Source organism: Rhizobium sp. X9, from assembly GCF_018873185.1.
Taxonomy (GTDB): Bacteria; Pseudomonadota; Alphaproteobacteria; order Rhizobiales; family Rhizobiaceae; genus Agrobacterium; species Agrobacterium oryzihabitans.
The window spans coordinates 1,467,513-1,523,867 of record NZ_CP071311.1 but is presented as its reverse complement, the minus strand read 5'-3'; the positions used below and the strand labels follow the sequence as shown (position 1 = coordinate 1,523,867).

The 56,355-nt window shown below is 60.4% G+C and carries 53 protein-coding genes and 1 tRNA gene (2 of these 54 running past the window's edge); 28 read left to right on the top strand and 26 right to left on the bottom strand.

What is annotated here, in order from left to right; all coding sequences use genetic code 11:
* From JZY08_RS07475 to JZY08_RS07425, 11 genes are all read left to right on the top strand, one after another.
* Positions 1–1,911: the 3' portion of an SPOR domain-containing protein gene (locus JZY08_RS07475; RefSeq protein WP_216331447.1), read on the top strand. The gene continues 1,152 nt to the left of window position 1, outside the view; 1,911 of the gene's 3,063 nt are visible here — the last part of the coding sequence; its start codon lies beyond the left edge, outside the window; it ends in the stop codon at positions 1,909–1,911.
* A gap of 259 nt (positions 1,912–2,170) precedes the next feature.
* Positions 2,171–3,187, top strand: a complete 1,017-nt coding sequence (nagZ, locus tag JZY08_RS07470) for a beta-N-acetylhexosaminidase (protein WP_216331446.1) — start codon at positions 2,171–2,173, stop codon at positions 3,185–3,187.
* 58 nt (positions 3,188–3,245) lie between these two features.
* Positions 3,246–4,094: a ScpA family protein gene (locus JZY08_RS07465; protein WP_035242442.1), complete on the top strand. Its 849-nt coding sequence runs from the start codon at positions 3,246–3,248 to the stop codon at positions 4,092–4,094.
* Entirely contained in the window at positions 4,084–4,818 is a 735-nt protein-coding gene (gene scpB, locus JZY08_RS07460) for an SMC-Scp complex subunit ScpB (RefSeq protein ID WP_003495655.1), read from the top strand. Before JZY08_RS07465 ends, scpB begins: the two co-directional genes overlap by 11 nt.
* Before the next feature lie 129 nt (positions 4,819–4,947).
* Positions 4,948–5,163, top strand: coding sequence for a twin-arginine translocase TatA/TatE family subunit (locus JZY08_RS07455; RefSeq protein WP_035223099.1), 216 nt, complete (start codon positions 4,948–4,950; stop codon positions 5,161–5,163).
* 54 nt (positions 5,164–5,217) lie between these two features.
* Positions 5,218–5,937: a Sec-independent protein translocase protein TatB gene (gene tatB, locus JZY08_RS07450; protein ID WP_216331445.1), complete on the top strand. Its 720-nt coding sequence runs from the start codon at positions 5,218–5,220 to the stop codon at positions 5,935–5,937.
* Positions 5,934–6,737, top strand: coding sequence for a twin-arginine translocase subunit TatC (gene tatC / locus JZY08_RS07445; protein ID WP_003495662.1), 804 nt, complete (start codon positions 5,934–5,936; stop codon positions 6,735–6,737). Before tatB ends, tatC begins: the two co-directional genes overlap by 4 nt.
* A 104-nt stretch (positions 6,738–6,841) precedes the next feature.
* A complete protein-coding gene (gene serS / locus JZY08_RS07440) occupies positions 6,842–8,125 on the top strand; it encodes a serine--tRNA ligase (RefSeq protein WP_216331444.1) in 1,284 nt (427 codons plus the stop codon).
* Positions 8,126–8,328: 203 nt separating this feature from the next.
* Positions 8,329–9,099 (top strand): 5'/3'-nucleotidase SurE, encoded by a 771-nt coding sequence (gene surE, locus JZY08_RS07435; RefSeq protein ID WP_003495666.1) that lies wholly within the window; start codon positions 8,329–8,331, stop codon positions 9,097–9,099.
* The gene (locus tag JZY08_RS07430; protein WP_167373900.1) at positions 9,096–9,749 is read left to right on the top strand and encodes a protein-L-isoaspartate(D-aspartate) O-methyltransferase; all 654 of its coding nucleotides are present in this window, start codon (positions 9,096–9,098) and stop codon (positions 9,747–9,749) included. Before surE ends, JZY08_RS07430 begins: the two co-directional genes overlap by 4 nt.
* A 346-nt stretch (positions 9,750–10,095) precedes the next feature.
* Positions 10,096–11,661, top strand: coding sequence for a LysM peptidoglycan-binding domain-containing M23 family metallopeptidase (locus JZY08_RS07425; protein ID WP_164056159.1), 1,566 nt, complete (start codon positions 10,096–10,098; stop codon positions 11,659–11,661).
* 289 nt (positions 11,662–11,950) lie between these two features.
* Here JZY08_RS07425 and mobB read toward each other — a convergent pair whose 3' ends face one another.
* From mobB to moaA, 5 genes are all read right to left on the bottom strand, one after another.
* Positions 11,951–12,466, bottom strand: coding sequence for a molybdopterin-guanine dinucleotide biosynthesis protein B (gene mobB, locus JZY08_RS07420; RefSeq protein WP_216331443.1), 516 nt, complete (start codon positions 12,464–12,466; stop codon positions 11,951–11,953).
* On the bottom strand, positions 12,463–13,089 hold the full coding sequence (mobA, locus tag JZY08_RS07415; RefSeq protein WP_216331442.1) for a molybdenum cofactor guanylyltransferase MobA: 627 nt from the start codon (positions 13,087–13,089) through the stop codon (positions 12,463–12,465). Before mobA ends, mobB begins: the two co-directional genes overlap by 4 nt.
* On the bottom strand, positions 13,086–14,285 hold the full coding sequence (locus JZY08_RS07410; protein ID WP_216331441.1) for a multidrug effflux MFS transporter: 1,200 nt from the start codon (positions 14,283–14,285) through the stop codon (positions 13,086–13,088). The genes mobA and JZY08_RS07410 overlap by 4 nt, the downstream gene beginning before the upstream one ends.
* A 1-nt stretch (position 14,286) precedes the next feature.
* Complete coding sequence (locus JZY08_RS07405) at positions 14,287–15,255, bottom strand: DMT family transporter (RefSeq protein WP_216331440.1); 969 nt, start codon at positions 15,253–15,255, stop codon at positions 14,287–14,289.
* 153 nt (positions 15,256–15,408) lie between these two features.
* On the bottom strand, positions 15,409–16,458 hold the full coding sequence (moaA, locus tag JZY08_RS07400) for a GTP 3',8-cyclase MoaA (RefSeq protein ID WP_216331439.1): 1,050 nt from the start codon (positions 16,456–16,458) through the stop codon (positions 15,409–15,411).
* A 112-nt stretch (positions 16,459–16,570) separates the two neighbouring features.
* Here moaA and JZY08_RS07395 point away from each other — a divergent pair, with 112 nt between their 5' ends.
* The 3 genes from JZY08_RS07395 to JZY08_RS07385 all read left to right on the top strand — a co-directional run bounded on the left by JZY08_RS07395 (position 16,571) and on the right by JZY08_RS07385 (position 19,774).
* Positions 16,571–16,939, top strand: coding sequence for a gamma-butyrobetaine hydroxylase-like domain-containing protein (locus JZY08_RS07395; RefSeq protein WP_216331438.1), 369 nt, complete (start codon positions 16,571–16,573; stop codon positions 16,937–16,939).
* A 369-nt stretch (positions 16,940–17,308) separates the two neighbouring features.
* Positions 17,309–19,120, top strand: a complete 1,812-nt coding sequence (locus JZY08_RS07390; RefSeq protein ID WP_216331437.1) for a monovalent cation:proton antiporter-2 (CPA2) family protein — start codon at positions 17,309–17,311, stop codon at positions 19,118–19,120.
* 45 nt (positions 19,121–19,165) lie between these two features.
* Positions 19,166–19,774 (top strand): pyridoxamine 5'-phosphate oxidase family protein, encoded by a 609-nt coding sequence (locus JZY08_RS07385; RefSeq protein WP_216331436.1) that lies wholly within the window; start codon positions 19,166–19,168, stop codon positions 19,772–19,774.
* Between the two features lie 170 nt (positions 19,775–19,944).
* Here the strand turns inward: JZY08_RS07385 and JZY08_RS07380 are convergent, their stop codons facing one another.
* The 8 genes from JZY08_RS07380 to JZY08_RS07350 form a co-directional block, all read right to left on the bottom strand.
* The gene (locus JZY08_RS07380; RefSeq protein WP_003495689.1) at positions 19,945–21,015 is read right to left on the bottom strand and encodes a GGDEF domain-containing protein; all 1,071 of its coding nucleotides are present in this window, start codon (positions 21,013–21,015) and stop codon (positions 19,945–19,947) included.
* Between the two features lie 486 nt (positions 21,016–21,501).
* Positions 21,502–22,719, bottom strand: coding sequence for a gephyrin-like molybdotransferase Glp (gene glp, locus JZY08_RS07375; protein WP_216331435.1), 1,218 nt, complete (start codon positions 22,717–22,719; stop codon positions 21,502–21,504).
* Entirely contained in the window at positions 22,720–23,211 is a 492-nt protein-coding gene (gene moaC / locus JZY08_RS07370) for a cyclic pyranopterin monophosphate synthase MoaC (RefSeq protein ID WP_216331434.1), read from the bottom strand.
* A gap of 7 nt (positions 23,212–23,218) precedes the next feature.
* On the bottom strand, positions 23,219–24,034 hold the full coding sequence (gene trpC / locus JZY08_RS07365) for an indole-3-glycerol phosphate synthase TrpC (RefSeq protein WP_216331433.1): 816 nt from the start codon (positions 24,032–24,034) through the stop codon (positions 23,219–23,221).
* A gap of 19 nt (positions 24,035–24,053) precedes the next feature.
* Positions 24,054–25,088, bottom strand: coding sequence for an anthranilate phosphoribosyltransferase (gene trpD, locus JZY08_RS07360; protein ID WP_216331432.1), 1,035 nt, complete (start codon positions 25,086–25,088; stop codon positions 24,054–24,056).
* A gap of 16 nt (positions 25,089–25,104) precedes the next feature.
* A complete protein-coding gene (locus JZY08_RS07355) occupies positions 25,105–26,964 on the bottom strand; it encodes a peptidyl-prolyl cis-trans isomerase (RefSeq protein ID WP_253204063.1) in 1,860 nt (619 codons plus the stop codon).
* A 440-nt stretch (positions 26,965–27,404) separates the two neighbouring features.
* Positions 27,405–27,539 (bottom strand): hypothetical protein, encoded by a 135-nt coding sequence (locus JZY08_RS27750; protein WP_003495703.1) that lies wholly within the window; start codon positions 27,537–27,539, stop codon positions 27,405–27,407.
* 40 nt (positions 27,540–27,579) lie between these two features.
* Positions 27,580–27,759: a hypothetical protein gene (locus JZY08_RS07350; RefSeq protein WP_003495704.1), complete on the bottom strand. Its 180-nt coding sequence runs from the start codon at positions 27,757–27,759 to the stop codon at positions 27,580–27,582.
* A gap of 417 nt (positions 27,760–28,176) precedes the next feature.
* On the opposite strand from JZY08_RS07350, the gene coaD reads away from it, so the two are divergent.
* The 6 genes from coaD (at position 28,177) to JZY08_RS07320 (ending at position 33,535) form a co-directional block, all read left to right on the top strand.
* Positions 28,177–28,671, top strand: a complete 495-nt coding sequence (coaD, locus tag JZY08_RS07345; protein WP_003495706.1) for a pantetheine-phosphate adenylyltransferase — start codon at positions 28,177–28,179, stop codon at positions 28,669–28,671.
* A gap of 29 nt (positions 28,672–28,700) precedes the next feature.
* Positions 28,701–29,270, top strand: coding sequence for a peptidylprolyl isomerase (locus JZY08_RS07340; protein ID WP_035223126.1), 570 nt, complete (start codon positions 28,701–28,703; stop codon positions 29,268–29,270).
* A 36-nt stretch (positions 29,271–29,306) separates the two neighbouring features.
* Positions 29,307–29,816, top strand: a complete 510-nt coding sequence (locus JZY08_RS07335) for a peptidylprolyl isomerase (protein ID WP_003495709.1) — start codon at positions 29,307–29,309, stop codon at positions 29,814–29,816.
* A gap of 311 nt (positions 29,817–30,127) precedes the next feature.
* Complete coding sequence (gene queA, locus JZY08_RS07330; protein ID WP_216331430.1) at positions 30,128–31,210, top strand: tRNA preQ1(34) S-adenosylmethionine ribosyltransferase-isomerase QueA; 1,083 nt, start codon at positions 30,128–30,130, stop codon at positions 31,208–31,210.
* Complete coding sequence (tgt, locus tag JZY08_RS07325; RefSeq protein ID WP_065115820.1) at positions 31,210–32,340, top strand: tRNA guanosine(34) transglycosylase Tgt; 1,131 nt, start codon at positions 31,210–31,212, stop codon at positions 32,338–32,340. Before queA ends, tgt begins: the two co-directional genes overlap by 1 nt.
* Before the next feature lie 37 nt (positions 32,341–32,377).
* The gene (locus JZY08_RS07320; protein WP_216331429.1) at positions 32,378–33,535 is read left to right on the top strand and encodes an aminodeoxychorismate synthase component I; all 1,158 of its coding nucleotides are present in this window, start codon (positions 32,378–32,380) and stop codon (positions 33,533–33,535) included.
* Positions 33,536–33,789: 254 nt separating this feature from the next.
* On the opposite strand, the gene JZY08_RS07315 is transcribed toward JZY08_RS07320, so the two are convergent.
* From JZY08_RS07315 to JZY08_RS07295, 5 genes are all read right to left on the bottom strand, one after another.
* Complete coding sequence (locus JZY08_RS07315) at positions 33,790–35,067, bottom strand: type III PLP-dependent enzyme (RefSeq protein WP_216331428.1); 1,278 nt, start codon at positions 35,065–35,067, stop codon at positions 33,790–33,792.
* Positions 35,051–36,583, bottom strand: coding sequence for an AMP-binding protein (locus JZY08_RS07310; RefSeq protein ID WP_216331427.1), 1,533 nt, complete (start codon positions 36,581–36,583; stop codon positions 35,051–35,053). The genes JZY08_RS07315 and JZY08_RS07310 overlap by 17 nt, the downstream gene beginning before the upstream one ends.
* Entirely contained in the window at positions 36,580–36,843 is a 264-nt protein-coding gene (locus JZY08_RS07305) for an acyl carrier protein (protein ID WP_216331426.1), read from the bottom strand. Before JZY08_RS07305 ends, JZY08_RS07310 begins: the two co-directional genes overlap by 4 nt.
* Positions 36,844–36,928: 85 nt before the next feature.
* Positions 36,929–37,777 (bottom strand): hypothetical protein, encoded by an 849-nt coding sequence (locus JZY08_RS07300; protein ID WP_003495722.1) that lies wholly within the window; start codon positions 37,775–37,777, stop codon positions 36,929–36,931.
* 221 nt (positions 37,778–37,998) lie between these two features.
* Entirely contained in the window at positions 37,999–39,126 is a 1,128-nt protein-coding gene (locus tag JZY08_RS07295; RefSeq protein WP_216331425.1) for an S-(hydroxymethyl)glutathione dehydrogenase/class III alcohol dehydrogenase, read from the bottom strand.
* 430 nt (positions 39,127–39,556) lie between these two features.
* Between JZY08_RS07295 and JZY08_RS07290 the strand changes: the two genes are divergently transcribed.
* From JZY08_RS07290 to JZY08_RS07280, 3 genes are all read left to right on the top strand, one after another.
* On the top strand, positions 39,557–40,771 hold the full coding sequence (locus JZY08_RS07290; RefSeq protein ID WP_216331526.1) for a pilus assembly protein: 1,215 nt from the start codon (positions 39,557–39,559) through the stop codon (positions 40,769–40,771).
* A gap of 115 nt (positions 40,772–40,886) precedes the next feature.
* Entirely contained in the window at positions 40,887–41,339 is a 453-nt protein-coding gene (locus JZY08_RS07285; RefSeq protein ID WP_253204062.1) for a TadE/TadG family type IV pilus assembly protein, read from the top strand.
* The gene (locus JZY08_RS07280; RefSeq protein WP_216331423.1) at positions 41,336–41,938 is read left to right on the top strand and encodes a TadE/TadG family type IV pilus assembly protein; all 603 of its coding nucleotides are present in this window, start codon (positions 41,336–41,338) and stop codon (positions 41,936–41,938) included. Before JZY08_RS07285 ends, JZY08_RS07280 begins: the two co-directional genes overlap by 4 nt.
* 6 nt (positions 41,939–41,944) lie before the next feature.
* Here the strand turns inward: JZY08_RS07280 and trmFO are convergent, their stop codons facing one another.
* The 3 genes from trmFO to JZY08_RS07265 all read right to left on the bottom strand — a co-directional run bounded on the left by trmFO (position 41,945) and on the right by JZY08_RS07265 (position 44,687).
* A complete protein-coding gene (trmFO, locus tag JZY08_RS07275) occupies positions 41,945–43,387 on the bottom strand; it encodes a methylenetetrahydrofolate--tRNA-(uracil(54)-C(5))-methyltransferase (FADH(2)-oxidizing) TrmFO (protein WP_216331525.1) in 1,443 nt (480 codons plus the stop codon).
* A gap of 528 nt (positions 43,388–43,915) precedes the next feature.
* Positions 43,916–44,059, bottom strand: a complete 144-nt coding sequence (locus JZY08_RS07270) for a DUF1127 domain-containing protein (RefSeq protein WP_003495735.1) — start codon at positions 44,057–44,059, stop codon at positions 43,916–43,918.
* 481 nt (positions 44,060–44,540) lie between these two features.
* A complete protein-coding gene (locus tag JZY08_RS07265; RefSeq protein ID WP_065115811.1) occupies positions 44,541–44,687 on the bottom strand; it encodes a DUF1127 domain-containing protein in 147 nt (48 codons plus the stop codon).
* Between the two features lie 643 nt (positions 44,688–45,330).
* Here JZY08_RS07265 and JZY08_RS07260 point away from each other — a divergent pair.
* The 3 genes from JZY08_RS07260 (at position 45,331) to JZY08_RS07250 (ending at position 48,326) form a co-directional block, all read left to right on the top strand.
* Positions 45,331–45,413: transfer RNA gene (locus JZY08_RS07260), tRNA-Leu, on the top strand.
* A 238-nt stretch (positions 45,414–45,651) separates the two neighbouring features.
* Complete coding sequence (gene tig / locus JZY08_RS07255) at positions 45,652–47,130, top strand: trigger factor (RefSeq protein ID WP_216331422.1); 1,479 nt, start codon at positions 45,652–45,654, stop codon at positions 47,128–47,130.
* Between the two features lie 545 nt (positions 47,131–47,675).
* The gene (locus JZY08_RS07250) at positions 47,676–48,326 is read left to right on the top strand and encodes a hypothetical protein (protein ID WP_003495742.1); all 651 of its coding nucleotides are present in this window, start codon (positions 47,676–47,678) and stop codon (positions 48,324–48,326) included.
* A 248-nt stretch (positions 48,327–48,574) separates the two neighbouring features.
* Here the strand turns inward: JZY08_RS07250 and sthA are convergent, their stop codons facing one another.
* From sthA to JZY08_RS07230, 4 genes are all read right to left on the bottom strand, one after another.
* Positions 48,575–49,978, bottom strand: a complete 1,404-nt coding sequence (sthA, locus tag JZY08_RS07245; protein WP_216331421.1) for a Si-specific NAD(P)(+) transhydrogenase — start codon at positions 49,976–49,978, stop codon at positions 48,575–48,577.
* Between the two features lie 747 nt (positions 49,979–50,725).
* On the bottom strand, positions 50,726–51,259 hold the full coding sequence (locus JZY08_RS07240) for a DUF1003 domain-containing protein (protein ID WP_216331420.1): 534 nt from the start codon (positions 51,257–51,259) through the stop codon (positions 50,726–50,728).
* A 112-nt stretch (positions 51,260–51,371) separates the two neighbouring features.
* Complete coding sequence (locus JZY08_RS07235) at positions 51,372–53,312, bottom strand: LTA synthase family protein (protein WP_216331419.1); 1,941 nt, start codon at positions 53,310–53,312, stop codon at positions 51,372–51,374.
* A 71-nt stretch (positions 53,313–53,383) separates the two neighbouring features.
* On the bottom strand, positions 53,384–53,536 hold the full coding sequence (locus JZY08_RS07230) for a hypothetical protein (RefSeq protein ID WP_216331418.1): 153 nt from the start codon (positions 53,534–53,536) through the stop codon (positions 53,384–53,386).
* Here JZY08_RS07230 and JZY08_RS07225 point away from each other — a divergent pair.
* Positions 53,535–55,214: an NAD+ synthase gene (locus tag JZY08_RS07225; protein WP_216331417.1), complete on the top strand. Its 1,680-nt coding sequence runs from the start codon at positions 53,535–53,537 to the stop codon at positions 55,212–55,214. The genes JZY08_RS07230 and JZY08_RS07225 overlap by 2 nt on opposite strands.
* Before the next feature lie 253 nt (positions 55,215–55,467).
* Here the strand turns inward: JZY08_RS07225 and JZY08_RS07220 are convergent, their stop codons facing one another.
* Positions 55,468–55,845, bottom strand: coding sequence for a glyoxalase superfamily protein (locus JZY08_RS07220; protein ID WP_216331416.1), 378 nt, complete (start codon positions 55,843–55,845; stop codon positions 55,468–55,470).
* Positions 55,846–56,035: 190 nt separating this feature from the next.
* Here JZY08_RS07220 and JZY08_RS07215 point away from each other — a divergent pair, with 190 nt between their 5' ends.
* Positions 56,036–56,355: the 5' end (the start) of a TolB family protein gene (locus JZY08_RS07215; RefSeq protein ID WP_216331415.1), read on the top strand. 511 nt of this gene lie beyond the right edge of the window; only the first 320 of its 831 coding nucleotides appear in the window; it begins with the start codon at positions 56,036–56,038; the stop codon falls past the right edge of the window.

The following is a 56,355-nucleotide window of genomic DNA, read 5'->3' as shown; positions in this document are numbered from 1 at the left end:
GTTCAGGCCGCACCCGCCGTTCAGGCTGCAAGGGTGGAGCCGCAAGTTGCTGCGACGCCCGTGCGGACAACGCCCGTTGCCCCCGCTGCCCCTGTTCAGGAGCCGGATTTCAGCGATTTTGCAGGCTTCAACGACGATGATTTCGAGCTTGCGCTTGACGATCTCGATCTTGATCTCGACCTTTCGGAAATTGCCGAAGCCGAGGTCGCACCTGCGCCCGCGCCGCAACCCGTTCGCCAGCAGCCGGTTGCTCCCGTGGTCGCTGCCGCCGCACCTCAGGCCGCACCTCAGCCGGTGAGGGAACAGCCCGCACCCCAGCCGCGCGTTGCGCCTGTCGCTGCGCCGATTGCGGCAGCTGCGCCCGTTCCGCCGCGTCCGGCCGCGCCTGCGCCGCAGCCGGTTGTGCCGCAGACGCTGGAAAGCCTGCCTTTCGACCCTTCGCAGATCGGCGAGACGGAAGAACATCCGGAAACCATCGTCGAGATGGACGTGCCGGAACTGCCGGTCGGGGTTTTCGAACCCAAGCCGGTTGCTCGACGCCACGAGGAAGATCTCGATATCGATACCGAGCTTGCGACGCTGTTCGCCCCGGCAGTCGCTGGTGGCCTTGACCGTCACAAACATGCGGAAAACCGGGGTGCTGCCCCGCAGGCGCGCGCCGCCCCTCAGGCTCCGGAAGAAGCCGACGAGTTCGAGCGGGCGCTGGAAGAGGATTTCCGTCGCTCCATGCAGGAGGCAGCGGCTTCTCGCGGCAATGCGCGTGATGCCGAAAACACCTATGTCAATCATCAGGCGGCCTATCGCGATGAGGATGAACGCGGCGGTCGCCGCTGGATCATGCCGGTTGCGGCCGCAATCGGTCTGGTTCTTGTCGGTGGCGGCGTTTACGCGCTGATATCAGGCGGTTCGTCCAGCACGGGTTCCAATGGTGCACCGGTCATTATCTCCGCCGACAATGATCCGATGAAGGTCGTGCCGGAAAATCCGGGCGGTCGCATCGTCCCCAATCAGGACAAGGCGGTTTATGACCGCGTGGCCGGCGGCAGTGCTGCCGATCCGAAGCAGCCCGCGCTGATTTCCAGCAGCGAGCAGCCGGTTGATGTGGTTCAGCGTACGCTGATCCCCGAACAGCTGCCGCTGGAAGGTGAAAACGACGCCGATATGGAAGCAGCCGCCGGCACGCCGGTTGGCGAGACGGAAGATCCGCGCCTGCTTTCGCCGGAAGAAAAGGCCGCGCAGAACGAAGGTGCGGGTGCAACCGGCGTGTCACCACGCAAGGTTCGCACCATGATCGTCAAGCCTGATGGCACGCTGGTCGCCCAGGAAGTCGATGCACCGCCAGCCCAGCCGCCGAAGGCCGACAAGGTCGCGGAGCTTGCCGCGCCCCAGACCGCCAAGCCGGGTGAGGGCGCTCCCGCCGTCATCGCCGCTTCGCGTGTTCCGGTTGCGCCTGAACAGGCCGCCGCACAGCCGCAGGCTCACACGCCGGCCACGCCCGCCTCGCAGACGGCAGCACCGCTTCCTTCGGCGCGTCCGTCCTCGCAGCCATCCAATGTCGTGGCAACCGTCACCAACCAGGGCAATGTCCGTCCCGCTGCCACCGCTCCGGTCCAGCCGCCGGCCGCGCAGCAGCAGACAGCCGCAGCAACGACAAGCACTCCTTCTGCCGGTGGTTATTACATCCAGATCGCGTCCCTGCCGAGCCAGGCGGAGGCCCAGAAGTCCTACCAGAACATGTCGGCCAAGTTCGGCTCGGTCATCGGTGGACGTGGCGTCGACATCAAGGCCGCCGAAATCGCCGGCAAGGGAACGTTCTACCGCGTCCGTATCCCGGCGGGTGACAAGAACGAAGCCGTGGCGCTGTGCGAAAAGTTCCGCTCGGCCGGCGGTAGCTGCCTGGTGGCGCGCTGATCGGGAGCATCGGGGCCGCAAGTCCCCGCTGTAACGACCGTCACGTGAACGGTGTTTCCTTTGCCGTCATGCCGGACTTGATCCGGCATCCAGCCACGGCGCGTCTGCGCCGTGAGAAGAGTCTCTCGCGATCAAGGACTTGATCGCGCTGGACCCCGGATCTAGTCCGGGGTGACGGGCGTCAAACGTCGCCGTCCCCTCCAAAGGTCGAGACTTATTGAGGCTTTCTTTCCTTCCATTCTGTAACAGGCGTGACATCATGACCGATTGCAAAGCTATGATCCTCGGATGCGGTGGCTTGACGCTTTCCGCTGACGAGATTGCCCTTTACCGTGACCAGCAGCCGTGGGGTTTCATCCTGTTCGGGCGCAATATCGGTGATGCGCAGCAGATCGCCGATCTCGTCGCCTCCATGCGCGATGCCGTCGGGCGGCCCGACGCCCCGGTTCTGATCGATCAGGAAGGCGGGCGGGTGCAGCGCATCAAGCCGCCGATCCTGCAGGCCTATCCGAATGCCCGCATTCTCGGTGAAATTTACGAGCGCGACCACGAGGAAGGCCTGCGGGCTGCCTGGCTGATGTCGCGCCTGCATGCCTTCGACCTCACGAAATTCGGCATCAATGTCGATTGCCTGCCGGTGCTCGACGTGCCGGTGGAAGGTGCAAGCAACGTCATCGGCAACCGCGCCTATGGCTATGCGCCGACCATGGTGGCCGAGATGGGGCAGGCAGCGGCCGATGGCCTGAAGGCTGGCGGCATGCTGCCGGTGATGAAACATATGCCGGGGCATGGCCGCGGCATGGTGGATTCGCACCATGAACTGCCCGTGGTCGATGTGCCGCTCGATGAGCTGGATGCCCATGATTTCGTGCCGTTCCGCGCGCTTAACCGTGAATTGATGGCCATGAGCGCGCATCTGGTCTTCAACGCCGTCGACCGGGAGCGGCCCGCCACCACCTCTGCGAAGGTGATCGAGGAGATCATTCGCGGGCGGATCGGCTTTGACGGTTTGCTGATGTCGGACGACAGCTCCATGAATGCGCTGAAGGGCACGCTGGGCGAGCGCGCCGCGAATATTGTTGCGGGTGGCTGCGATATAGTCTTGCATTGCAACGGCGTGATGAGTGAAATGCTGGAGGTCGTGAAGGAGGTTCCCGTTCTTTCCGGCCGTTCGCTGGAGCGGGTGCGGGCCGTGGAAGCGGGTTTTCCCGCCGCCGATGCCTCCGACGAAGCTGAACTGAGAGCCGAATTCAACGCCATGTGGGCCGTTTCCTGACAATCGGGCGGCGGCCTCGTAATAGGGACGACAGGCCGGACGCCCGGCGGATGGAACAATGGCCGCAGACAAGTCTCGCAATTCGACGCCTATGGACAAGCTCTGGCAGGATGGCACGCCGGAGCGGCTGACGGGCGAGGCCGGGCTGGTCATCGATGTCGCGGGTTTCGAAGGCCCGCTTGATCTTCTGCTGCACCTTGCCCGCACGCAGAAGGTCGATCTGTCGCGCATTTCGGTGCTGGCGCTTGCCGAGCAATATCTTCAATTCGTGGAAAGCGCGCGCCGCGTGCGCATCGAGCTTGCGGCCGACTATCTGGTGATGGCGGCTTGGCTCGCCTTTCTCAAATCCAAGCTCCTCATTCCGCAGCAATCCAAGGATGACGGTCCCTCGGGTGAGGAAATGGCCGCGACGCTGGCCTTCCGGCTGAAACGCCTGGAAGCGATGCGCGAGGCGGCCGAAAGGCTTGTCAACCGCGCCCATCTCGGCCGCGATATCTTCGCCCGTGGTGCGCCGGAGCATATTCCGCATATCAACCGCTCGGCTTACGAGGCAAACCTCTACGATCTCCTGAGCGCCTATGCCAATCTGCGGCAAAGACAGGCTATCACCCAGGTGACGATTGAAAAACGGCAGGTCTGGTCGCTGGTGGAAGCACGGGAACTTCTCAACAGCCTGCTCGGCGATGTCGGTGAATGGACCGTGCTCGACCAATATCTGCTGCAATATGTGCCCGACCCCGCCATGCGGGTGACGGCGATCGCCAGCGCCTTTGCCGCCTCGCTGGAGCTGGTGCGCGAGGGGTCGCTGCAAATCCGCCAGGAGGGCGCCTTCCAGCCCATCTATATGCGCAGGAGCGAGAGAGACGATCGCGCGGTGAATGCCGAAAGGACTGACAATGACGAATGACGACGAGACCGGCGAAGCCGCCATTGTGGCAGATGGGGTGGAAATCGAACCCACGGTATTTTCCGAACGTCAGCTGAAGGAAGCCGAGCGGATCGCCGAGGCACTGGTCTTTGCCTCCGCCGAGCCGGTTTCGGTCGCCTTCATTGCCGAGCGGCTGCCGCGCGGCATGGATGTTGTCGCCATCCTGCACCGGCTGAAGGCCGCTTATGTCGAGCGCGGCGTCAATCTCGTGCAGGTGGGCGGGCAATGGGCGTTCCGCACGGCGGGCGATCTTTCCTTCGTCATCCGCTCGGAAGAGAAGGAGCCGAAGAAGCTCTCGCGCGCGGCGCTGGAAGTTCTGGCGATCATAGCGTATCATCAACCGGTGACACGTGCCGAAATCGAGGAAATTCGGGGTGTACAGACCTCGCGCGGCACGCTTGACGTGCTGATGGAAGCGGGCTGGGTGCGTTTCAGGGGCCGCAGGCGCACGCCGGGCAGGCCGGTGACGATCGGCACCACGGTTGAGTTTCTCGATCATTTCGGACTTGAGGAATTGCGGGACTTGCCGGGCCTTGAGGAACTGAAGGGTGCAGGGCTGCTTTCTGGCCGAATTCCATCCAATTTCGGCGTGCCCCTGCCGATGATGAGCGACGAATTGCGTGAAGACGAAGACCCGATCACGCAGCTCGATCTGGAAGAATTGGGCCTGCTTGCGCCCAGTGGCGGCGACGGCGAAGAATGATTGATCGTCTCGCCGGCGACAAGACGCAAAAACTTTATGTTCACTCCCCGTTGAAGCGACGATTTGTTGTTTGAAAAAGCCTTTCAAACATCTTACATCGTCTGAAAGCGAAATTCAGGAGTTTTAGTTATGGGTTCTTTTAGTGTGTGGCATTGGCTCATCGTTCTGGTGATCGTTCTCGTCCTCTTCGGACGCGGCAAGATTCCGGAACTGATGGGTGATGTCGCGAAGGGCATCAAGAGCTTCAAGAAGGGCATGTCCGACGATGACGCAACGCCTCCGCCGGCGGCCGATGCCAATACCACTGCCAAGACCGTCGACCACAAGGCTGACGAGATCAAGTAAGCGGCTTATTGCCGCTTGGTGTGAGACTGGCGTTAGGGTCTCGGGAGCATATTGATGTTAGATATCGGCTGGAGCGAGCTTCTGGTGATTGCGGTCGTGCTGATCGTGGTCGTCGGGCCGAAGGACTTGCCGCCCATGATCCGCGCCTTCGGCAAGACGATGGCGGGCCTTCGCAAGATGGCGGGAGACTTCCGCACCCAGTTCGACGAGGCCTTGAAAGAGGCTGATATGGACGATGTGCGGCAGACGATCTCCGATGTCCGCAATCTCAATCCGACCAATTCGCTGCGCGATGCGATGAACCCACTTCGCCAGCTCGGAAACGAGATCAAGTCCGATCTCCAGAAGGCGACGGCTGCACCTGATTCCCTGTCGTCGACACCAGCGCCTGCAACGAGTGAGCCGGTGGCGCCGCTGGTCAGCGTGCCCGAGCCGGAGATGAAGCTTCCGGATGCGCCGCCTGCCGTGGGCTCCTCGTCTGCTGTATCCGCGCCGGTCACTGCGGTTGCCGCTGCGGAAGAAAAGCCGAAACGGGCGCGGGCGAAATCGGTTGCGACCGTCGAAGCCGAAACGGTGGCCGCCAAGCCGAAACGCGCCGTCCGCAGCAAGTCTGCCGAAGCGTTAGAAGAAACTGCTGTGTCGAAACCTACCGTGAAGGCTGTCGCCAAGAAGGCTGCCGTCAAGAAAGCGGCGGCTGAGAAGGCGGTGGCGGAAGCCAAGCCGGCCAAATCGGCGAGAACAAAGGCTGCAAAGCCCAAAAAGGATGAAGCATGAGCGGGGACATCGAGGATAAGCCGCAGCCGCTGATCGAGCATCTCATGGAGTTGCGCACGCGGCTGATCTGGTCGCTCGGCGCATTTTTCGTCGCCTTCATCGCCTGTTTCGCCGTTGCCAAACATCTCTTCAACCTGCTGGTCATTCCCTATAAATGGGCCGTGCTCTGGGCGGGGCTCGATGTCACGAAATCGTCGCTGATCTATACCGCGCCGCAGGAATTCTTCTTCACGCAGATCAAGGTCGCGATGTTCGGCGCCATGGTCATCTCTTTTCCGGTGATTGCCTCGCAGCTCTACAAGTTTGTCGCCCCCGGTCTCTACAAGAACGAACGCGCCGCTTTCCTGCCGTTTCTGATCGCTTCGCCGATCCTCTTCCTCATCGGTGCGGCGCTCGTCTATTTCTTCTTCACGCCCATGGTCATGTGGTTCTTCCTCGCCATGCAGCAATTGCCTGAGGATGGCGAGGTGGCGATTTCACTGATGCCGAAGGTGTCGGAGTATCTGAGCCTCATCATGACGCTGGTTCTGTCCTTCGGTCTGGTGTTCCAGCTGCCTGTCGTCACCACGCTTCTCGCCCGCGTCGGACTTCTGACCAGCGACTGGCTGCGCGAGAAGCGCAAGTTCGCCATCGTCATGGCCTTCGTGGTTGCAGCGGTGCTGACGCCGCCAGACCCCATGTCCCAGATCGGTCTTGCGCTGCCTGCGATCATTCTCTACGAGATTTCCATCTACATGGCTCGACTCGTGGAGAGGAAACGTGCGGCGGAATCCAAAAGCACGGAGCTGGAAGAGACCTGACGCTTCGCCACGGTCTTCCCGCTCATTTAATTTCCTCGCGCCGGGCCCTTCGCCCGGCGTTTTGCTGATAAAACGCGGGCGGCCAACAACAGTCTGGAACGACGATGCACGACATTAAATGGATACGCGAAAACCCCGAAGCCTTTGATGCGGCTCTTGCACGGCGTGGCGTCGAGCCGACCGCCAGCGGCCTGATCGCTCTCGATGAGAAGCGCCGTTCCGTCATCCAGTCCCTGCAGGACATGCAGTCACGCCGCAATGCCGCCTCCAAGGAAATCGGCGCCGCCATGGCGCAGAAGAACATGGAGCTTGCGGAAAAGCTCAAGGCCGAAGTCGCGGACATCAAGGAGAACATGCCGCGCGCCGAGGAGGAGGACCGCCAGGTCACCGCCGAGCTGAACGATGCCCTGTCGCGCCTGCCGAACATGCCCTTCGACGATGTGCCTGATGGCAAGGACGAACATGACAATGTGGTGGCCCGCGTGGTCGGCCAGAAGCCCGGCTGGAACCATGAGGCCAAGGAGCATTTCGAGATCGGCGAGGCGCTCGGCTACATGGATTTCGAGCGTGCGGCCAAGCTTTCCGGCTCGCGCTTCACCGTTTTGACTAGCCAGCTGGCGCGTCTGGAACGGGCGCTCGGCCAGTTCATGATCGACCTTCACACCTCGGAACATGGCTATACGGAAGTCTCCTCGCCGCTGATGGTGCGTGACGAGGCGATGTTCGGGACGGGGCAATTGCCGAAATTCTCCGAGGACCTGTTCAAGACCACCGATGGCCGCTGGCTGATCCCGACGGCGGAAGTGACGCTGACCAACCTCGTGTCAGGTGAAATCCTCGAGCAGGAGAAACTGCCGCTGCGCTTCACCGCGCTCACCCCGTCCTTCCGTTCGGAAGCGGGCTCCGCCGGCCGTGATACGCGCGGCATGCTGCGCCAGCACCAGTTCTGGAAGTGCGAGCTTGTCTCCATTACCGATGCGGAAAGCGCTGTCGCCGAGCATGAGCGCATGACGGCCTGCGCCGAAGAGGTGCTGAAGCGCCTTGGCCTGCATTTCCGCACCATGACGCTGTGCACGGGTGATATGGGCTTTGGCGCGCGCAAGACGTATGATCTGGAAGTCTGGCTGCCTGGCCAGAACACCTATCGTGAAATCTCGTCCTGCTCCGTCTGCGGTGATTTCCAGGCGCGGCGCATGAATGCCCGTTATCGCGGCAAGGACGACAAGGCCACGAAGTTCGTGCACACGCTGAACGGTTCCGGCACGGCCGTCGGTCGCTGCCTGATCGCGGTTCTCGAAAATTATCTGAACGAGGACGGTTCCGTCACAATTCCAGAGGTGCTGCTGCCCTATATGGGCGGTCTGAAGCGCATCGAGAAGGCGGCCTGAGGTTAAGGCGTTCTTTGCGCTTCCGTCATTCCGGCCTTGAGCCGGAATCCAGCCAGCCCAAGTCCTTGGGCTGAAGAGGTTTTTCCCGCCGCGCAGACGCGCGTCGGCTGGATGCCGGATCAAGTCCGGCATGACGGTCATGGGGATGCGTCCATGAGAGACAATATCAGTCCTTTCCCAAGGGCGTAGCAGCGGAGAGAGAGATGCGGATTTTGCTGACGAATGACGACGGTATTCACGCCGAAGGTCTGGCCGTGCTGGAGCGAATCGCCCGCACGCTTTCGGACGATGTCTGGATCGTCGCCCCTGAGACCGATCAGAGCGGGCTTGCCCATTCGCTGACGCTTTCCGAACCGCTGCGGCTGCGCAAGATTTCCGACAAGCATTTTGCGCTGCGCGGCACGCCGACCGATTGCGTCATCATGGGCATTCGCGAAGTCCTGCCTGAGAAGCCCGACCTCGTGCTCTCCGGCGTCAATGCCGGCGCCAACATGGCCGATGACGTCACCTATTCCGGCACCATTGCGGGTGCCATTGAAGGCACGCTGCAGGGCGTGCGGTCCTTTGCGCTCAGCCAAGCCTTCAGCCATGCCGAAGGCCGGGTCGTGCCGTGGGAAGTCACCGAGACCTATGCGCCGGATCTGTTGCGCAAGCTGATGAATGTGGATCTGCCTGACGGCACTTTCCTCAATCTCAATTTCCCCAATTGCGCGCCCAAGGATGTGCAGGGCGTGTCCGTGACCGGGCAGGGCAAGCTCGATTTCGGCCTGACGGTGGAAGAGCGCCAGGACGGCCGTGGTTTCCCCTATTACTGGCTGCGTTTCGGCGAACGTCTCGGCACCTTCCGCGAAGGCACGGATATCCACGCTTTGAAGCACGGCAAAATCTCGGTCACGCCGCTAAAGCTTGACCTGACGGATTACACGGTCAAGGATCGGGTTGCGCAAGCGCTTGGATTCGGAGTCGCCGATTGAAATCTGCCATGGTCGAAAAGGAAGGTTTTGCCGCTCTCGTTCTGCGTCTGCGGGGCGAGGGGATTTCCGATCTTGACCTTTTGACGGCGGTCGAGCAGACGCCGCGTTCCAAATTCGTGCCGCCGCAATTTGCTGCCGACGCCTATTCCAGCCGGACGATCCCGATCGACTGCGGTGCCTTCATGGAAGGCGCCGACATGGCGGTGAAAATCCTTGCCCGCCTGCAATTGAAGCCGGGCCAGCGTGTGCTGGAGATCGGCACCGGCAGCGGTTTCATGACGGCGATCATCGCGCGCCGGGTGGAGCGCGTCTTTTCGCTGGAGCGTTACAGGACGCTGGTGCAGCAGGCGCAGAACTGTCTGGATGATCTTTCCATCCGCAACGTCGTCATTCGCCAGGCGGATGGCAGCAACGGGCTTGTGGGCGAGGGTACATTTGATCGTATCGTCTCCACGGCCGCCTTCACCACCATGCCCCGCTTTTTCGCCGAACAGATCGTCTCCGGCGGCATGATGATCGCGCCGATCATCCTTGAAGACGACCGCTGTGTGATGACCCGCTTTTCCAAGACCGGCAGCCGCTTCGAGAAGGAAGAGCTGTTCGAAGCGCCCTATCTGCCGCTCAGTACCCATATTGCGCGTCATTTGTGACAAGATGAAAATTTTGAAGACGTTCCATTTTTGTCTTCGAAAGTTCTAAATTATCGCAACTATCTGATTTTCAATATCATTATTGTCCCAACATGACGCATCCCGTTTTCGTCATGGTTATCGAAGTGTCAAAAAAGCGCCAAACGGCTTAACGTTTTAACGGCGTGGTAACACTAACGCGCTTTAATCATAAACATCGACGCATGGTTTTCCCGGGATCGGGAAATGGGCCTTGCAAGAAGTGAAGTTTGTGCCGGATCGCATGTCGATGCGGCGGGTTGGCGTCAGTGTAGATCGAGTCATGCGTATGAGACATTCGTCTAAAATCGGAAAATCAGTCGCAAAAATGTTCGCAGCGGCATTGCTGGCAAGCGTCGCAACGGGCTGTAGCTCGGATGCAACGCGGTTCAGCGGCCTCTTTTCCAGTGGACCGGATCAGATGACGACGGCGTCAATTCCAACCCGGCAGGGTGGCGGTGCTTACGGGCAGGCCCCTGTTCCGCAGGGCGACATGAATGGTGGTTACGCCTCTGCCGCGCCGCAGGGCGGCTACGCCAACCAGAACATGGCGGCCAATTCCTATCCGCCTTCCGGCGGTTACGGCGGCAACGTTCAGCCTTCCACAGCCCGTTCGGCTTCGGCCTCTCCGGTGCAGCGCTCCGAACTGTCGGCGCCGACGGCGGTGGCGAGCCGCGATCCGGCGACGCGCAACGAAGCCATGGCCCAGCCTTTCCCATCCGCACAGCGGCAGGCCGCACCCTCTCTTGCAGCGCCCGCGCAGCAGGCCGCCGCTCCGGTCGCCGACAATCTCACCACTGCAACCGTCCGCTCCGACAAGAATGGCTGGCATACGGATGGTGCTTCCTCGGTGACGCTGCGTCCCGGTGAAAGCATCACGACCCTTTCCAACCGCTACGGCGTTCCTGAGAAAGAACTGCTGCGGGTCAATGGTCTGAAGACAGCCTCTTCGGCGCAGGCCGGCCAGTCGATCCTCATTCCGAAATTCGGTCAGGTTCGCAACGCCGCCAAGGATGCAGCCGGCAACATCGCGCTGAACCGCAATGGCGACCAGCCGACACCGCTGCGCAGCCCCGAGGGGAATGTGGCCGTGCTGCCGTCGCAGGCGGCGGCCCGGGACAAGGTTTCCTCTGATGCCGGCAAGCTCACGCCTCCCGGTGGCAAGCCCTTGCCGCCAAGCGGTGGCTACAAGGTTCAGCCGGGCGACAGCCTGGCGAAAATCGCCCGTGAAAACGGCGTATCGGTTGCCGCACTGAAAGCCGCCAACGGCATTTCCAACGAGAGCATCCGTGTCGGCCAGACGCTTGCCATGCCGGGCGCCGGCACCGACGGCATCAAGACGGCCTCCGTTCCCGCCAAGGAAGCGGCAAAGGCAGTCGAAACCGCATCCGCCAAGCCGGAGCCTTACAAGGCGCCTGCTGCTGCCGCGACCGCACCGTCGGCACCCGCCGCCACGGCAAGCGTCAGCGATATCGAGAAGAAGTCTGACATGGCTTCCGTCGCACCGGAATCCACGGGCATCGGCAAATATCGCTGGCCAGTCCGCGGCGCTGTCATCAACAATTTCGGCGACAATGTCGAAGGCAGCCGCAACGATGGCATCAACATCTCGGTTCCCGAGGGCACGCCGATCAAGGCCGCTGAAAACGGCGTGGTCATCTATGCGGGCAACGGCCTGAAGCAGCTCGGCAACACGGTGCTGGTGCGCCACGACGACGGCAAGGTCACGGTTTACGGCAACGCCGCCAATCTCGACGTGCAGCGTGGCCAGAAAGTACAGCGCGGCCAGACAATCGCCACATCGGGCATGACGGGCAGCGCCAAGCGTCCGCAGGTTCACTTCGAAGTTCGCAAGGATGCGACACCGGTGAACCCCTCCAGTTTCCTTGAATAGGTATTGCGTCTCAAGGATTGACGAAGCCGGGTCTAGAGCCCGGCTTTTTCATTTTGGGGGTGGTGGAGAGCACGAGGTTTGGGAACCAGTGGGCAGGCGTTGCGGGTTCTCTGGCGATTCCTTCTCCGTCATGCCGGACTTGATCCGGCATCCAGTCGACGCGCGTCTGCGTGGCGAAGAGAGTCTTTCAGCCCAAGGACTTGGGCTGGCTGGATACCGGCTCAAGGCCGGTATGACGGAGGTGGGGATGCCGCCTAAGCGCCAAAGCCGCCCGATCCGCTATGTCTAGTTACGCCCTCACTAACCCAACCGTCTTTTCGATGAAATCGGCAATGGCGGCGGTATCGTCGAGATCGAAGACGGGAAGGGTCGTGCCCATCACCGCGTGGTCGGCGGCAACCGCGATGATATGCGGATCGGTGGGCGCAAGCGGTTCGGTTTTCGCCGCCTCCAGCCGGCGCGCCTCGATCTTCGGCACCGGCTCGTATTTATAACCCTCGATCAGCACGAGATCGCAGGGGGCGAGGCGGGAGAGGATTTCCTCGAAGGAGGGTTCCGGTTCGCCGCGCAACTCATGCATGATGGCGAAGCGGGTGCCGGAGACGATAGTGACCTCGTGGGCGCCCGCCTGCCGGTGACGCCAGCTATCAGCGCCGACCTTGTCGATATCGAAATCATGATGGGCGTGCTTGATGGTGGAGACGCGGTAGCCCCGGGCCGTCAGCTCGGTGACGATGCGCACCGCAAGGCCGGTCTTGCCCGAGTTTTTCCAGCCGGCAATGCCGAAGACCTTTTGTGCCGTCATGTCGCGAGGCTCTCCAGATGGCTTCGCGCCAGGGCCAGTTCATCCGGCGTGTTGATGTTGAAGAAAGGGTCGAGGCTGCCCTTTGCGGTTTCCAGCGGCGGAAAGGCTATGCCAATGGTGATGTGTCGTGCCAGATAGGCGCGGATCCGCCGGTTCGCATCGTTCTTCAGCCAATCTTCCAGATCATCGGCAAGCGCCACGGGCCAGAGCGCGAAAACCGGATGAAGCTGGCCGCTGGAGGCGGCGATGACGATCGAATCTTCCGATATGTGTTCGCAAAGGCGGGCCACGAGATCATCGGGGAAAAAAGGGCTGTCGGCGGGCACCGTCAGGAAATGGCTTCCTCCGGCTTCGTGCTTTTGGAAGTGGCGCATGCCGGCGAGAACGCCGGCCAGCGGTCCGGCATGGCCGCTTACGGTGTCTGGCAGCACGGGCAGGCCGAAGCTTTCGGCCCAGCCATTTGCCGCATTGATGGTGATATCGCAGACCTGTGGGGTGATGCGGCGCACGACGTGGGAAAGCAGCGGTGTTTCGCCCAGCATCACCATCGCCTTGTTGGTGCCCATGCGCCGCGACAGGCCGCCGGCGAGCACGAGACCGGGTATTCTGGAAGGGGCCGTCATTGCCGCTTCTCCTGCAGCCTTACGACATAGGTGGTGAGGAGGGCGACAAGGCCGGTCGCCAGCATCACGATAAGGAGCGGCCAGGTTCCGTCCTCCCTGGACAGGACCGAGGAGGCGAGTACCGAAAGCACTGCGCCGCCGCCAATGGTCATGGCGCCGCCGAGACCGGATGCCGAGCCAGCCAGATGCGGCTGGACGCTGACCATGCCGGCATTGGCGCTCGGCAGGGTAACACCGTTTCCGACACCGATGAGGGCGAGCGGCACGAAAAACGCATAGGCGCTTTCCGCCCCCGTGGAGATCAGCACAATGGCCGTGACGATGCCGGCAATGGCGATGACATTGCCCGACAGCATCATGCGGGTGATGCCGATCTGGCTGGCATAACGGCCGGAGACGAAGTTGCCGAGCATGTAACCGCTGGCCATGAAGAAGAATTGCAGGCCAAGCATGGCCGGGGCAAGGCCATAAAGCACGCTGCCGACGAAGGGCGCGCCGCCGAGGAAGGAAAAGAACATGCCGGACGAGAAGGTCGAGGTCAGCGCATAACCCCAGAATAGCGGCGAGCGCAGAAGCTCGGGCCAGGCATGGAACTGTTGCGAAAAGCTTGCCGATTTGTTGTGGTTGGTTTCGCCGAGATCAAACCAGGCGAGCGCCAGAATGCCGACGCCGAGGAGGGCGAGCAGCGCGAAGCTCGATTGCCAGCCGGAAATGTCGTTGAGCAGGCCGCCAACCGTCGGGCCGACCATCGGCACCACCGACATGCCCATGGTGACGTACCCGATCATCGAGGCCGCCTGTTCCATCGGCACCATGTCGCGCACGATGGCGCGGGCGAGCACGAAACCGGAAACGACGGCCGCCTGTGCCACGCGCCCGATCATGAAGACGGTAATATTGGGCGCCAGCATGCAGACGAGGGTGGCGACGATCATGATCGCGATGCTGGCGAGCATGACCGGGCGGCGTCCGAAGAGATCGGATAGCGGGCCGATGATGAGCTGCAGGCAGGCGGTAGCGGCGAGATAACCCGAAACGGCAAATTGCATGACCGCGTAATCGACCTCGAAATAAAGCGCCATGGCTGCAAGCGAGGGCAGGAACACATTCATGCACAGGGCTGCGACGCCGGCGATGACGACCAGCGTGATGATGTGGGGCGGGGTGGTCCGGTCAAGAAAACGGCCGCTGTTCATGTCACTCTCCCGCCTCTTCCGTAACGGCAGTTTTCGTTACGGAAGCCGGCCGCACCGTGGTTGCGGCCGTGGGCGTTGCGGCGGCGCGCTTGGCCATCTGCGAACGCTTGCGCAGGCTTTCGCGGTAGAAGGTGTAGAGACCCGAACCGATGACGATCATGGCGCCGATGATGGTGAAACTGTCGATCTTTTCATTGAAGAAGAACACGCCGATCATGAAACCCCAGAGCAGGCTGGTGTAACGGAACGGCGCGACGAAGGAGATTTCGCCGGTTCGCATTGCCAGAATGATCGCCTGATAGCCGACCAGCACCAGAATGGCGGATCCGGCAAGATGCGACAGGATCATGAAGTTCATCGGTTGCCAGCCGCCGAAAGGCTGGATTAGCAGGCCACCCACCGCCATGTTGACGAAGGCGGTAATGACGGTGATGGCGAGCGAGGGCACATCGGCATACATTTTCCGGGTCAGAAGATCGCGTGCGGCGGTAACCGCCAGCGAGGCGACGACCAGCAGGGCGCCTGACGTGAAGCCTTCCGGGCCGGGCCTGATGATGATGAGCACGCCGATGAAACCGGTGATGATCGCCGCCCAGCGCCGCCAGCCGACGGGTTCGCGCAGGAAGAGTGCGGCACCCAGCGTCACGATCAGCGGCAGGGACTGCAATATGGCCGAGGCGTTGGAAAATTCGATGAGGCCAAGCGCCGTCAGATAGAGAACGGCGGCTGTCACTTCGCAGAGACAGCGCAGGATGATGATGGGCCGGAGCAGGGTTTTCAGGGGCCGGAGCGCGCCGAAATGCCGTGCTGCGATGTAGATCAGCACCACCGTCATGATGCCGCGCACGAACATGATCTGGCCGGTGTTGATGTAGGGGGTGACGGATTTCGTCAGCGCGTCGTTGGCCGTGAAGCTTGCCATGGCGAGCGCCATCAAGAGGGCGCCGCGCGTATTATCCGTCAATGCCATTCCATATGATCCCAGACCATGCGCAATCTTGCCCCGATTGCCTCTCAAGGGCTGCCCGCCGGGCGCAACTGCGCATTCCTCCATGCCAAAAGACGTGACACGGTGAGGCCGGTAATTCAACCGCTTATATGGGTGGGGAAAGGAGAAACAGGCTTACCCGCCGGTCACGCTCATATGGCGGGCGACGGCGGGCCGTTTATGCGTGCGGTCGATGATGAAATCATGACCCTTCGGCTTGCGCAGAATGGCCTCGTCTATGGCGCTGGAAAGATAGGCGTCGCTGTCGGAAGCGCGCAGCGCGGTGCGCAGGTCGGCCGCATCATCCTGGCCGAGGCACATATAAAGCGTGCCGGTGCAGGTGAGGCGGACGCGGTTGCAGCTTTCGCAGAAATTATGGGTCATCGGCGTGATGAAACCGAGCCTGCCGCCTGTTTCCCTGACCGTGACATAACGGGCGGGGCCGCCGGTCTGGTAGTCGCTGTCGATGAGCGTGAAGCTTTGCTCCAGATCGGCGCGCAGCTTGGAGAGCGGCAGATAACGGTCTGTCCGGTCTTCCTCGATCTCGCCCATCGGCATGGTTTCGATGACCGTCAGATCCATGCCGCGACCATGGGCAAAACGCATGAGCTCGGCAATTTCAGTCTCGTTGAAATCCCTCAAAGCCACGGCATTGAGCTTGATCTTGATGCCGGCGGCCTGCGCGGCGTCCAGCCCTTCCATGACACGGTCGAGATCGCCCCAGCGGGTGATCTGGCGGAATTTGTCAGCATCCAAAGTGTCGAGCGAGACGTTGATGCGCCTGACGCCGCAATCGGCAAGTTCGGCGGCGAATTTGGCAAGCTGCGAGCCGTTGGTGGTCAGCGTCAGTTCGTCCAGCGCGCCGGTGCGCACATGGCGGCCGAGGTTCCTCACCAGCGACATGATGTTCTTGCGCACCAGCGGTTCGCCGCCGGTAAGCCTGAGCTTGCGCACGCCCCTTGTGATGAAGAGGGAACAGAGCCGGTCGAGTTCTTCCAGCGTCAGAAGGTCCTTCTTCGGCAGGAAAGTCATGTGTTCGGACATGCAGTAGGTGCAGCGGAAATCGCAGCGGTCGGTCACCGAAACGCGCAGATAGTTTATCGCCCGACCGAAGGGGTCGACCATCGGTGCGTTGTTTTCCGTCAGGGATTGCGCTCTTTCAAGCGATCCGGGGAAACTGTTCACGTCTCCATCCTCATTGCGCGATGCCCCTGGCACACACGGTGATGTAGTGGCTTGCCTATCGTGAGGCAAGTCCGTAATTCTGACGCATATGACGAGCTTGCGGAAGTGAAAAATGAGTGATGCCTGGCCGACTGAGCTGCGTGTGTCGAAAGACCGGCGGCAACTGACCGTTTCCTTCGACGACGGCAGCGCCTACCGGCTTGACGCCGAGATGCTGCGGGTGCTTTCGCCCTCGGCGGAAGTGCAGGGCCACGGGCCGGGGCAGAAGGTCACCGTTCCCGGCAAGCGCAATGTCGCCATCCGCTCGATGGTCGCGACCGGCAACTACGCCGTGCGCATCGTTTTCGACGACGGCCACGACAGCGGCATCTTTACCTGGAGATACCTCAGGGAACTGGGCGAGACCGGTGACGCACTGTTTGCCGATTATGAACGGGAGCTCGCTGAAAAGGGCTTGAGCAGGGAGCCGCTATTTCGTTAGGCGGGCGCTACTACTGTACTGCCAGGCGCACGACATTCGTGCGACAGACGCAAGGCCTGCGGTTTATCGCGAAGCTTCCACCCTCATTCCTGTGCCTGTCACAGGAATCCAGCCAGCCCAAGTCCTTGGGCTGAAAAGAGTCCTCTCGCCGCGCGGACGCGCGTCGACTGGATTCCTGTGACAAGCACAGGAATGAGGTGGTGGGGCGCGTCTGCACCTGAAGCGGCCATGGCCAAAGTGATAGAGGCCTATCTATCCCGTTGAAATTGCGCATCCCACTTCGGTAAAATCATTTTCGATTTTCATATTGATACGCTAGGAAGTGAGGGAGGGAACACCCTCGTCCTATCAATTTAAACGGGGTGGCGTGTGGCTGTCGAAGCGAACGGAAATGATCTGGCCCAGGTGGTCGTGCTTTTGGCGGCGGGCGTTGTGGCTGCGCCGATCTTCAAACGCATCGGCCTCGGCTCAGTGCTGGGTTATCTGGCCGCCGGCCTTGTGATCGGGCCTTACGGTCTCGGTTTCTTTTCCGATTCGCAGGCGATCCTCCACATCGCCGAACTGGGCGTGGTGATGTTCCTGTTCATCATCGGGCTTGAAATGCAGCCGTCTCGGCTTTGGTCGATGCGTCAGGATATTTTCGGGCTCGGCGCGTTGCAGGTGCTGGTCTGCATGGCGGGCCTGACATTGATCGGCGTTGGGCTCGGTTTTCCCGTCATCATGTCCTTCGTCGCCGGCACCGGCTTCGTGCTGACCTCGACGGCGATCGTCATGCAGATGCTGCAGGAACGCAACAGCATGTCGAGCCTGAAAGGCCAGCGCATCATCGCCATCCTGCTGTTCGAGGATCTGGCCATTGTTCCTCTGCTGGCGCTGGTTGCCTTTCTCGGTTCCGGCGGTGAACATGTGACACCCTCGGAGCGTTGGATTTCGGTGGGCATCGCGCTTGCCGCGGTTGGGGCGCTCATTCTCGCCGGGCGTTATCTTCTCAACCCGTTCTTCCGGCTGCTGGCGGCCTCCGGTGCGCGCGAGGTGATGACGGCGGCGGCTCTGCTGGTCGTGCTCGGTTCGGCGCTTCTGATGCAGGTCAGCGGTCTTTCCATGGCCATGGGCGCGTTTCTTGCCGGCGTGCTGCTGTCTGAATCCTCCTTCCGCCATCAGCTTGAGGCGGATATCGAGCCGTTTCGCGGCATTCTGCTCGGCCTGTTCTTTCTTGGCGTCGGCATGGCGATCGATCTTGCCGTCATCGCCTCCAACTGGCAGCTCGTGGTCGTCAGCGTTGCGGGTTACATGCTGCTCAAGGCCTTCCTGATCTACGGTGTGGCGCGCGCACTCGGCACCACGCGGCGGGAAAGCCTGGAGCGGGCGGTGCTGATGGCTCAGGGCGGCGAATTCGCCTTCGTGCTCTATTCGGCCGCCGTCAGCGCCGGTATTCTGGATCGTGAAGCCAACGCCATCCTGACTGCCACCATCATCATCTCCATGGTGCTGACGCCGCTGATGGTCATTCTGCACGACCGGCTGGTGCCGGCAGCGATTCCCAATACCGACGATCTCGACGTGCCGGAAAATGTCGAGGGCAGCATTCTGCTCATCGGCTTTGGACGTTTCGGCCAGATCGTCAGCCAGCCGCTTCTGGCGCGGGGCTATACGCTGTCGCTCATCGACAAGGATGCCGACTTCGTGCGTGATGCGGCGGAATTCGGCTTCAAGGTCTATTATGGCGATGGCTCGCGGGCGGAAATCCTGCACGCCGCCGGTGCGAGCACGGCACGCGCCGTGCTTATCTGCGTCGATGACAAGGATGCGGCGGTGCGGATCGCGGAGATCGTCAAACACGAGTTCCCGCTGGTTCCGGTTCTCGCCCGCGCCTATGACCGTGGCCATGCCATCGACCTTCTGAAGGCCGGTGTCGATTACCAGATCCGCGAGACGCTGGAATCGGCGCTGAATTTCAGCGAGGAAGTGCTGGGCGCGATGGGCGAGGAGCGCGAGGATGCAGCCCGTCTGGTCGAGGAATTCCGCGACCGCGACGAGGAGCGTTTCGCGATGGAAGTCGTCGGCGGCATCTATGCGGGCCGTTCGCTGATCCGCGGCAATGCCCAACCGGCCGACCTTGTTGCTGCCCGTACCGCGCGCGAGCGGGCGGAGCGGGAGAAGGCAGAGGCAGCGGAAGAGTAGCGCCGTCCGGTGGGGCGCAGATTGTTTTTACGGGATGGAGACGACATGACGATCATTCGCACGGTTGAGGAACTGAAGGCCATCTATGATGGCACAAGCGAAGCGTCGATCGCCAAGGTGACCGGCTCGCTGACGGCCGAATACAGGCTGATGATCGAGGCCTCGCCTTTTCTGGCGCTGGCGACGGTGGGGCCCGAAGGCATGGACTGTTCGCCGCGCGGCGATAAGGGCGGTGTGGTGCGGGTGGCTGACGACAGGACCCTGCTACTGCCCGACTGGCGCGGCAATAACCGCGTCGATTCGCTTTTGAACATCGTGCGCGACCCGCGTGTGGCGCTGATGTTTCTGATCCCCGGCTCGAATACGACGATGCGCGTCAACGGCCGTGCCGTGGTTTCGGTTGATGCCGACCTGCTGCAGAGTTTCGAAATGGACGGCAAACATCCGCGCACGGTGATCGTTGTGGAGATCGACGAGGTCTATTTCCAGTGCGCCAGGGCTCTCATGCGCTCCGAACTGTGGAACCCGGCCAATTTTGTCGAACCCGCATCTTTGCCCACACCGGGCGTGCTGCTGAAAGCCGCAAAAGCGGAGTTCGATCAGGAAACCTATGACAGGGAATGGGCCGCGCGCGCGGCAAAGACGATGTGGTGAAGGGTTTTGTGACCTGCCGCACACCGCCCTCATTCCTGTGCTTGTCACAGGAATCCAGCCGACGCGTGTCTACGCGACGAGAAGAGGCCTTTTCAGCCCAAGGACTTGGGCTGGCTAGATTCCTGTGACGAGCACAGGAATGAGGGTGGAGAGGGCAGGCGCACCTCACTCTACGTCCGATAAATCAGCCAGTTCTTGCCGGTATAATTCTTCTGCATGCCGTCCTCGTAAAAGACGGAGCGGTTCCTGCCGGTTTCCTTGGCGTGATACATCGCGGTATCGGCGTGGCCATAGAGCTCGCTTGGATTGGTCGCCTGCGCGGCGGAGGCAAAGCCGATGGAGATCGTCACCGTGCCATAGTCTGCGCCTGATCTGGAATTGCGGAACGGCGTGCTTTCCAGCGACAGGCGGATGCGTTCACACATCACCATCACCTCTTCCGGCGTGTTGCCGTCCAGAATGATGGCGAATTCCTCGCCGCCGCTTCTGGCGACGAAGCCATCCTTGCGGACATTGGCGCGGATGACCGAGGCGACGGTGGCGAGAATCTTGTCGCCGACGGGGTGTCCAAAGGTGTCGTTGATCCGCTTGAAATGGTCGATATCGAGCAGGACGAGCGAGGTATATTGCAGGCCGATGGAGCTGTCATAGATGGAGGCCAGCCTGTCGTCGAAAGCGCGCCGGTTGGAAAGGCGGGTCAGCGAATCGGTATTGGCGATGCGCTTATATTCATCCAGTTCCAGGCGGACCTGATGCATTTCCTCGGCATGGCGGTTGACGTCGTTGAACGCCTTTTCGCCATCGATGATTTTCGACCCTGTGGCCTCGGCGAGCAACGAAATCGCATTCTTCAGAATATTGGTGCTCGAGACATTCTTGTCGTCGATGCGCTGGCGTGTTTCGCCGAGAATCCTGTTGTAGTTCTCGATGGAGGACTGTTCCCGCCGCAGCGTGCCCAGCAGCGCCTCCAGTTCACGCCGCAGCTTCTCGTGCGCGTCATCGATGGCCCGTCCGGGAGTGCCTTCGCCGTAACGCGTGGAAAGCTCGTCCAGATCCTCCTGCGTGACGCGGTTTCCAAGCGCCGCCAGATCCTTTGTCAAAGCAGGGTTCGAGCCGATATAGGCTTCGTAAAAAAGGCTGTAATTGCGCGGGATCGGCGAAACACCCATGCTCCGCATGGCGTAGGCAATCTGCCCGGCAATGTCGGGTCCCGTGGTTTTGGGCGTGGATGCCGTGTTCATCAAGAAACTCCAGTGAGTCTGCTTATCGACTATGATTATTATTATGAAGCCCGTTTTGGAAAGCTTAATTTATGGGAAACTAATTTTTGTTCCCGGAAATTCCATTTTCGCCGATTTTTATCTTATTTAATTGATAATTATAAGTAATTTTCATTTTCTAGGATTTCCGGAATTTTTTCCCTCTACTATTCGTCTTGGTGACAGCATCGTATTTATTCTGTCAATCCCGAGAATGGGATTCGAGTGATTTATTTTGGCACAACAATGTAGGGAAATAGGCGGGAAATGGTTAGGCGGCGGCCTATTTCATTTAGACAAAACGTCGCCTATAGGTCGCACACTTCTTCAACATATCGAGATATAACAATCTTATATTTTTAATCCGCCGGCTCAGCACGTTTCGGTGCGGTCAAATAGGGCCGCGCCTGCGTGGAGTGTCCGTCAGGCGAACTTTCGAAACAGGACATGGTGTAGCTCCCGCTCTCGTCAGGCCTTGAGCCTTATCACCTGGCATACCGTCCCGGCTTCCACCGCCGGCGCGTGCGGCGGTCGCACGATCAGGCCATCGGAATGGGCCAATATCTTCATCATCGATGAATCCTGCTTGGTATAGGCTTCCGCCATCAGTACGCCGTTCTCGCCGGTGTGGAAACGGGCGCGAAGATAATCCTGCCGGTGGTCGTTTGCTTTCAGCGGCGTGGCGGTCCGGGCGGTGGCAACGCGTTGCAGGGGCGCGCGGCGGGCGATGCTGCGGAGCAGGGGCTCGAGGAAAAGCAGGCTGCAGACGAGGCTCGCGACCGGGTTTCCGGGCAGGCCCAGCACCTGCATGGTTCCGATGGCGCCGACCATCAGCGGTTTTCCCGGGCGCATGGCGATGCGCCAGAAATCAAGCTGCATGCCTTCGGCCTTCAGCGCCGCCTGCACGAGATCGTGGTCGCCGACCGATGCGCCGCCGAGTGTCACCAGCACGTCGGCCTTTGCCGCCGCGGCCTTGCCGATGGCGGCGCGGATCAGCGCGTCATCGTCAGCGATGATGCCGAGATCGAGAATGTCGGCTCCGGCAGTCCGGGCAAGGGCCGCGACCCCGAAGGTGTTCGAGGCGATGATCTGCGCCGGCTGCGGCGTGCTTCCGGGCGGCAGCAATTCGTCACCGGTGGCAAGGATGGCGACGAGCGGCCTGCGATAGACGGGAAGCGTGGCATGGTTCATTGCCGCCGCGACGGTGAGATCGGTAAAACCGAGTTCGCGCCCCGCCTTCAGAACCGTTTCACCCTTGGCAAAATCCTGTCCGCGCGGGCGAATGTGTCGCCCTGCGGTGACTTCGAAGGTGGTGCGGATTTTTCCGCCCTCCAGCACTTCGGCGTCTTCCTGAATGAGAATGGTGTCGGCCCCTGTGGGGACCGGCGCGCCGGTGAAGATGCGCACGGCCTCGCCTTGCCCCACCGTACCTGTAAAAGCATGGCCGGCGGCGGCTTGGCCGATGACGGTGAGAACCGAGCCGATTTCAGGCGCGTCGGCGCTGCGCAGCGCATAGCCGTCCATGGCGGAAGCGTCGAAAGGCGGCTGCGTCAGACGCGCCGCTAGGTCAGCCGCGAGAATGCGGCCATCGCAGTCGGCAAGCGGCAATGTCTCGCTGTCCGCGACCGGAACCGCCGCCTCCAGAAGGCGCCTTGTGGCCTCGTCCACCGGCAGCAGCGGTTTCATTCAGCTCTCCTGTCGTCGGAAATCGCCAGATTTGCCACCGCTTTTTTCGAGAAGGCGGATATTGACGATTTCCATCGCCTTGTCGGCGGCCTTGGCCATGTCGTAGATCGTCAGGCAGGTGATGGAAACGGCGGTCAGCGCTTCCATCTCCACGCCGGTCTTGCCTGACAGTTTCACCATGGCTTCCACCCGCAGGCCGGGCAGGGCAATGTCTTCGGTGATGTCAACCGAAACCTTGGTCAGCATCAGCGGGTGGCAGAGCGGGATGAGGTTTGCGGTCTGCTTGGCGGCCATGATGCCCGCCAGGCGGGCAGTGCCGATGACGTCGCCTTTCTTGGCGTTGCCGTCGCGAATAAGGGCGAGCGTTTCCGGTTTCATTTTCACGAAACCCTCGGCGACGGCGACGCGGACGGTCTCAGCCTTGTCGCCAACATCGACCATATGGGCCTCGCCGGCGGCGTCTATATGGGTCAGCTTGCCCGCCTCGCTCATGGGGCGATCATTCCGCTGCCAGAACGCCGGTCCTGCCGGTCAGCAGCGCCTTGGTGGCCGCCGTCACATCGTCCTTGCGCATCAGGCTTTCGCCGACGAGGAAAGTGCTGATGCCGCTCTTTTCCAGCCGCTTGCAATCCTCATGGGTGAAGATGCCGCTTTCGCCGACCAGCAGCTTGTCGGCGGGCACGAGACCAGCCAGCTTCTCGCTGGTTTCGAGGCTGACTTCGAAGGTGCGCAGGTTACGGTTGTTGATGCCGAGAAGCGGCGAGGCGAGCTTCAGCGCCCGTTCTGTCTCTTCCGCATCATGCACCTCGACCAGCACGTCCATGCCGAGCGCGAAAGCCTCGTCTTCCAGGCGTTTTGCCTCGTCGTCGGAGAGTGAGGCCATGATGAGGAGAATGCAGTCCGCGCCCCAGGCGCGGGCCTCATGCACCTGATAGGTGTCGAACATGAAATCCTTGCGCAGCGCCGGCAGGGCGCAGGCATTGCGGGCGGCGGTCAGGAATTCCGGCGCGCCCTGAAAGCTCGGGCTGTCCGTCAGCACCGAAAGACAGGCGGCGTCGCCCGCTTCATAGGCGGCCGCCAGCGCCGGGGGATCGAAATCCGGGCGGATCAGGCCCTTGGACGGGCTGGCTTTCTTGATCTCGGCGATCAGGCCGAACTTGCCCTCAGCCTGCTTTGCCCTGAGCGCCCTGTAAAAACCGCGCGGCGCCGTCTGGCCCGCGGCCATTGCTTTCAGATCGGCAAGGGAAACCTTCGCCTTGGCGGCAGCAATTTCCTCGCGCTTGTAGAGTTCGATCTTGTTCAGAATGTCGCTCATGGTTTCGCTCTCATTCCTTTCAATGGTCGGCCTGCGCGGGGTCGGCTTCGTTGGATACGGCAACAAGACGGTCGAGGGCTGCGGCAGCAGCACCGCTGTCGAGCGCCTCGCTGACAATCGTCATCGCCTGACCCAGAGTTTCGGCCTTGCCGGCAATGACGAGGGCTGCGGCCGCATTGCACAGCGACACGTCGCGATAGGCATTGCGTTTACCGGACAGAACCTCACGCAGCGCCGCCGCATTGGCAATGCCGTCGCCGCCCTTCAGATCGTTCATCTGAGCCGGCTGAACGCCGAAATCCTTTGGCGTCAGGTCGAATGTGCGGATCTTGCCGTTTTCCAGCGCCGCCACATGGGTGACGCCCGTGGTGGTCACCTCATCCATGCCGTCGCCATGCACGACCCAGATGCTCTCCGAGCCAAGATCACGCAGCACTTCGGCAAGCGGCACCAGCCAGCGCGGCGAGAAGACGCCGAGCAATTGGCGCTTTGCGCCTGCCGGGTTGGAAAGGGGGCCAAGCAGATTGAAGATCGTGCGTGTGCCGAGTTCGACCCGGCTCGGGCCGACATGGCGCATGGCGGAGTGATGCAGCTGCGCGAACATGAAGCCGAGACCCGCCTCGCTGATGCAGCGGGCGATGAGGTCGGGGCCGATATCGAGCTTCACGCCGAGCGCGGATAACGCATCCGCCGTGCCGGATTTGGAACTCAGCGCCCGGTTGCCATGTTTGGCGACCGGCAGGCCCGTGCCGGCGACGATGATCGAGGCCAGCGTCGAGATATTGTAGGTGCCGATGCCGTCACCGCCGGTTCCGACGATATCGATGGCATTGGCGGGGGCCGAGACAGGCAGCATGCGGGCGCGCATGGAGGAGACGGCGCCGACGATTTCGTCCACCGTTTCTCCGCGCACGCGCAGCGCCATCAGGAAACCGCCGATCTGCGACGGCGTGGCTTCGCCCGACATCAGAATGTCGAAAGCCGCCCGCGATTCCTCGCGGTTCAGGCTTTCTCCGTTCGCGACCTTGGCGATCAGCGGCTTCAGTTCGGCCATCTTTATCGCCCCCCGGTTAGAAGCCGACCATCGCCTGGTCGGCGAGGGCCTGATTGATGGTCACACCATAATCATTCTGCAGGCGGTTGACCATCTGGTCCAGCATGTCGTCGCCGGCCGCGCGGGCGATGGCGGCGAATTGCTGGTCGTCATTGGCGAGCGCATCGGCAGGCGCATTGGTGTCAACGGAGGTGACCTTGAAGAGGATGCGGCTGGAGCCATCGGCATCAGCCGCCGTGCCAACCTTGCCTTCAGCATCGGAGAAGACCGCCGCGATCGTCTGCTGGCCGAAAATAGCGTCTTCGCTGGTGCGGCGCAGGCCGGATTTCTGCTCGACGGCAAGGCTCAGCTCGCCGGCCACGGCCTCAAGGGTCTCACCCTTTTCAACGCGCGCCTTCAGCTCATCGGCCTTGGTGGCCAGCGCCATCCGCTGCTGCTCCGCCGTCCAGTCGGCGACGACATCGTCGCGCACTTCGGCAAGCGTGCGGTCGCGGGCGGCAATGATCTGGTCGACGTCGAACCAGATGTAACCTTCACGGCCGAGGTTGATCGGCAGCGCTTCGGTGCCGGGTTCGGTCTTGAAGACTTCCTGTGCCAGCTGCGGGGAGGGCAGGCCCTGAACCGCATCGCCCTTTTCATCGAGGCCAGCGGCATCGATGGCGGCGATGGTGACGGGCTTGAGGTTCAGCTGCTTGGCAGCATCGGCAAGCGAGGAACCTCCGGCGCGCAGGTCCTCGTAACGGTCATGCACATTGGTGATTTCTTCCGCGGCGGCGGCGGTGGCGAGGTCCTTGCGGATGTCCTCTTTCGCCTCTTCCAGCGTACGGGTTGTTTCCGGCTTGATGCCGGTAACGCGCAGAATGACAGGGCCGAAGGAGCCTTCGACGACCGCGGAGACGCCGCCATCCTTCTGGATGGCGAAAGCCGCATCGGCAATCGACTGGTCGGGAATGGTATCCTTGGTGAATTCGCCAAGCGTGACGTCGGACGGCGTCTTGCCCTGATCCTTCACGACCTGATCATAGGTGGTGTTGCCGAGGCGGATCTGCTCGGCGGCGGCTTCGGCCATTTCCTTGCCCGGGAAGGTCAGCTGCTCCACCGTGCGGCGGCCGGCAGTGCGGAAGCTGTCCTTGTGGCTCTCGTAATAATCGGCGATCTGCGCATCCGTTACCGAAGCCTGATCGGCAATGTCCGACGGTTCCAGCTTCACATAGGTGAACTTGCGGAATTCAGGGGCGCGATATTTCGTCTTGTTGGTTTCGAACCAGGGCGTCAGCACGTCGTCGCCCGGTGCCTTCACCGGCGGAATGACGGCGTTGGAAAGAATGACGTAATCGACCGCGCGCTGCTCGTTGCGATACTGCTTCAGCGCATCGACCAGCACCTGCGGCGCTGCAAAACCATCCGAGACGGCTTCGACGATCTGGCTTCTGACGGCAACCTTGCTGCGTTCCTTGATGTAGTCGTCTTCGCGGAAACCGGAATTGCGCAGCCGCTCGCTGAAGAGATTGCGGTCGAACTGGCCGTTGACCGACTTGAAGGCCGGGTCTTCGGCAATAAGGTTGGCGAGGCGGTCTTCCGAAAGGCCGAGATTCATCTTCGAGGCCAGCTCGTCGAGGGCAGCACCCGCGGCAAGCTGGCTGAACACCTGACGGTCGATGCCGAAGGCCTTGGCCTGTTCCGTCGTCAGACGGGTGCCGAACTGGCGGCTGAGATCTGAAATCTGACGCTGATAGGCGAGGCGGAACTCCTCGGGGCTGACCGTCTGGTCGCCGACGGTCATGACCGCATGCGAATTGGCGGTGACGAGTGATGCGGAGACGCCCCAGACGCCAAACGAAACAACAAGCAGGAGAAGCAGCAGCTTGGCTGCCATGGTTCGAGAAGCATTTCTCAGGGAATCGAGCATCGTTATGCAAACCTCACAGGAACGTCATTGCGGTCGCCAGCCGTCCGGCCCGCAACGTATCGGCGTTCCTTAAATCAATCCAAACGGAAATTGAAGGGAATTTGCCTTGGAAAAACGGGGTTTTGAAAACGCTTGTGTGATTGGGACGCGTGAAATGGAGGCGATGGTTCGATATCGGGTGCCTGTCCGCCCTCATTCCTGTGCTCGTCACAGGAATCCAGCCAGCCCAAGTCCTTGGGCTGAAAGGACACCTCCCGCCGCGCAGACGCGCGTCGTCCGGATTCCTGTGACGGGCACAGGAATGAGGGAAGGAGAGGCCGGCGCCTTGGCAAAATAAAACCGCCCGGAGGGCCCAGGCGGCTGCGAAGAATCGTTTTTTAAACGGCGTTTAAGCCGGACTGCCGCGCTCAAAAAGCGCGGTCGCGCCTGATCATGGCTTTGAATTCCTCGTCTTCCCGCCGCATCTCGGCGACGACGGAGATCATCGATGTCACGAACATAATGCTGATCAGGGCAAGAAGCAGCGTCAAAAATGTGAACATGATAGTATCTCCGTGTGTTGCGAGAAATTCTCGCCCTCTATCAGTAATAATTCATATACTGATAACGGGCGGTCAGCTGCGGATAGTCCGGACCCTGCTTTTCAGGCTTCTGTTCATAAATACTAAACGTCGTTGCCACCATGGCGATGACCAGTACTGTCCAGGCGGTGCTGATGACACTGATCTTTGCCGAAGTAGACTGTTTTTCTCTTACAAACATCTGTCCGTTCCTTTGGTTCTTTCTTAACGCGCCATGTGCGATCATGTTCCGCGTCAATCGTAAAAATCGATTAGCATCGCGCCTGTGAAACTTCCTTGAATGGCTTGTTCATCTGGCGTTCAGGAAACTGGCTGTGGGCATCATTCGAGAAAAAGGTACTCGGCAGCGAATGATGCGACGATCGAAAGGACGATCATGAAGGCCAGCATTTTCAATACTCCGGATGCTTAACGGGTGAGGGGCGTTTCGGTTTCCTGATGGTGTGCATTTATAGAAAATAGCCCTGAAACCGCACTGAACGGCCCATTCATCCGTGGTTCAGGCCGTCCGGAACACGGGCTTGGGTGGTAAAAGTCTTGCGCCGAGCCCGTCTCCATGACAAAAGGCGGCACATAACGCCCACCACCTGAGAGCGATATGACGATTGCCTTTTATCCAGGATCCTTCGATCCGATGACCAACGGACATCTGGATGTGCTTATCCAGGCACTGAACGTGGCGTCCAAAGTCATCGTCGCCGTTGGCATCCATCCCGGAAAAGCGCCGATGTTCAGTTTCGAGGAGCGGGCGGCGCTGATACGCCAGGCCCTTTCCGAGACTCTGCCGGGCGAAGCGGCGCGCATGGAGGTCGTTTCCTTCGATAATCTGGTTGTCGATGCCGCCCGTCAGCACGGCGCGCGCCTTCTGCTGCGCGGCCTGCGCGACGGCACCGATCTCGATTATGAAATGCAGATGGCCGGCATGAACCGCCAGATGGCGCCGGACATCCAGACCGTATTCCTGCCCGCCGGCACCTCGTCGCGACCCATTACAGCCACATTGGTCCGGCAGATCGCCGCCATGGGCGGCAATGTCGACGCCTTCGTTCCGAAAGCCGTGCTTGAAGCCCTCAACGCCAAGCTGAAGCGCTGACTTCAGCCTCACATTCTGGAGCCAATCCGATGAAACTCGTTCGATTTGCCTTTGCCGGCGCCCTGTTTGCGGGCGCGCTTGCCGCCAGCACCCTTGCATCTGCCGCCGAACTCCTGACCGTCCAGCTGAAGGACGGCCCCGTTGTCATCGAGCTGATGCCTGAGGTCGCGCCCAAGCACGTGGCGCAGATCGAGGCGCTGGCCAAGAAGGGCGCTTATGACAATGTTGCCTTCCACCGCGTCATCGACGGCTTCATGGCGCAGACCGGCGACGTGCAGTATGGCAACATGGAGAAGGGCTTCAGCGCCCAGCGCGCGGGCACCGGCGGTTCCGACCTGCCGGATATTCCGGCCGAATTCTCCAAGGTTCCCTTCACGCGCGGCGTGGTCGGCATGGCCCGCTCGCAGGATCCGAATTCCGCCAATTCGCAGTTCTTCATCATGTTTGCCGACGGTCCGTTCCTGAATGGCCAGTACACCGTGGTCGGCAAGGTCGTGTCCGGCATGGAAGCCGTGGACAAGATCAAGCGCGGCGCCGGCGGCAATGGCGAAGTTTCCAACCCCGATCGGATGATCAAGGTCACCGTCGGCAAGAAGTAAGGTAGGGCAATAGAGCCCGAACAGAGGAGAATAATCATGGCCGAGATCAAGGATCCGGAAAACACCATCATCATGGAAACGACGACCGGCAAGGTCGTGATCCAGCTTCTTCCGGAAGTTGCTCCGGGCCACGTTGCCCGCATCAAGGAACTGGTATCGGAAGGCGCTTATGACGGCGTCGTGTTCCACCGCGTCATCGAAGACTTCATGGCCCAGACGGGCGACGTGAAGTTCGGCAAGAAGGGTGCGGAAAGCTTCAACCCGGCCCGCGCCGGCATGGGCGGCTCTGACAAGCCGGACCTGAAGGCTGAATTCTCCGCCATTCCGCACGTGCGCGGCACCTGCTCCATGGCCCGTTCGCAGAGCCCGAACTCCGCCAACTCGCAGTTCTTCATCTGCTTCACCGATTCGCCCTGGCTCAACAAACAGTACACCGTCTGGGGCCAGGTCATCGAAGGCATGGAAGCCATCGACAAGGTCAAGCGCGGCGAGCCGGTGAAGGATCCCGATTCGATCGTTTCCATCAAGCTCGCTTCTGCGGCCTGATCATCGGAAATTGCAGTTCGACCCGTCTCGCAGTTTATGCGGGGCGGGTTTTGATGTTTATTGACGGTACATGATGCAGGCGGCGGGGCGACAGGTTTGGAGCCTGCCATCCGTCGCGTCGTTCTCTTCTTCCCTCATTCCTGTGCTTGTCACAGGAATCCAGCCAGTCCAAGTCATTGGGCTGAAAGGACTCTTCTCGTCGCGCAGACGCGCGTCGACTGGATTCCTGTGACAAGCACAGGAATGAGGGGGCGGATGCGTCGGGATGCAAAACACCGTGCCGTGTCATCGAATTTCTGGAAGCCCCTGCAATGCGTGTAGACCTGTTCGATTTCGATCTGCCCGAGGAGAATATCGCCCTTCGCCCGGCGAACCCGCGCGACAGCGCGCGTCTGCTGGTGGTCGATCCGAATGAAAACCGTATGGAAGACCACCGCGTCTTCGACCTGCCGTCCTTCCTGAAGCCCGGCGATGCGCTTGTCTTTAACGACACCCGCGTCATTCCCGCCCAGCTCGAAGGTGTCAGGCTGCGCGAAGGCGCGCCGGAGACGGCTGTTTCGGCCACGCTGCACATGCGCGCCGATCAATCCCGCTGGAAGGCTTTCGCGCGTCCCGGCAAGCGCATCAAGCAGGGCGACCGCATCCGTTTCGGTTATGAGCGCGACAATGCCTGCGGCCTTGCCCATCTGGAAGCCACGGTCGAGGAGAAGGGCGAGGAGGGCGAGATCACGCTGCTGTTCGACGTTTCCGGTCCTGTTTTGGATGAAGCGATTGCCTCCGTCGGCCATATTCCCCTGCCGCCCTATATCGCCGCCAAGCGGCCGGAAGATGCGCAGGACCAGACCGACTACCAGACCATCTATGCCCGCGAGAAGGGCGCCGTTGCCGCACCCACTGCCGGCCTGCATTTCACGCCCGATCTGTTTGCGGCGCTGGACGAAGCCGGCATCGAGCGGCATTTCGTGACACTTCACGTTGGGGCAGGCACCTTTCTTCCGGTGAAGTCCGACGATACCGACGATCACAAGATGCATTTCGAGATCGGCCATGTGTCGCAGGAAACCGCCGACCGGCTGAATGCGGTAAAGGCGCGGGGCGGACGCATCGTTTGCGTCGGCACGACATCGCTGCGCCTGATCGAAAGTGCGGCCGATGAGAATGGCGTTATCCACCCATGGTCCGATGCCACCGGCATCTTCATCACGCCGGGATACCGCTTCCGCGCGGTCGATATTCTGATGACCAATTTCCACCTGCCGAAATCGACGCTGTTCATGCTCGTTTCGGCTTTCTGCGGTCTCGAAACGATGCGTGACGCTTATAAGCACGCCATCGAAACCGGATACCGCTTCTATTCCTATGGCGATTCCAGCCTGTTGTTCCGGAAAAACTGATGCACGACAAATTCACCTTCACCCTGAAAGCCACGAGCGGCGGCGCGCGCCTCGGCGAAGTCGCCATGCCGCGCGGCGTCATCCGCACGCCCGCCTTCATGCCGGTCGGCACAGTTGGCACCGTCAAGGCCATGTATCTCGATCAGGTGCGCGAACTGGGGGCCGATATCATTCTCGGCAATACCTATCACCTGATGCTGCGGCCGGGTCCTGAGCGTGTTGCCCGCCTTGGCGGCCTGCATGAGCTGATCCGCTGGCCGCATCCGATCCTCACCGATAGCGGCGGGTTTCAGGTCATGTCGCTTTCCGGCCTGCGCAAGCTGGACGAGCAGGGTGTGACCTTCAAGAGCCATGTGGACGGCTCGCTGCACCACATGTCGCCGGAACGGTCGATCGAAATTCAGGGCATGCTTGATTCGGACATCCAGATGCAGCTCGACGAATGCATCGCGCTGCCAGCCGAGCGCAAGGAAATCGAGCGCGCCATGGAAATGTCGCTGCGCTGGGCGGAACGCTGCCGTGTCGCGTTCGGAGAACAGCCGGGCAAGGCCATGTTCGGCATCGTGCAGGGCGGCGACCAGCCGGATCTGCGCATCCGCTCCGCCGAAGGGCTGAAGCAGCTTGATCTGAAGGGCTATGCGGTCGGCGGTCTTGCCGTCGGAGAGCCGCAGGATGTGATGCTCGGCATGCTCGATATCACCCTGCCGGTGCTGCCCACCGAGAAACCGCGTTACCTGATGGGCGTCGGTACGCCTGACGATATCCTGAAGTCGGTAGCGCGCGGCATCGACATGTTCGACTGCGTGATGCCGACCCGTTCCGGCCGCCACGGGCTTGCCTTTACCCGCCGTGGCAGGGTCAATATCCGCAACGCCCGCCATGCCGAGGATATGCGCCCGCTCGACGAGCAGTCCAACTGCCCGGCCTCGCGCGATTATTCCCGCGCCTATCTGCATCACCTCACGCGCTCCAACGAGGCGCTGGGCGGCATGCTGCTCTCCTGGCACAACCTTGCCTATTATCAGGAGCTGATGCAGGGTATCCGCAAGTCGATCGAGGAAGGCCGTTTCGCCGATTTTTATGCGGAAACCATAGAGATGTGGGCGCGCGGCGACATAGACCCCGTCTGACGCTTCCCGACCCTCTCTCCTGTTTCGGACGCTTTCATTGGCACATGCGCCTTACGTTCTTTTCCGGGATGACACGACCGGCACGGTGACAGCCTTCACCGAGCCGGAAGAGATCATCGTCGCGGACGAGCCTGAGGCATTTTTTGCGGCGCTGAAGCGCATGGAGCAGCTGCGTCGCGACGGGAAATATCTTGCCGGCTATATGTCCTACGAGGCCGGTTTCCTGTTCGAGCCTAAACTTGCGCCTTTTGCGGCCGAGCCCCGCAACGTGCCGTTTTTACGATTCGGCGTCTTTTCCGGCCCGCAGCCGGATGAGGGTCGGTTCGCGCGGCCTACAGACCTGCCGGATGCGGATGCCTTTCTGTCCGATCCTGTGCCCGTATGGAGCCTTGAAGATTATTGCCAGCGCTTCGAGCGGTTGCATGATCATCTGCGCCGGGGCGACTGTTATCAGGGCAATCTGACCATGCCGGTCCATGCGGGCTGGAGCGGCGATCCGCTGACGGCCTTCTGGTCGCTGGTCGAGCGCCAGCCGGTCAGATATGGCGCGCTGGTCGATCTCGGCGGACCTGTCATCCTCTCACGCTCACCGGAGCTGTTTTTCGCCGTGGATGCCCAAGGTTTCATCGAGACCCATCCGATGAAGGGTACGACGCCGCGTGGCGCGAATGCGCAAGAGGACCGGGCGATCATCGCGGCGATGCTTGAGGATGAAAAGACGCTCGCCGAAAACCGCATGATCGTCGATCTCCTGCGCAACGATATTTCTCGCATCACCGAGGTCGGCAGCCTCGATGTGCCGCGACTGTTCGATATCGAGACCTATCCCACCGTGCACCAGATGGTCAGCCATGTGCGGGCGAAGCTTTTGCCCGGTGTGACGGTGGAGGATATTTTTGCGGCGCTGTTTCCCTGCGGCTCGGTGACCGGCGCACCGAAAATGTGGGCGATGAAGATCCTGCGTGAGCTGGAGCAGACGCCGCGCGACGCCTATTGCGGTGCGATCGGCTTCATGTCTCCGAGTGGAGAAATGCGTTTTTCGGTGGCGATCCGCACGCTGATGCTGTTCGATGGCGGCCGCGCGGTCTTCAATGTCGGCGGCGGCATCGTCTTCGATTCCGATGCCGAGGCGGAATATGATGAGTGTCTGCTGAAATCCAAGTTTGCGGTGGGCGACAGGTTGTTGCGGGAGTGATCGGGAGAGAGGTGCGGCAAACTCGAAGTGTTCTGTCTTCGGCAATGCTCTCTCCTCCCTCATTCCTGTGCTTGTCACAGGAATCCTGCCAGCCCAAGTCCTTGGGCTGAAAAGATTCCTCCCGTCGCACAGACGTGCGCCGACTGGATTCCTGTGACAAGCACAGGAATGAGGACGTTGGAGGAAGCCCCAATATCAGCAGCCAGATATGCGTCCGTAAGAAAACCGGCTACGGGTTTCGCGACCACACGTCTTCAGCGCCCAATCATCCCAAACGCACCATCTTCCACCAGCGCTTCCTTCGCCGCCGGATGGCTTAGAAAACCCGAAGGGCTGGCGCTGGCGCCATAGGCTCCCGATTGCAGGATGGCGAGGAGATCGCCGGCCTTCAGATTCGGCAGGGTCGCATTGCGGGCGAGCGTGTCGAGCGGTGTGCAGAGCGGGCCGACGATGGTTGCCGTTTCCCCGTAATCCGCCTGCATCATGGCCGGTGTGACGATGGGGTAGTTGCGCTTGACGATCTGGCCGAGATTGCCGGAGGCCGCCAGATGGTGGTGCATGCCGCCATCCGTCACAACGAAGGTGGTGCCGCGCGAGGTCTTTACCGAATTGACTTCCGCCACATAGATGCCGCCGGGACCGGCGAGGAAGCGGCCGGGTTCGACGATGACATGAGCATTCGCAATCAGCGGATGCGCCTGCATCAAGGCCTTGAGGTCGGGAATGGCGGCGCTGACCGCTGCAAGATCGAGCGGCGTTTCTCCGGCGAAATAGGGGATGCCGAGGCCGCCGCCGAGATCGATGGTCTGAAGCGGCCTGCCGAGCATTTCCGCCATGCGCGCCGCAAGGGAGATCGAGTGTCTCCATTGAGAGACAAGCATGTCCGCGTCGAGGATCTGCGTGCCACCGTAAATATGGATGCCGACGAGATCGATATGCCTGCTGTCCCTGAACAAGGGCAGGACGTTTTCCAGCTCTTCCTCATCGAAACCGAAGGCGGTGGCCTTGCCGCCCATGCGCATGGCGCCGGCCTGCGCGTCTGGCACCGGATTGATGCGGATGGAGGCCTTGACCGGCCTGCCGATTGCCTCGATGCGGGCGATTTCTTCGGCGCTTTCGATATGGATTTCGCCGATGCCGCCCTTGATCACTTCCATTAATTCGGCCGCGCGTTTACCGGGGCCGGCGAAGATGATCTTTTCCGGCGGCATGCCCGCCTTGATGGCGGCGCGATATTCACCGACGGAGGCGATTTCCGCGCCGGCGCCTTCTTCGCGGAAGAGCGAGATGATGGCGGGCAGGGGATTGGCCTTCACCGAATAAAAGATATCGGCAAAACCGCTGAGCGCGGTTGCGAGATCCCGATAGGCGCGGCGCATGGCGCTCGCGTCATAGAGGAAGCACGGCGTTCCGGTCTCGGCAACGATATCGCGCACCGCAAGGCCGCCGATGACGAGATCGTTTTCGTCGATCGTGAATTGCGTGGCTGCAAGGGCCGGGCCGTGGCTTTGGGGTTTATCCGTGGGCGCCATTGTCCGTCCGTTCGCGCACCAGCGCGCGGTAATCCACCTTGCCATTGGCCGTGACCGGAAGCCGGTCGACCAGTTCTATGGCGCGCGGGATCATGAAGGGGGCGAGCATTTCGGTGGCTTTCTTGAGCACCGCCGAAACATCGATATTCTCATTGGCGGCGGTGGCCACCGCATGCACCTTTTCACCCGCGAAGGGGTCCGGCAGGCCGATGACGGCAACCTGCTGGAAAAGCCCTGTTGACATCAGGCTTTCTTCCACCTCGGTCGGGCTGATGCGATAACCGGAGGATTTTATCATCGCATCATTGCGGGCAACGAAGCTGAAAAAGCCGTCCTCGTCCTCCACCGCCAGATCGCCGGAATAACACACGGTCTCACCGCCGCGTTCAGCCGGAATGAAAGGGTGAGGACGCAGGACCTTGGCGGTATCTTCCGGCCGGTTCCAGTAACCCAGCGACACGGTCGGGCCGCGATGGACGAGAATGCCGGGTTCGCCCGGTTTGGCGCGCTGTCCCTCGGCGGTGACGATGAAGATTTCACATTCCGGAATGGCTTTGCCGATGGAGGTCGGGCGGCGGTCGATCTCTTCCGGCGGCAGGAATGTGGAGCGGAAGGCTTCGGTGAGGCCATACATCAGGTAGATTTTGGTGTCCGGCAGCTTTTCGCGCAACGCCCTCACGGTTTCCTGCGGCACGCGCCCGCCGGAATTGGTGATGTAACGCAGCTGCGGCAGCGGCGTCTTCGCCAGCAACGGGGCTGCTCTCGTCAGGATTGCCCAGACGGTCGGCACGCCGGCAAGCCCGGTAATGGCATGGTCACGCAGATCCCTGACGATATCGTCGCCCAGCCTAAAGGTGGAGATGATCGTCGTTGCACCCTGTTCCACCGCCGTCAGCAGCTGGTTCAGGCCATAGTCGAAACTGAAGGGCAGGATGGAGAGGATGCGATCTTTTTCGGTGATCTCAAGATAGGTGCGCACGATGCGCGCACCGGCGAGAAGATTGCGGTGCGACAGCATCACGCCCTTGGGCGAGCCGGTGGAGCCGGAGGTATAAAGGATCGCCGCGAGGTCCTCGCCGATTGCCGCAGAGGCTTTGGCGGGCGCGGCCGGGCGGTTATGCATATCTTCCGCCAGCAGCACTTTGACATGCGCGAGATCTTCCAGCGCCGCTTTCAGCTCATCCGTCATCGCAGCACTGCTGATGACGATTTTCGCGCCGCAATCCCTGACGATATGGCGGATCTGCTGCGCTTTCAGGAGCGCGTTGACAGGCACGAAAACGCCGCCGGCCATGCTCACGCCAAAGATCGACCAGCATTCCTCGATGCCGCGTGGCAGAAAGACGACAACGCGGTCACCACGCTCCGCCCCTGCATCCTGCAAGGCTGCCGCGCAACGTGCGGCCGCCTGCGAAAACTCGCGGTAGCTCAGTGATTTTTCTTTGAAGACTAGCGCCTCACCGCTGCTTTCAGCCCGCGCGGTGAGCAGGTGGTGCAGCAGCACGTGGGGTGTCATTTCCGGCGTTCCTGCATGACAAAGGCGATCACGTCGGCCGGCGTGCCGAGATTGTCCGGCGTGAAATGTTCGTCACTGAGAATGATGCCGAAGCCTTCGCCGAGAAAGATCATCAGCTCGAGAAAGCCGAGCGAATCGATCACGCCGCCTTCGAGCAATTGCGTATCGGCCGCAAATGGTGCGTGAGCCGGAAAACGCTGCGAGAGGTAGGAATAGATGGTCTCTGACACATCCGCTTCCCTGAGTTGCGCTGAAACCATGCTTGTTCTCCGCTCGTTCGCGCTCTCGGGATAGAGTGGCCGAAGCGCCTTTTCTTCTTTGCAGGCAAGGTTCAACGCGGTCTTTTCAAGAGCGTCCCAATACCCTGGGTGGCAATAACACCAATTCTGAGTATGTTTCGTTAATAAACCGTGGGTTCCATACGCCCTTTACTTGCATTGGCGCGGATTTGAGAACGGCAAATCCGCCGGCGTCCCGCTCCTCGTCAGAGGCCGCCATGGTCATGGCGAGCCGGCCCTTGCGAAGAAGATGGCGGGCGATCGCAGAGATGTGCCTTTGCGCGAGCTGCCTGTCCTCGCAATAGATGAGGCGGGCGGTGGGCAGCCGCTTTGTCATGGTTTTTAAGAACACCAGGGGATGATGACGTCCATCCGCCTCCATAACCGCCACCATGCAGCCGAAACGCGCATGATCCTCCAGCATGTCACGCATCGCCGCCGGCAGCGCACCCGGGGGCACGTCGGCAAGCGGGCGAAGCCGCGCCCTTGCCGGGCCGAGCGCCTTTGGCAGCAGCGGATAAAAGAGCGTATAATCCGTCACCGTCGAGAACCCCAGCCTTTCGTTCAGCTTGCAGGCTTCCGGGGAAGGGGTGAGGTCGGTGAAGGTTTCTTCCTGCGAGGACGAGGCCATTTGCAGCATGCGTGGCGCGAACCACCGGCTGGAAGGCTCGACGTACCAGCTCGACAGATTGACGACCATCCTGTCTTCGTCGGGCAGGCGGCTTTTGATCGTCAAAAGCACACCGACGGCATCATCGCCCTTCATCAGCAATTGCCCGATCTCGCCGAAATTTAGCCGCGCATGATGGGCGCTGACGAACGACAGCCCGCGAGACCAGAAGGCCTCGCTTTTTTCCGGGAAACCCTTCGTCAAAAGCGCAACGGCGGCGACGCGGTTTCCGTTGTCGATCGGCACGATTCTCAGAGGTCGCTCCCGCTGTCTGGCGTCGTTCTGGCCCGTGGAGCGTTTTTTCAACTCCACACGGTATCGGCTTACGACGATAGATTTACCGTCCCGTTAATCACAGTGAGAGCAGGGTGCGGGAGGACGATCACATTTGCATGAAGGACAGCCGCGCCCGCGCGCCTGCCCTTGTGTTTGTCTGATCAAAGGCGGGGCCTGATCATATCAATTGATCAATAAACAACGACGCCGCGGATGCTTTCGCCCTTATGCATCAGGTCGAAGCCCTTGTTGATGTCTTCAAGCGGCATGGTGTGGGTGATCATCGGGTCGATCTGGATCTTGCCTTCCATGTACCAGTCGACGATCTTCGGCACATCGGTGCGGCCACGTGCGCCGCCGAAGGCCGTGCCCATCCAGTTGCGGCCGGTGACCAGCTGGAACGGACGCGTCGAGATTTCCTGGCCGGCGCCGGCAACGCCGATGATGACAGACTTGCCCCAGCCGCGATGCGAGGCCTCCAGCGCCTGGCGCATGACCTTTGTGTTACCCGTGCAGTCGAACGTATAGTCCGCGCCGCCGATCAGGTCGCCATTGCGCTTCGTCATGTTGACGAGATAGGGCACGATGTCCTCGCCCACTTCCTTCGGGTTGACGAAATGGGTCATGCCGAACTTCTCGCCCCAGGCCTTGCGGTCCGGATTGATGTCCACGCCGATGATCATGTCGGCGCCCGCAAGGCGCAGACCCTGCAGGACATTGAGGCCAATGCCGCCGAGACCGAAGACGATGGCGGTGGAGCCGATCTCCACCTTGGCGGTGTTGATGACGGCGCCGATGCCGGTCGTCACACCGCAGCCGATGTAGCAGACCTTGTCGAAGGGAGCGTCCGGGTTGATCTTGGCCAGCGCGATCTCGGGCAGGACGGTGTAGTTCGAGAAGGTCGAGCAGCCCATATAATGATGGATCTTGTCCTTGCCGATCGAGAACCGGCTCGTTCCGTCAGGCATCACGCCCTGGCCCTGGGTGGCGCGGATTGAGGTGCACAGATTGGTCTTGCGCGAGGTGCAGGAATAACATTCGCGGCATTCAGGCGTGTAGAGCGGAATGACATGGTCGCCTTTCTTGACCGAGGTGACGCCGGCGCCGACATCAACAACGATACCGGCGCCCTCATGGCCGAGGATGGCCGGAAACAGACCTTCGGGATCCGCACCCGAGAGCGTGAAATCGTCGGTATGGCAGATGCCGGTCGCCTTGACCTCGATCAGCACTTCACCGGCGCGGGGGCCTTCGAGTTGAACGGTCATGACCTCAAGCGGCTTTCCGGCCTGAATGGCAACTGCGGCGCGAACGTCCATATCTTATCTCCTGGCATTGTCTTGTGATTGAACAGGGCTGTTTTGCCCGAGCTTGGCTGGAGGGACAAGGGGCGAGCCAAGGTTTGTGTTTTCGGAAGTGGTCGTGAAATTAAATCCCGCACTGCCGTCAGTCGATCATATGCCCATTTAGATACTCGCTAATTTATTAAAAAATAAATTAAGAATATGAATTTGCTTCATATTTTTGAGTTCCGGTTGAGTTTTGATTTACGGTTTGCGTGTTAATTAACCCCTGTATTTTCAGTGGTCAGGCGAGGTTGCTCGAAAAGCAGCCCCGTCGGCGACCCGCGAGCAATTTTTAAGCGACCGGCGTCAGCCGGGTATTTTTAAACGTCGCAGAAAGCCAGGGCTGCCGCTTTTCATAGCGCGCCTTTCCCATGGCGATGAGCGACATGAGACGGTGTTTTTGATGACGGGCAGATCTATAAAAAAAGCAGCATCGAAAATCGCGCCGTTTTCGTCGCTCCTCAAGGATCGCGCGGGCACGTTCGCCATCATGACCGCGCTGCTGCTGCCGATCTTCATCATTTTGCTGGGGCTGCTTTTTGAAGGCGGCAGGGCGCTGGCATATTACAACCAGTCCAAGCGGGTCATGGCGATGGCGTGTGAAAGAGCCACCAAGCCCACGCGCACCTATACGTTGCTTGACCGCGTCAGGCGTGACAATGTGGCCGCGGCCTTCGATGCCATGATTCAATCCACCAAGCAGAAGGTCCTCTCGCGCCAGGTGGAGGTGGACTGGACCACGACGAAGATCAAGGCTGAGTTCAGTTACGGTTTGATTTTCTCGGAGATGTTCAATCTCGAAAAGTTGAAATATCGCCTGAATGAGTCCTGCGAAGGCATCCCGCCCTATCCCGAGGACGATGCGGTCATCATTGACAATATGTTCGAGAGCAACGCTCTCGGCGTCGAGCGAGTTCTGAAAAACGGCGTCACCAAGGAAACCCCCGGCGGCTGCTGGGGTGTCTATCCATATTCGGAAATCGGATGGGATGGCGGGACCGGACCCGGCGTAGAGTTGCAGGACTGGAGCAGCCCCTGCTGCCGCCGCAATCACAACTGGCAGGGTTATCCGGCGGGCATGGAGAGCAAGAAACTCAACGGGTCCCCCACCGCGAACGACTTGGCCTGCACGCTGAAGGAGGCCGATAAGGTAAAGACCACCGACAAGAACGGAATTGAAAAGAAGGCGGGCACCGAGCTCTCATTGCCAACCCGTTATGTCATGGAACTCGACAGCGACTGGGGACCGCCTGCACCCGGCAAGAAAAAAAATATCGAAGCCAATAGCTCGATCTACAAGGATGTCGAGCTTCACCCCGGGATATATAAGATCATGGTTTGGTATAATGGGCGCCGGGCCGTCGAGGACGTCGAAAAAACAAACGGAATCAAGATTTCGCTACAGCAACGGCTCCCCACCCTGAAACCTCAGCAGAAGGTGTGGGAAATGGCTCAGGATAAAAACAATATCGCTTGGACGCCGAGGGATTACAGTTTCAGGGTCAAGGCTTACTCCATCTATCGGGTGACGATCGAGGCTACCGGACTGAGCGACAGCTTCGGCGGCATCATCACGGGCTTCCAGCTTATCTATGTGGATCGAATGGAAGAAGGCTGAGATGAAGTCTTTTCTTTCCCCGCGTCAGGATAAAAGCTGCGGCGGTCCGCGCGGATGCCGGTTCACGCATGGGGCATTTTACCGGCTGTTTGGCGACCGAAAAGCGGCAACGGCGGTGGAGACGGCGCTGCTGTTGCCGCTGTTTTTTGCACTGATTTTCGGGACGCTCGAAATCGGCCTGTTGATGCTCTATTATCTCTATCTCTCTTTTGCCTCGAATGCGGGCATCGAGTATCTCCGCAAGGCGGCGGCCGACGGCAGGCCGGTGACGGAGATTGCGCTGCGCAAGGCAATCGCCTCCCATTTCATTGGAGGGACGGACGAAACCAATCTCAAGATTGCCCTTTTTCCGATTCCCGACGACGATATTGCCGAAGCCAAGGTGCCCATACCGATCGTGAACGATTTCCGCCCGCCCGCCGATACCGCGGGGCAGTACATTCTGGCGATCGGTTACAACTGGAATTTTTTGATGCCGACGACGCGTATCCTCGTGCCGGACACGGGGGGCATTCATCAGTTGCGCAGCATTTCCCTGGCGATCACTGCCGTGCGGGTGACCGAATGAAAAAGACGACACGGTTTTTGCGTCTTGCTGGTTTTGGCCGTTGCCGCTCGGGCGCTGCGGCGGTGGAAATGGGGCTTCTGACGCCGCTGCTCGTCCTTATGCTTGCGGTGGTCATTGAGATCGGGCGGGGCTGGCTGAGCTATGACCGGTTCATGACGATCGTCGACAATTCAGCGCGCTGGGCGGCAAGATTTCCTGAATTCGAGGAAAGGGTGCGCACGGGGGTTCCGAGTTTCGTCGTGCTTTCCGGCAGCGGCATTCTCCAGACGGGCAAACTCGACCTGACATTGAGAAGCGTCAAACTGGTGGACAAGGTCGCCCGGCTGCAATTTCCCGCCCACAATTTTCTGGGCTCTGCCGAAGATGTGCCGTGGGAGAAAACCGTGATTGCCAACGGTTTCGTTGCTCAGGAGGCTGTCATCGTCGTCTCCGGTCGCTACAGCTACCAGCCGCTTATCTCGGTCCTCGCCGATATCACGCTAAAATTCGAATATGTTGCGGTTGTTAACCCATTCTTTTCCCAGCGATATCCGTACCAGAGGGGCAAATCGGATTTTGCAAAGTGGAATCTCAAACGCTCGCCATTCAAAGCCGATTGAGCGGTCTCAAAGCGCGTGTGTCTCGTCCTTGTTTCCGCCGAGCCACGCCGCACAATCCCTCAACGCCCGCGCTGCAACCAGCTGGCGTTTCATGATCGTCTTGTCCTTGCCGCGGAAGCGCTTGACGCCTTCCGGCTTGACGATGGAGCCGGGTTCCAGTTCCGGGAAAAGGCCGAAATTGATGTTCATCGGCTGGAAGGAGCGCTTGCCCGGCTCATCATTCGAAGAGAGGTGGCCGCCGGTGATGTGGTTGAGAAGCGAGCCGAGTGCGGTGGTTGCGGGCGGCAGGCTTGGGGCCTCGCCCTTCTGTTCGGCGGCGGCGAAGCGGCCGGCCAGAAGGCCTACCGAGGCGCTTTCCACATAACCTTCGCAGCCGGTGATCTGGCCGGCGAAGCGCAGGTCCGGCCGGGATTTCAGCTTCAACGAGTTGTCGAGCAGGATCGGGGAATCGATATAGGTGTTGCGGTGCAGGCCGCCAAGCCTTGCGAATTCCGCATTTTCGAGGCCCGGTATCATGCGGAACACATCCGCCTGGACGCCGTATTTCAATTTGGTCTGGAAACCGACCATGTTGTAGAGCGTGCCAAGCGCATTGTCCTGTCGCAGCTGGACGACGGCATAGGCCTTGACGGTCGGGTTATGGGCGTTGGTCAGGCCCATGGGTTTCATCGGGCCATGGCGCAGCGTCTGGCGGCCACGTTCGGCCATGATCTCGATCGGCAGGCAGCCGTCGAAATAGGGCGTGCCTTCCCATTCCTTGAAACCCACCGTATCGCCGGCGATCAGCGCATCGATGAAGGCGTTATATTGTTCCTCGTCCATCGGGCAGTTGATGTAATCCTTGCCCGTGCCGCCGGGGCCGACCTTGTCGTAGCGCGACTGGTACCAGCAGATATCCATGTTGATGCTGTCGCGATGCACGATGGGCGCGATGGCATCGAAAAAGGCGAGCGCATCCGCACCCGTTTGCGACTGGATGGCTGCGGCCAGATCCGGCGAGGTAAGCGGGCCGGTGGCGATGATGCTGTTGCCCCATTCCTTTGGCGGCAGGCCGGAAACCTCTTCGCGGACGATTGTCACCAACGGGTGATTTTCTAGCTCTTTCGTCACTGCTTCAGAAAACCCGTCGCGATCGACGGCGAGCGCGCCGCCGGCCGGCACCTGATGCCTGTCGGCGCAGGCCATGATCAGCGAGCCCGCAAGGCGCATTTCGGCGTGAATGACACCGACCGCATTCGCTGTCGCATCGTCGGAGCGGAAGGAATTGGAACAGACCAGTTCCGCCAGCGTATCGCCCTTATGCGCATCCGTGCCGCGCACGCCGCGCATTTCGTGCAGGATGACGGGCACGCCGCTCTCAGCAATCTGCCAGGCGGCTTCCGAACCGGCCAGTCCGCCGCCCACGACGTGAATGGGAGAAGTGGTCTTGTCTTGCATGCTGGCGTCCATGAGCCGCGCGGTTGCCAAGGGCTCCCGTCCGGCGGCTGTCTTTCGAGTGATTGTTTTGCACGGGCCCCGAAGGACGCAGCATTGTTTGCCGATGCACTAGCATGCATGGCCGGGGCAGCCAAATGTTTTTGCGGGTGGGAGATAACCAGGGGCAGGCGGCGGCCGGAGTTTTGGCGAAGCCCGAGATCTGGGCAAGCGTTTGTGGGACGAGCGGTCGCCGTTTGTTTCTTCTCCCCGCCGGGGAGAAGGTCGCGGCAGCGGGATGAGGGGGCGAGGGTAGAGAGATGCGGAGAGCTTGCCCCCTCATCCGACCCTTCGGGCCACCTTCTCCCCGGCGGGGAGAAGACATGTGCCGCGCTGCCGAGACTTTATCGGTTGCCTTTGGTGCTTGGTATAAGCCGCGACGGAGAACCAATTCCCCGCAAATACCGCCAGAATCAAAAACGGCGCCAGAGGCGCCGTTTTCTTAAAACCTGTCGCTCGATCGTCGCGCCCTGGAGGTCGGGCAGCGGGACGACCGTTTACGCCTTAGCGGAACGAACGGGCTGCTACGTTACGGATGTCGTAACGGGTCAGGCCGATGTCGCTCAGAGCCTGGTTGGAGAGGCTGCCGAGTTCGTTGATCGTGCGGCGGTAGGAGATCCAGTTCTTTGCGATGCGGATAGGGTTCATGGTCGTTTCCTCAATCTTTCTTTGTGAATTCGTCTGCCGGCTCAGTGTTTCTGTGCTCTCGGCTGTTGAGGTTTATATATAGACATTCAGCTATGTTGTGCAGTGCAGAATTTAGGCTACTGCCATGCATTTGTGCACTATGTCGGCTAATTTTACGGCTTTGAGTATCATCTGAGCAAAATATGAGCGGAAATGCCTGTCTTTCGGGCGTTTTTGGAGGGCTTCGTGGCCTTTGGCGACAGTAAGCGGGCCTTTTTCGATGTCAGAGAGTGTCGATGGCGCCTTCAGGCTCTCAAAATCACGCTACGCGACCGGCCTGCCGATGCATTTTTGATCGGTTTCCTTCCGACGCCTTCCAGAGTGTGGGGGCTGGTTCGATCTCAAGGCATTGTCCAAAACGAAAAAAAGGCCAGAGGCGGGGAGCCTCAGGCCTTTTGAAAGGGTAGTCTCGCATCCGCCGCATTCAAGCGGGCGGGGCGTATTAGATGCCGACCGCGGTACGGGCGACGCGGCGGATGTCCTGACGGCCAATGCCGAGGTCACTCAGTTCGCGGTCGGTCATACGGCCGAGTTCGGTTACGGTCTGACGATACTTGCGCCAGTTGGTCAGCGAGCGTGCAATGTTCATGGTCATCTTCCTCTTCGTGCTGTTCAGTCTCCACGGCCAGTCTTGGGAGGCTTTGGACCGGGGCTGAACTCGATGTCTGTATGACCATGAATATAATCGGTTTAATCAAAACAAAAACAGACAATGCAAGATGCCACCTATGCACGGGATGCAATGCAAGCTCGTAAATCGACCCGATTGCGGCGATTCATGCATAATTTGTGACCATTTTGTGTGCTTTTGGTGAAGCGATCCGATCGGGCGGATGTAAAGCCGTGCGATCAAGGCGAATGCGTGGGCGATTACAACATGTCGGCGGCCGGGCAGTGCCGTTACGGACCCTGATCCGGGGCAGGCGCATAGCCCTCACGGAAGCCCATGCGGAACGCCCTATATATAATGTCATGTAGCCGCATAAATGTTATGTGCTTCCACGCATGCGGCGTGGCTGTCCTTTCGGCTGCTGCCAGGCGGTGCGGAGGCAAGAGGGGTGCAGCCGTTTTCCTGTCCGTCGCGGGTCAGTTCCCTTCCGGCGCGGGCAAAAGCGCGGCGGGGGTCCTTACGCTTCCGGAGCTGGGACCAATAAAAGTCCGGATGAAACGAAAGGCGGCGACAAGGCGTGCTTGACCCTTTCTGAACATTGTGACATACCGCCGCCCAACGTGCGGGTATGGCGGAATTGGTAGACGCATTGGTTTTAGGTACCAACGCTTCGGCGTGGGAGTTCGAGTCTCTCTACCCGCACCACTAGCAAAGCATGGCTGTGCCACGCTTGCGCCAGGGTGCATCTTTGATGATGCAAGGGCTTTGGGGTTCATCATCCCCTTGCGCCTTTATCTTGGGCGCTGGCGCAATTTCGTCGGGCAGGCGCTTTGTGTGAAGAAATAATGGAAGCCACGGCCGGGGAGCGAAGTTTCCGGCGCAGTGCTCGAAAGTAAACCAACGGCTGTCTGAGCACCGCCGCCATGATGTGAAGGTTAGGAAAATGCAGGTTATCGAAACGCTCGCTGAAGGGCTGAAGCGCGAACTCAAGGTCGTTATTCCGGCCGCCGACATGAAGGCCCGTCTGGACGAGCGCCTGGTTGACGCCAAGGACAAGGTTCGCATCAACGGCTTCCGTCCCGGCAAGGTGCCGATGGGCCATCTGAAGAAGATGTATGGCAAGTCCATCATGGCCGACCTCGTCAACGAGCTGGTTCGTGAAAAGCCGTCTGAAATACTTTCCAGCCGCGGCGAAAAGTCTGCAACGCAGCCGGCCATCTCCATGACCGAAGACGAGCAGGAAGCTGAAAAGATCCTGTCGGCCGAATCCGATTTCGAATTCACCGTTGCCTATGAAATCATTCCGGCCATTGAACTGAAGGCCAATGACGGCATCAAGGTTACCCGTGAAGTTGTGGAAGTCTCTGAAGACGAAATCAACGAGCAGATCCTCAAGATCGCCGAAAGCGCCCGCACCTTCGAACCCAAGAAGGGCAAGGCTGCCGATGGCAACCGCGTTACCATGAACTATCTCGGCAAGGTTGACGGCGAAGCCTTCGATGGCGGCGCTGCCGAAGATGCCGAACTGGTTCTCGGCTCCGGCCGCTTCATCCCCGGCTTCGAAGACCAGCTGGTCGGCGTCAAGGCTGGCGACGAAAAGACCATCACCGTGACCTTCCCGGCCGATTATCCGGCTGCGAACCTGGCCGGCAAGGACGCCACCTTCGACATCACCGTCAAGGAAGTCGCTGCTGCTGCTGCCGTCGAAATCAACGACGAACTGGCAGAGAAGCTCGGTCTCGAATCGGCTGAAAAGCTGAAGGAAATCGTCAAGGGCCAGATCGAAAGCCAGTATGGCAACATCACCCGCCAAAAGGTCAAGCGTCAGATCCTCGACCAGCTCGACGAAATGTACAAGTTCGACACGCCGGCTGGCCTGGTTGACGCCGAGTTCGACAATATCTGGCGCCAGATCAACACCGATCTCGCTCAGTCCGGCAAGACCTTTGCTGACGAAGACACGACCGAAGAAGAAGCCCGCGAAGAATATCGCAAGCTCGCTGAACGTCGCGTTCGTCTCGGCCTCGTTCTCTCCGAAATCGGCGAAAAGGCCGGTGTTGAAGTGACCGAAGAAGAAATGCAGCGCGCACTGTTCCAGCAGCTGCAGCAGTTCCCCGGCCAGCAGAAGGAAATCCTCGATTTCTTCCGTAACACGCCCGGCGCTTCCGCTTCGCTGCGCGCTCCGATCTTCGAAGAAAAGGTTATCGACAAGCTGCTCTCCGAAATCTCGGTAACGGACAAGACCGTTTCCAAGGAAGAGCTTCTGGCTGACGACGGCGAAGAAGCAACGGAAACCAAGAAGAAGGCTCCGGCCAAGAAAAAGGCTGCTGCCAAGGCTGACGACGCCGCTGAAGGCGAAGAAGCCGCTCCGAAGAAGAAGGCTCCGGCCAAGAAGAAGGCCGCTGAAGGCGACGCCGAATAATCTTCTTCAGCGACAGCTGATCGAACAAAGGGCCGCGGCGAAAGCTGCGGCCTTTTTCGTTTTTGAGATTTGGCAAGACTGAAAACATCCGTACCCGGTCATCCCGGGCCTTTCCTCTTCCTCATTCCTGTGCTTGTCACAGGAAACTAGACAGCCCAAGTCTTTGGGCCGAAAGAAGTCTCTCGCCGCGCATACGCGCGTCGGCTGGATTCCTGTGACAAGCACAGGAATGAGGGGTGGGGGACGCACTTACGGATCGAGTCTGGCATAACGAGAGCCTATGCCGCCTTGCCGTCAAAAAAACTTTTTGCTGTTCCCCGATCACAATGCAGTGCAGCATGAATTTTTGCTGCATCTGCTCTTGTTCATCTCCCGTTCATCTGGCACCCTGCGCAGCATGATTTGCCTTGGCTGTCGGGTGCAGCCGTGAAGGAAACATGGGCCGCTTCCGTGCGGCCGACATCGCTGCCAAAACCATTGGCCTCCGCTTTTACCGTGCCTGCCGGGTTCTCCCGGTGCGCCCTTAATTTGCCAGGGGACAAGATATGTCGCCACGAACGGGCTTTGCCCTGTTGTTTTCCCTGTTTGCCGTCACCGGCACTGCCGCCCATGCCGACGAAGCCGGGCTGATCTGGAAGCCGGTCAAGAATTCCGACCGTTCCTATACGGCGCGCATCGGCGCCAAGCTGCCGGTCGATACGCCGATCAGGGCGGGGCTGGAAATGGGCATGAACGCCTCAAGGACGGGGCAGGTGGTGGATACGCCGGTACGTCTGTGGGGTAACGTGACGCTGCTGGCGGAGCAGCTGCCCGGCGTCTCGCTTGCCCGCGATGTCGGCGTCATCTTCAACGCACTGACGGGGTCGAGCAGCGTTTCCATGACCTCGCAGCAGAAGCGTATCGTCACGCCAGAACTGGATATAGAGGCGAACCGCAATTTCACCGTTCGCTATGATGGCACGGCGCAGCAGTGGAACGGCCTCGATGTTTCCCAATCGCTGCGCCTTTCCCGCTCCGAAACCGGCACCGCCTTCGTGCTGACGGGCGCGAGCCGCAACAGCTTCAACGAGTTCAGCAGCGGTGTGGCAGTGGAGCAGAAGATCGGCGATAATCTGACGGTGCGGGGAACGCTGGATCAGGGCTATGCGGATCACTTCCGGCCGGGGGTCAGTGCGCGGTATAGTATTCGCTGGTGAGTGGGCGGGCTGCCTGCAATGCGTGTCCGCAGGCGAAATGCAAGATGGAGATAAAGGCCTCTCCTCCGTCATGCCGGACTTGATCCGGCATCCAGCAAGGGTGCGTCTGCGCCATGAGAGTCGTTTCAGCCCAAGGACTTGGGCTGGCTGGATACCGGCTCAGGGCCGGTATGACGGGCGAGGGTGCCAGGACCTTGGCATAAGCGCTGGCTGAACAGATTGGCGCGTTGTTCTCTGGAACGCGCAGCTCAATCCTTCTTGATCTCACCCATGCGGTTCCATGCATCCAGCCCGGCAATCTTGTAGGCCTCAGCCAGCGTGGGGTAATTGAACGTATTCTCCACGAAATATTCCACAGTGCCCTTCAGGTTCAGCACCGCCTGGCCGATATGCACCAGTTCGGTCGCACCTTCGCCGACGATGTGGACGCCAAGCAGGCGGCGGGTTTTGAGCGAGAAGATCATCTTCAAGAGCCCGCTGTCTAGACCCATGATGTGGCCGCGCGAAGTCTCGCGGAAATGGGCGATGCCGCACTCATAGGGAATGCCGCGTTCGATGACTTCTTCTTCCGTCAGGCCGCAGGTGGAGATTTCCGGCACGGCATAGATGCCGTAGGGGAAGAATTGCGGCGGTTCGCCGGCCGGGGCACCCACCGCGTGGCGGGCGGCGATGCGGCCCTGTTCCATCGAGGTGGAGGCAAGGCTCGGGAAACCGATGATGTCGCCGGCGGCATAGATGTTCGGCACCGAGGTCTGGAAGGTTTCAGGATCGACCTTCAGGCGGCCGCGGCTGTCGGCCTCAAGGCCGCAGGCCGAAAGATTGAGCGTATCGGTCGCGCCGACGCGGCCGGCGGCAAACAGCACCGTCTCGGCTTTCAGAACACGGCCATTGCCGAGCGTGACCAGGCACTTGCCTGTCTCGTCGCGCTCCACCTTTTCCGCCTTCTGGCCGAAGATCAGCTTCATGTTGCGGTCGCGCAGCTGATAGGTGAAGTCCTCGACGATTTCCTTGTCGATGAATTCCAGCATGGTTTCGCGCGGCTCCACCACCGTCACCTGCGTGTCGAGCGCGCTGAAGATCGTGGCATATTCGATGCCGATGACGCCGGCGCCAACGACGACCATGGAGCGCGGCAATTCCTTGATCTCGAGGATCTCGTCCGAATCGAGCACCGCCTCGCCATCGAAGGGAATATGCGGCGGCCGGTAGGGGCGGGTGCCGATGGTCAGCAGGATGGAGGTGCCGGTGACGGTCATGATTTCACCGTCGCTCTTCACCACCTTCATGGTGTTGGCGTCAACGAAGCTGGCCGTGCCGCGAATGTGCTGCACGCGGTTGCGGGCAAACTGGTGTTCCAGCACCTCGACCTCGTGGTCCAGCGTGATGAGCAGGCGGCGGCGTAGATCGTCCGCGTCGATCTCCTGCTTGACTCGGTAGGAGCGGCCGTAAAAGCCACGCTCGCGCCAGCCGGTGAGGTTGAGCGCGGTTTCGCGCAGGGTCTTCGAAGGGATGGTGCCGGTGTGCACGGAAACGCCGCCGACGCGGCTGCCCTTCTCGATGACCAGAACCTTCTTTTCGAGCTTGGCGGCCTGAATGGCGGCCCGTCTTCCGGCCGGACCGCTGCCGACAACTATCAGATCGAACTGGTGCATGAAAAACCCCGGTAGAATGCATTGCGTTGACCGAACGGTGGTGTCCGGTGTGGCGTCGCCGCGAAATGGTCGTGATGCCATTTTGACGATTGGGAGTGATTCCCCAGTCAGCCTTGCCCGCAAGAGTGCAATGCAACAAACGCCTGCGTCAATCTGTAGCGCAAGAATCTGACGGATTCGTAACTGGGTGTGAACTTTCAGGAGGTTGTGCGATTCATAGCGGAGCGGGGGTGCGTGGAGCTTTACCCCCCTCTGCCCTGCCGGGCATCTCCCCCTCAAGGGGGGAGATCGGCAAGAAGCTCTTTTACAACTCCATTCGCAAGCGTTGAGTTGGGCGAGGCCATGCCGCAGATCGATCTCCCCCCTTGAGGGGGAGATGCCCGGCAGGGCAGAGGGGGGTAAGCCACACGCGCCTCGTCCACTATGCTCGAAAAACCCAACAGCTTTATCCCCCACGGCGCTGCCGAACGGGGGATTGTCATGGTGCGTCGGGCGATTGCCCGGCTGCGCTTTGGTTGAGGTTGGTGTGGGTGGGATGCGTTGCGCAGCCAGGCCTTTCACCATGCTGAATCTCGCAAAGGGCAGTGCACCGCACTTTGCGAAATGGTTCTGTCGTCACGAACGCGCCACCGTCCCCATCAGAACCGTCCCCGGTTTGCGCCACGTCTGGCATCCACCCGGCAGGACTGAACAGAGGATAACAGCACCTGCCGACGCGGGGAAAATTGGGGAAAAATTTTACCTCTGTCAGTCCTCTTTCCGGGTGACATGGTGGTGGAGGCTCGCGAGATCCTGCCGCAGCGCTACCAGCTCGGCGAGCACCTTCACATCGATCTTTTCATGCAGCGACAGCACTTCCAGCTCTGCCTTCAGGTTCACCTCATAATCCTTGGCGGCCTCGAAGCGGTCGCGGGCGGCCTGCCGGTTCTGTGACATCATGATGATCGGCGCCTGGATGGCGGCGAGCATGGAGAGCAGAAGGTTGAGGAAGATGAAGGGGTAGGGGTCGAAGGCCCTCGTTGCCAGCACGATGGTGTTGACGACCGCCCAGAACACCAGGAACAGGCCGAAGCTGAGAATGAAACCCCAGGAGCCGCCAACCTTGGCTATATTGTCGGCCAGCCTGTCGCCGAGACTTGCACCGGCCGAAAATTCCGCATTGATGTCGCTCGAAACCAGCTTTTTCTGGTGCGAAAGTTCCAGAATGCGGCGTTCTACCTCACCGATTTCACGGGAGGAGCGCTTGAAATGCGAAACGATATAATCGGAGATATCGGTCACGGTGTTTCTCCGTTTGCGGATGGTTCGGTACGGGTTTCGAGATAAACCCGCATGGCGATGGAATTCAAACGATTTCCACCACCATGCGGTTCACGCGTCCCACGCCAAAACATCAGACGGAGGGCGTGCCCTCATTGACCCAGTTGAAACCGGGGAAGAAGCGCTCGCGGCCATATTGTTCGCCGAACATCATGTCGAATTGCAGCAGGCGGTAATCGCGCACCACGTCGGGAATGGAATTCGGGGCGATGGACCAGTCGGGCTGGGCCTCGCCGTCCGTCCCGACCAGCATGTGCCGGTCGATGACTGAAAATGCCTGCTGAACCTCGCCGAGCGTTCCGGTGTAGAAGGGATCGGAAAAGCCGGCGGTCTTCAGCACATGGTAGGGCAACAGCGCCGGGCTGATCGTGCCGATATTCTTGCGCACGCCCTTTTTCGAGGACCAGACGACGAGCGGCGTCTCGTGTTCCTTCTTCATGACCTCCAGCGGCGCGCGGCGGCTGGCCACCATGCCGGGCATGTAGCCGCTTTCGACGAAGGTCTGGCCAAGCGGTGGCAGATGATCGCCGAAGAGGACGATGATGGTCTCACGGTCGCGCTTCTTGGCCCAGCGCATCAGTTTGAGAAGCGCTTCGTCAGCTTCCACCACGCCCTGCGAATAGGTCGTGAGCGCCTGCGATGCCGAAGGAGAGAGATCGCCTTCCACGCCGATGGTGTCGGCGGCATAACGGCCCGCCTCGTAGGGACCGTGTCCCTGCAGGGTGACGGCGAAGAGGAAGAGCGGGTTGCGGGCCTGCTCGGCCGTCGCCATGATCTCTTCCATCAACGCATCGTCAGAGGCGAAGTTGCCGCGCTTTTCCATGGGCGGCAATGTCTCTTCCGAGCGGAATTCCTCGAAGCCGAAATTCCTGTAGACCTGTTTGCGGTTCCAGAACCATTCCTGAAACGGATGCATGGCGATGGCGGAATAACCTTCGCCGCGGAAAAAGCTGGCGAGCGAGGGCACCGGGCGGCGGATATATTGCTGGTAGGGAATGCTGCCATAGGGCAGGAAAGCGTTGGAAAAGCCGGTCAGCGCCTCGAATTCCACATTCGCCGTCATGCCGCCGAATTCCGGCGAGAACACGTTGCCGGACTGCTTGGCGCGGATGGTCGGCATCGGGTCTGCCGAGAGTTTCACCTTTTCAAGCCGGGTCGGATCCCAGAGCGATTCGCTCATCAGCATGATGACATCAGGATAATCGCCCTTGTTGGCGGCGAAGGCGGCGGGTTGCGCCGTCAGGTCGGCGATGCTGTTTTCACCATAACCCTGCGGGGCCGAGACATTCGCCATCGGAATGTTGAAGGCAAAAGCCATCAGGAAACCGTTATGGCGGTAATTTTCCTGCTGGTCCCACATCATGGGAATGATGTTGAGGCGATCGCGCACCCAGGAATAATGCGAATAGTCCATCAGGGAGGCGAGGCTGGCCAGAAGTGGCAGCGCCAGCGCCAGTCCTGCGAAGCGTTCACGCCAGCTCAGCCCCGGCGAATGGCGGCGTGCCAGCAGCCAGAGAGCGGCAAGGGCCGCAACCGTGGCGCAAAGGCCAAGGCCGACCAGCACGGCTGTCAGCGGCTGGGCTTTCAGCATGGTGGGCAGAAGCTCGAGAATCTGCCGGCCGAACAGCAGGTCGGAAGGGTAAAGCGGATCGGAAAGATAGGTCTGTTTCTGGGCGGAGATCAGGCCCGTCAGCAGGCAAAGCGGCGCAACCGCGATCAGCGACAGATAACGACGGCCAAGGATAGAATCCAGCGCCACAAGCAGCAGCAGCACGGCGGCAATGGTGGTCAAGCCCGGGCGGGCGGATGAGGTGAGGAAAGCGCCGACATCCGTGAGGGAACCACGGGCGATCCATTCCAGCGCAACGACAAGCACGACTGAAGAAAAGGTCAGATTGGCAAGCGTATAGGCCGTGCCCGAAAGCTTTAAAAGGCTCCGCGTCCATGCAGGCGAAAAGACAAAACCAGCCTTTTCGGAAGCCGTTGTTTTTGGCGCCGAATGTCTCAAACTCATACTCCGGTATTGCAGGCGGCACGGCCGATCCGGGGAGGTGAATCGGGTGTCGCAAAAGTGTCATGTAACTGTCACATAAGCGCGATGAACGCGACATGAACTTTGCGCAGCCTGGCGGGTGCGGCGATAACCTTAGCGTGAACGCGCGCCTGCCATGCGTAACGGGTGCCGCCATGCAATTGCCGCGTTGCGGAGCGGGCAAGGGCGCGGTATTGAAAAGCCATGAGCGACAGACACGATATCCAGAACCATCTCCGGATTGCCGTCGGGCAGTTCAATCCCACCGTTGGCGACGTGGCGGGCAATCTCGCCAAGGCGCGCGAGGCAAGGGCCGATGCGGCGACGCAGGGCGCCGATCTTCTGCTTTTGACCGAGCTTTTCATATCCGGCTACCCGCCGGAAGATCTGGTGCTGAAACCGGCTTTCCTGAAAGCATGCCTGAAGGCCGTGGAAGAGCTGGCGGCGGAAACCGCAGATGGCGGGCCGGGCATCGTCATCGGTTTTCCGCGCCAGGGCGAGGCGGGACGGCACAATTCCGTGGCGCTTCTGGATGGCGGCAAGATCATCGCGCTGCGCGACAAGATCGACCTGCCGAATTACGGCGAGTTCGACGAAAAGCGTGTTTTCGCCGAAGGATCGATCTCCGGTCCCTATAATTTCCGTGGCATCAGGATCGGCATTCCGATCTGCGAGGAAATCTGGAACGAGATGGGCGTGTGCGAAACGCTCGCTGAAAGCGGGGCGGAAATCCTGCTGGTGCCGAATGGCTCGCCCTATTATCGCGGCAAGCTGGATGTGCGCCATCAGGTGGCGCTGAAACAGGTGATCGAAAGCGGCCTGCCGCTGGTCTTCGCCAACCAGCTTGGCGGGCAGGACGAGCTGGTGTTCGATGGCGCAAGCTTCGCCTTCAATGCCGACAAGACGCTTGCCTTCCAGATGAGCCAGTTCGAGGCGACACTTGCCGTCACCGACTGGAAACGCACCGAGGAAGGCTGGCGCTGCGAAAGCGGGCCATTCTCGAAAATTCCGGAAGGTGAGGAGGCGGATTATCGCGCCTGCATGCTGGGCTTTCGCGATTATGTCAACAAGAACGGCTTCAAGAGCGTGGTTCTCGGCCTTTCCGGCGGCATCGATTCGGCGATCTGTGCGGCACTTGCGGTTGATGCGCTGGGCGAGGAACGGGTGCGCTGCATCATGCTGCCTTACCGTTATACTTCGGAAGAATCGCTGAAGGACGCGGCCGATTGCGCGAAAGCGCTGGGCTGCCGTTACGATATCGTGCCGATCGTCGAGCCGGTGGAGGGTTTCCTCTCGGCACTGTCAGATCTTTTCGAAGGCACGGAAGAGGGCATTACCGAGGAGAACCTGCAGAGCCGCACGCGCGGCACCATTTTGATGGCCGTTTCGAACAAGTTCGGCTCGATGGTGGTGACGACGGGTAACAAGTCGGAAATGTCGGTGGGTTATGCGACGCTCTACGGCGACATGAATGGCGGTTTCAATCCCATCAAGGACCTCTACAAGATGCAGGTCTACGCCATTTCCGCCTGGCGCAACGGCCATGTGCCGCCGGGTGCGCTCGGGCCTTCGGGTGAGGTGATCCCCGCCAACATCATCTCCAAGGCGCCGTCGGCCGAATTGCGCCCCAACCAGACCGACCAGGATTCGCTGCCGCCCTATCCGGTTCTGGACGATATTCTGGAATGCCTGGTGGAAAAGGAAATGTCAGTCGAGGAAATCCTTGCACGCGGCCATGACGTGGCGACGGTGCACCGGGTGGAGCATCTGCTTTATCTCGCCGAGTACAAGCGCCGGCAATCCGCGCCCGGCGTGAAGATCACCAAGAAGAACTTTGGGCGTGACCGGCGTTATCCGATTACCAACCGGTTTCGGGATCGGTGATTGAAGGAAGGCGCTGGTAGCGGATGTTTTGCTCGGCGTTGCCGCTCGTTTCTTCTCCCCGCCGGGGAGAAGGTGGCCCGAAGGGTCGGATGAGGGGGTAACGTTGCCGAATATCTCGACCCTTGCCCCCTCATCCCGCTGCCGCGGACTTCTCCCCCGCGGGGAGAAGAAACAAGTGGCATGTGCTCGGTCCACAGTGGGGCTTCGTGTTTAAACAGACGGCGCGGAGAAAACCCCGCGCCGCTCACTCACCTTAAATGACCTGCCCCACATCGATGCGGTTGCCATCAGGGTCTTCGAAAACGAAGGCACGCAGGCCATAATCCTTGTCCTGCAGGCCCTTGATGATGCGCAGCCCATGGCTTTTGCAAATCTCATGCAGCGTATCGACATCGCTGACCATCATATGCGCCACATTGAAGGGCGCTGCCTTATGGGTGGGCTGCAATGTCAGGTGCAGCTCGGCATTGCCCTGTTTCAGGATCATGAAACCGACGGGATTGCCGTTTTCGAAGGTCTTTTCGAAACCCAGCACGCCGACATAAAAATCACGGGCTTTTTCGATATTCTTGACAGGAAGCATTGCGGCGATCCGGCCGAACCGGATGCCGTGATCGGCGATGGTATTCATCGCGGAACCTCGGATCTGGGAGAAACGGGAAGCGGTGCGGGCGGTGCCGGAGCGCTGGCGTTTTTTCCTATTTGAATTTGCAGGACGGTGCCTGCGGCCCTAGGATCATAATCACGGTGGTGGCGGATGCAAATGGAATATCTGCGTCGCGCCGTCCCGATCCAGACTATCGACAGGCCCGGGAGGCAGCATGCGCAGTTCCATCGAAATCTTCAACATCCGCACCCGGCAGATGCGGGTGGTGTGGCAGACATCCGAGCTGTTCGAGGCGCCGAACTGGTCGCCGGACGGCAGATATCTGCTGTTGAACGCCGAAGGGCTGCTCTATCGCCTGTCTCTTGCCGGTGATGCTGCGCCGGAGAAAGTCGATACCGGCTTTGCCACGCTCTGCAACAACGACCACGGCATTTCGCCTGATGGTTCGCTCTATGCCATTTCAGACAAGGTGGAATTCGGCAAGAGCGCCATCTACCTTTTGCCATCGACGGGCGGCACGCCGCGGCTGATGAC

What these genes read in the sequence shown, in the direction of transcription:
- nagZ (WP_216331446.1), top strand. Translation starts at nt 2,171, where the DNA reads ATGACCGATTGCAAAGCTATGATCCTCGGATGCGGTGGCTTGACGCTT.
- coaD (WP_003495706.1), top strand. Translation starts at nt 28,177, where the DNA reads ATGACGATTGCCTTTTATCCAGGATCCTTCGATCCGATGACCAACGGA.
- JZY08_RS07250 (WP_003495742.1), top strand. Translation starts at nt 47,676, where the DNA reads ATGTCGCCACGAACGGGCTTTGCCCTGTTGTTTTCCCTGTTTGCCGTC.
- glp (WP_216331435.1), bottom strand. Translation starts at nt 22,719, where the DNA reads ATGAAACCGCTGCTGCCGGTGGACGAGGCCACAAGGCGCCTTCTGGAG.
- mobA (WP_216331442.1), bottom strand. Translation starts at nt 13,089, where the DNA reads ATGACGGCCCCTTCCAGAATACCCGGTCTCGTGCTCGCCGGCGGCCTG.
- queA (WP_216331430.1), top strand. Translation starts at nt 30,128, where the DNA reads ATGCGTGTAGACCTGTTCGATTTCGATCTGCCCGAGGAGAATATCGCC.
- trpC (WP_216331433.1), bottom strand. Translation starts at nt 24,034, where the DNA reads ATGAGCGACATTCTGAACAAGATCGAACTCTACAAGCGCGAGGAAATT.
- JZY08_RS07425 (WP_164056159.1), top strand. Translation starts at nt 10,096, where the DNA reads ATGTTCGCAGCGGCATTGCTGGCAAGCGTCGCAACGGGCTGTAGCTCG.
- serS (WP_216331444.1), top strand. Translation starts at nt 6,842, where the DNA reads ATGCACGACATTAAATGGATACGCGAAAACCCCGAAGCCTTTGATGCG.
- JZY08_RS07405 (WP_216331440.1), bottom strand. Translation starts at nt 15,255, where the DNA reads ATGGCATTGACGGATAATACGCGCGGCGCCCTCTTGATGGCGCTCGCC.
- tgt (WP_065115820.1), top strand. Translation starts at nt 31,210, where the DNA reads ATGCACGACAAATTCACCTTCACCCTGAAAGCCACGAGCGGCGGCGCG.
- JZY08_RS07270 (WP_003495735.1), bottom strand. Translation starts at nt 44,059, where the DNA reads ATGAACCCTATCCGCATCGCAAAGAACTGGATCTCCTACCGCCGCACG.
- JZY08_RS07380 (WP_003495689.1), bottom strand. Translation starts at nt 21,015, where the DNA reads ATGAACACGGCATCCACGCCCAAAACCACGGGACCCGACATTGCCGGG.
- JZY08_RS07265 (WP_065115811.1), bottom strand. Translation starts at nt 44,687, where the DNA reads ATGAACATTGCACGCTCGCTGACCAACTGGCGCAAGTATCGTCAGACC.
- sthA (WP_216331421.1), bottom strand. Translation starts at nt 49,978, where the DNA reads ATGCACCAGTTCGATCTGATAGTTGTCGGCAGCGGTCCGGCCGGAAGA.
- JZY08_RS07410 (WP_216331441.1), bottom strand. Translation starts at nt 14,285, where the DNA reads ATGAACAGCGGCCGTTTTCTTGACCGGACCACCCCGCCCCACATCATC.
- trpD (WP_216331432.1), bottom strand. Translation starts at nt 25,088, where the DNA reads ATGGCCGAACTGAAGCCGCTGATCGCCAAGGTCGCGAACGGAGAAAGC.
- mobB (WP_216331443.1), bottom strand. Translation starts at nt 12,466, where the DNA reads ATGACGGCACAAAAGGTCTTCGGCATTGCCGGCTGGAAAAACTCGGGC.
- tatB (WP_216331445.1), top strand. Translation starts at nt 5,218, where the DNA reads ATGTTAGATATCGGCTGGAGCGAGCTTCTGGTGATTGCGGTCGTGCTG.
- JZY08_RS07465 (WP_035242442.1), top strand. Translation starts at nt 3,246, where the DNA reads ATGGCCGCAGACAAGTCTCGCAATTCGACGCCTATGGACAAGCTCTGG.
- JZY08_RS07295 (WP_216331425.1), bottom strand. Translation starts at nt 39,126, where the DNA reads ATGGACGTTCGCGCCGCAGTTGCCATTCAGGCCGGAAAGCCGCTTGAG.
- JZY08_RS27750 (WP_003495703.1), bottom strand. Translation starts at nt 27,539, where the DNA reads ATGTTCACATTTTTGACGCTGCTTCTTGCCCTGATCAGCATTATGTTC.
- JZY08_RS07455 (WP_035223099.1), top strand. Translation starts at nt 4,948, where the DNA reads ATGGGTTCTTTTAGTGTGTGGCATTGGCTCATCGTTCTGGTGATCGTT.
- JZY08_RS07290 (WP_216331526.1), top strand. Translation starts at nt 39,557, where the DNA reads ATGACGGGCAGATCTATAAAAAAAGCAGCATCGAAAATCGCGCCGTTT.
- scpB (WP_003495655.1), top strand. Translation starts at nt 4,084, where the DNA reads ATGACGAATGACGACGAGACCGGCGAAGCCGCCATTGTGGCAGATGGG.
- JZY08_RS07305 (WP_216331426.1), bottom strand. Translation starts at nt 36,843, where the DNA reads ATGGTTTCAGCGCAACTCAGGGAAGCGGATGTGTCAGAGACCATCTAT.
- tatC (WP_003495662.1), top strand. Translation starts at nt 5,934, where the DNA reads ATGAGCGGGGACATCGAGGATAAGCCGCAGCCGCTGATCGAGCATCTC.
- JZY08_RS07220 (WP_216331416.1), bottom strand. Translation starts at nt 55,845, where the DNA reads ATGAATACCATCGCCGATCACGGCATCCGGTTCGGCCGGATCGCCGCA.
- moaC (WP_216331434.1), bottom strand. Translation starts at nt 23,211, where the DNA reads ATGAGCGAGGCGGGCAAGCTGACCCATATAGACGCCGCCGGCGAGGCC.
- JZY08_RS07340 (WP_035223126.1), top strand. Translation starts at nt 28,701, where the DNA reads ATGAAACTCGTTCGATTTGCCTTTGCCGGCGCCCTGTTTGCGGGCGCG.
- JZY08_RS07350 (WP_003495704.1), bottom strand. Translation starts at nt 27,759, where the DNA reads ATGTTTGTAAGAGAAAAACAGTCTACTTCGGCAAAGATCAGTGTCATC.
- JZY08_RS07230 (WP_216331418.1), bottom strand. Translation starts at nt 53,536, where the DNA reads ATGGCTTTTCAATACCGCGCCCTTGCCCGCTCCGCAACGCGGCAATTG.
- tig (WP_216331422.1), top strand. Translation starts at nt 45,652, where the DNA reads ATGCAGGTTATCGAAACGCTCGCTGAAGGGCTGAAGCGCGAACTCAAG.
- JZY08_RS07310 (WP_216331427.1), bottom strand. Translation starts at nt 36,583, where the DNA reads ATGACACCCCACGTGCTGCTGCACCACCTGCTCACCGCGCGGGCTGAA.
- JZY08_RS07385 (WP_216331436.1), top strand. Translation starts at nt 19,166, where the DNA reads ATGACGATCATTCGCACGGTTGAGGAACTGAAGGCCATCTATGATGGC.
- JZY08_RS07315 (WP_216331428.1), bottom strand. Translation starts at nt 35,067, where the DNA reads ATGGCGCCCACGGATAAACCCCAAAGCCACGGCCCGGCCCTTGCAGCC.
- JZY08_RS07235 (WP_216331419.1), bottom strand. Translation starts at nt 53,312, where the DNA reads ATGAGTTTGAGACATTCGGCGCCAAAAACAACGGCTTCCGAAAAGGCT.
- JZY08_RS07355 (WP_253204063.1), bottom strand. Translation starts at nt 26,964, where the DNA reads ATGGCAGCCAAGCTGCTGCTTCTCCTGCTTGTTGTTTCGTTTGGCGTC.
- JZY08_RS07280 (WP_216331423.1), top strand. Translation starts at nt 41,336, where the DNA reads ATGAAAAAGACGACACGGTTTTTGCGTCTTGCTGGTTTTGGCCGTTGC.
- surE (WP_003495666.1), top strand. Translation starts at nt 8,329, where the DNA reads ATGCGGATTTTGCTGACGAATGACGACGGTATTCACGCCGAAGGTCTG.
- JZY08_RS07225 (WP_216331417.1), top strand. Translation starts at nt 53,535, where the DNA reads ATGAGCGACAGACACGATATCCAGAACCATCTCCGGATTGCCGTCGGG.
- JZY08_RS07335 (WP_003495709.1), top strand. Translation starts at nt 29,307, where the DNA reads ATGGCCGAGATCAAGGATCCGGAAAACACCATCATCATGGAAACGACG.
- JZY08_RS07395 (WP_216331438.1), top strand. Translation starts at nt 16,571, where the DNA reads ATGAGTGATGCCTGGCCGACTGAGCTGCGTGTGTCGAAAGACCGGCGG.
- trmFO (WP_216331525.1), bottom strand. Translation starts at nt 43,387, where the DNA reads ATGGACGCCAGCATGCAAGACAAGACCACTTCTCCCATTCACGTCGTG.